Annotated in this window: 49 protein-coding genes, 2 rRNA genes and 1 pseudogene (2 of these 52 running past the window's edge); 32 read left to right on the forward strand and 20 right to left on the reverse strand. The window is 72.2% G+C overall.

What is annotated here, in order from left to right; translation table 11 throughout:
• The 3 genes from ELX43_RS06335 to nucS form a co-directional block, all read left to right on the forward strand.
• Positions 1–1,843 (forward strand): 23S ribosomal RNA (locus ELX43_RS06335) (it extends 1,301 nt beyond the left edge of the window).
• Between the two features lie 93 nt (positions 1,844–1,936).
• Positions 1,937–2,053: ribosomal RNA gene (gene rrf / locus ELX43_RS06340) — 5S ribosomal RNA — on the forward strand.
• Positions 2,054–2,220: 167 nt separating this feature from the next.
• The gene (nucS, locus tag ELX43_RS06345; RefSeq protein WP_127782626.1) at positions 2,221–2,934 is read left to right on the forward strand and encodes an endonuclease NucS; all 714 of its coding nucleotides are present in this window, start codon (positions 2,221–2,223) and stop codon (positions 2,932–2,934) included.
• Here the strand turns inward: nucS and ELX43_RS06350 are convergent, their stop codons facing one another.
• Positions 2,935–3,297 (reverse strand): hypothetical protein, encoded by a 363-nt coding sequence (locus tag ELX43_RS06350; RefSeq protein WP_127784726.1) that lies wholly within the window; start codon positions 3,295–3,297, stop codon positions 2,935–2,937.
• 216 nt (positions 3,298–3,513) lie between these two features.
• Entirely contained in the window at positions 3,514–6,108 is a 2,595-nt protein-coding gene (locus ELX43_RS06355) for a LuxR C-terminal-related transcriptional regulator (protein ID WP_127782627.1), read from the reverse strand.
• 106 nt (positions 6,109–6,214) lie between these two features.
• On the opposite strand from ELX43_RS06355, the gene ELX43_RS06360 reads away from it, so the two are divergent.
• The 4 genes and pseudogenes from ELX43_RS06360 (at position 6,215) to ELX43_RS17965 (ending at position 8,941) form a co-directional block, all read left to right on the forward strand.
• Positions 6,215–6,700, forward strand: coding sequence for a GAF domain-containing protein (locus ELX43_RS06360; RefSeq protein WP_127782628.1), 486 nt, complete (start codon positions 6,215–6,217; stop codon positions 6,698–6,700).
• An 89-nt stretch (positions 6,701–6,789) separates the two neighbouring features.
• Positions 6,790–7,629: pseudogene (locus ELX43_RS17745) on the forward strand (3-hydroxybutyryl-CoA dehydrogenase); the annotation flags it as partial.
• Positions 7,630–7,722: 93 nt separating this feature from the next.
• Positions 7,723–8,568 carry a 3-hydroxybutyryl-CoA dehydrogenase gene (locus ELX43_RS17750; protein ID WP_206518208.1) on the forward strand — a complete coding sequence of 282 codons (846 nt, stop codon included), beginning with the start codon at positions 7,723–7,725 and terminating at the stop codon, positions 8,566–8,568.
• Between the two features lie 22 nt (positions 8,569–8,590).
• Entirely contained in the window at positions 8,591–8,941 is a 351-nt protein-coding gene (locus ELX43_RS17965) for an ATP/GTP-binding protein (protein ID WP_127782630.1), read from the forward strand.
• Between the two features lie 15 nt (positions 8,942–8,956).
• Here the strand turns inward: ELX43_RS17965 and ELX43_RS06375 are convergent, their stop codons facing one another.
• The 3 genes from ELX43_RS06375 to mce all read right to left on the reverse strand — a co-directional run bounded on the left by ELX43_RS06375 (position 8,957) and on the right by mce (position 12,443).
• The gene (locus ELX43_RS06375) at positions 8,957–10,399 is read right to left on the reverse strand and encodes a hypothetical protein (protein WP_127782631.1); all 1,443 of its coding nucleotides are present in this window, start codon (positions 10,397–10,399) and stop codon (positions 8,957–8,959) included.
• Between the two features lie 60 nt (positions 10,400–10,459).
• Positions 10,460–11,791: a crotonyl-CoA carboxylase/reductase gene (ccrA, locus tag ELX43_RS06380; RefSeq protein WP_127782632.1), complete on the reverse strand. Its 1,332-nt coding sequence runs from the start codon at positions 11,789–11,791 to the stop codon at positions 10,460–10,462.
• 178 nt (positions 11,792–11,969) lie between these two features.
• Complete coding sequence (gene mce, locus ELX43_RS06385) at positions 11,970–12,443, reverse strand: methylmalonyl-CoA epimerase (protein WP_127782633.1); 474 nt, start codon at positions 12,441–12,443, stop codon at positions 11,970–11,972.
• Between the two features lie 219 nt (positions 12,444–12,662).
• Here mce and ELX43_RS06390 point away from each other — a divergent pair, with 219 nt between their 5' ends.
• The 5 genes from ELX43_RS06390 (at position 12,663) to ELX43_RS06410 (ending at position 16,506) form a co-directional block, all read left to right on the forward strand.
• Positions 12,663–13,814 (forward strand): acetyl-CoA C-acetyltransferase, encoded by a 1,152-nt coding sequence (locus ELX43_RS06390; RefSeq protein WP_241249875.1) that lies wholly within the window; start codon positions 12,663–12,665, stop codon positions 13,812–13,814.
• 3 nt (positions 13,815–13,817) lie between these two features.
• Positions 13,818–14,804: a methylmalonyl Co-A mutase-associated GTPase MeaB gene (gene meaB / locus ELX43_RS06395; protein WP_127782635.1), complete on the forward strand. Its 987-nt coding sequence runs from the start codon at positions 13,818–13,820 to the stop codon at positions 14,802–14,804.
• Positions 14,805–14,876: 72 nt separating this feature from the next.
• Positions 14,877–15,242: a DUF3817 domain-containing protein gene (locus tag ELX43_RS06400; protein WP_127782636.1), complete on the forward strand. Its 366-nt coding sequence runs from the start codon at positions 14,877–14,879 to the stop codon at positions 15,240–15,242.
• The gene (locus tag ELX43_RS06405; protein ID WP_127782637.1) at positions 15,239–15,541 is read left to right on the forward strand and encodes a thiamine-binding protein; all 303 of its coding nucleotides are present in this window, start codon (positions 15,239–15,241) and stop codon (positions 15,539–15,541) included. Before ELX43_RS06400 ends, ELX43_RS06405 begins: the two co-directional genes overlap by 4 nt.
• An 86-nt stretch (positions 15,542–15,627) precedes the next feature.
• Positions 15,628–16,506, forward strand: coding sequence for a tetratricopeptide repeat protein (locus ELX43_RS06410; protein ID WP_127784727.1), 879 nt, complete (start codon positions 15,628–15,630; stop codon positions 16,504–16,506).
• A gap of 16 nt (positions 16,507–16,522) precedes the next feature.
• On the opposite strand, the gene ELX43_RS06415 is transcribed toward ELX43_RS06410, so the two are convergent.
• From ELX43_RS06415 to ELX43_RS06435, 5 genes are all read right to left on the reverse strand, one after another.
• Positions 16,523–17,995 carry a neutral zinc metallopeptidase gene (locus ELX43_RS06415; RefSeq protein WP_127782638.1) on the reverse strand — a complete coding sequence of 491 codons (1,473 nt, stop codon included), beginning with the start codon at positions 17,993–17,995 and terminating at the stop codon, positions 16,523–16,525.
• A 74-nt stretch (positions 17,996–18,069) separates the two neighbouring features.
• A complete protein-coding gene (glgB, locus tag ELX43_RS06420) occupies positions 18,070–20,268 on the reverse strand; it encodes a 1,4-alpha-glucan branching protein GlgB (RefSeq protein ID WP_127782639.1) in 2,199 nt (732 codons plus the stop codon).
• Complete coding sequence (locus ELX43_RS06425) at positions 20,265–21,734, reverse strand: hypothetical protein (protein WP_164860591.1); 1,470 nt, start codon at positions 21,732–21,734, stop codon at positions 20,265–20,267. The genes glgB and ELX43_RS06425 overlap by 4 nt, the downstream gene beginning before the upstream one ends.
• Positions 21,734–23,584, reverse strand: a complete 1,851-nt coding sequence (treS, locus tag ELX43_RS06430) for a maltose alpha-D-glucosyltransferase (protein WP_127782640.1) — start codon at positions 23,582–23,584, stop codon at positions 21,734–21,736. The genes ELX43_RS06425 and treS overlap by 1 nt, the downstream gene beginning before the upstream one ends.
• 61 nt (positions 23,585–23,645) lie before the next feature.
• Positions 23,646–25,643: an alpha-1,4-glucan--maltose-1-phosphate maltosyltransferase gene (locus tag ELX43_RS06435; RefSeq protein ID WP_127782641.1), complete on the reverse strand. Its 1,998-nt coding sequence runs from the start codon at positions 25,641–25,643 to the stop codon at positions 23,646–23,648.
• A gap of 113 nt (positions 25,644–25,756) precedes the next feature.
• Here ELX43_RS06435 and glgP point away from each other — a divergent pair, with 113 nt between their 5' ends.
• Entirely contained in the window at positions 25,757–28,357 is a 2,601-nt protein-coding gene (glgP, locus tag ELX43_RS06440; protein WP_127782642.1) for an alpha-glucan family phosphorylase, read from the forward strand.
• 18 nt (positions 28,358–28,375) lie between these two features.
• Here glgP and glgX read toward each other — a convergent pair whose 3' ends face one another.
• Positions 28,376–30,385, reverse strand: a complete 2,010-nt coding sequence (glgX, locus tag ELX43_RS06445; protein ID WP_241249812.1) for a glycogen debranching protein GlgX — start codon at positions 30,383–30,385, stop codon at positions 28,376–28,378.
• A gap of 42 nt (positions 30,386–30,427) precedes the next feature.
• Here glgX and ELX43_RS06450 point away from each other — a divergent pair, with 42 nt between their 5' ends.
• The 7 genes from ELX43_RS06450 to ELX43_RS06480 all read left to right on the forward strand — a co-directional run bounded on the left by ELX43_RS06450 (position 30,428) and on the right by ELX43_RS06480 (position 36,686).
• Positions 30,428–31,240: an ABC transporter ATP-binding protein gene (locus tag ELX43_RS06450; protein ID WP_127782644.1), complete on the forward strand. Its 813-nt coding sequence runs from the start codon at positions 30,428–30,430 to the stop codon at positions 31,238–31,240.
• A 45-nt stretch (positions 31,241–31,285) separates the two neighbouring features.
• On the forward strand, positions 31,286–32,065 hold the full coding sequence (locus tag ELX43_RS06455) for an enoyl-CoA hydratase-related protein (RefSeq protein ID WP_127782645.1): 780 nt from the start codon (positions 31,286–31,288) through the stop codon (positions 32,063–32,065).
• Positions 32,066–32,086: 21 nt separating this feature from the next.
• On the forward strand, positions 32,087–33,088 hold the full coding sequence (locus tag ELX43_RS06460; RefSeq protein ID WP_127782646.1) for a class I SAM-dependent methyltransferase: 1,002 nt from the start codon (positions 32,087–32,089) through the stop codon (positions 33,086–33,088).
• A complete protein-coding gene (locus ELX43_RS06465; protein WP_127782647.1) occupies positions 33,088–34,272 on the forward strand; it encodes a class I SAM-dependent methyltransferase in 1,185 nt (394 codons plus the stop codon). Before ELX43_RS06460 ends, ELX43_RS06465 begins: the two co-directional genes overlap by 1 nt.
• 176 nt (positions 34,273–34,448) lie before the next feature.
• Positions 34,449–34,760, forward strand: coding sequence for a TfoX/Sxy family DNA transformation protein (locus ELX43_RS06470; RefSeq protein WP_164860592.1), 312 nt, complete (start codon positions 34,449–34,451; stop codon positions 34,758–34,760).
• Positions 34,761–34,815: 55 nt separating this feature from the next.
• Positions 34,816–35,565, forward strand: a complete 750-nt coding sequence (locus ELX43_RS06475; protein WP_127782649.1) for an acyltransferase — start codon at positions 34,816–34,818, stop codon at positions 35,563–35,565.
• 89 nt (positions 35,566–35,654) lie between these two features.
• On the forward strand, positions 35,655–36,686 hold the full coding sequence (locus ELX43_RS06480; RefSeq protein ID WP_127782650.1) for an NAD-dependent epimerase/dehydratase family protein: 1,032 nt from the start codon (positions 35,655–35,657) through the stop codon (positions 36,684–36,686).
• A gap of 6 nt (positions 36,687–36,692) precedes the next feature.
• Here ELX43_RS06480 and ELX43_RS06485 read toward each other — a convergent pair whose 3' ends face one another.
• The 3 genes from ELX43_RS06485 to ELX43_RS06495 are packed head-to-tail and all read right to left on the reverse strand — an operon-like array spanning position 36,693 to position 40,224.
• On the reverse strand, positions 36,693–37,922 hold the full coding sequence (locus ELX43_RS06485) for a glycosyltransferase family 4 protein (protein ID WP_127782651.1): 1,230 nt from the start codon (positions 37,920–37,922) through the stop codon (positions 36,693–36,695).
• On the reverse strand, positions 37,919–39,445 hold the full coding sequence (locus ELX43_RS06490) for a glycoside hydrolase family 57 protein (RefSeq protein WP_127782652.1): 1,527 nt from the start codon (positions 39,443–39,445) through the stop codon (positions 37,919–37,921). The genes ELX43_RS06485 and ELX43_RS06490 overlap by 4 nt, the downstream gene beginning before the upstream one ends.
• Positions 39,442–40,224: a class I SAM-dependent methyltransferase gene (locus tag ELX43_RS06495; protein ID WP_127784728.1), complete on the reverse strand. Its 783-nt coding sequence runs from the start codon at positions 40,222–40,224 to the stop codon at positions 39,442–39,444. Before ELX43_RS06495 ends, ELX43_RS06490 begins: the two co-directional genes overlap by 4 nt.
• A 214-nt stretch (positions 40,225–40,438) precedes the next feature.
• Here ELX43_RS06495 and ELX43_RS06500 point away from each other — a divergent pair, with 214 nt between their 5' ends.
• The 6 genes from ELX43_RS06500 to ligA all read left to right on the forward strand — a co-directional run bounded on the left by ELX43_RS06500 (position 40,439) and on the right by ligA (position 47,946).
• On the forward strand, positions 40,439–41,221 hold the full coding sequence (locus tag ELX43_RS06500; RefSeq protein WP_127782653.1) for an electron transfer flavoprotein subunit beta/FixA family protein: 783 nt from the start codon (positions 40,439–40,441) through the stop codon (positions 41,219–41,221).
• Positions 41,222–41,267: 46 nt separating this feature from the next.
• On the forward strand, positions 41,268–42,227 hold the full coding sequence (locus ELX43_RS06505; RefSeq protein ID WP_127782654.1) for an electron transfer flavoprotein subunit alpha/FixB family protein: 960 nt from the start codon (positions 41,268–41,270) through the stop codon (positions 42,225–42,227).
• A gap of 87 nt (positions 42,228–42,314) precedes the next feature.
• A complete protein-coding gene (locus ELX43_RS06510; protein WP_127782655.1) occupies positions 42,315–43,541 on the forward strand; it encodes a cysteine desulfurase family protein in 1,227 nt (408 codons plus the stop codon).
• Positions 43,541–44,668: a tRNA 2-thiouridine(34) synthase MnmA gene (gene mnmA / locus ELX43_RS06515; RefSeq protein WP_127782656.1), complete on the forward strand. Its 1,128-nt coding sequence runs from the start codon at positions 43,541–43,543 to the stop codon at positions 44,666–44,668. Before ELX43_RS06510 ends, mnmA begins: the two co-directional genes overlap by 1 nt.
• Before the next feature lie 9 nt (positions 44,669–44,677).
• Entirely contained in the window at positions 44,678–45,736 is a 1,059-nt protein-coding gene (locus ELX43_RS06520) for a methionine synthase (RefSeq protein ID WP_127782657.1), read from the forward strand.
• A gap of 53 nt (positions 45,737–45,789) precedes the next feature.
• Positions 45,790–47,946, forward strand: coding sequence for an NAD-dependent DNA ligase LigA (gene ligA / locus ELX43_RS06525; RefSeq protein ID WP_127782658.1), 2,157 nt, complete (start codon positions 45,790–45,792; stop codon positions 47,944–47,946).
• Here ligA and ELX43_RS06530 read toward each other — a convergent pair.
• Positions 47,943–48,593 (reverse strand): amino acid-binding protein, encoded by a 651-nt coding sequence (locus ELX43_RS06530; protein ID WP_127782659.1) that lies wholly within the window; start codon positions 48,591–48,593, stop codon positions 47,943–47,945. The genes ligA and ELX43_RS06530 overlap by 4 nt on opposite strands.
• A 144-nt stretch (positions 48,594–48,737) precedes the next feature.
• Here ELX43_RS06530 and gatC point away from each other — a divergent pair, with 144 nt between their 5' ends.
• Genes gatC through ELX43_RS06545 form a run of 3 tightly spaced genes read left to right on the forward strand, consistent with a single transcriptional unit; the run spans position 48,738 to position 51,141 of the window.
• Entirely contained in the window at positions 48,738–49,058 is a 321-nt protein-coding gene (gene gatC / locus ELX43_RS06535; RefSeq protein WP_127782660.1) for an Asp-tRNA(Asn)/Glu-tRNA(Gln) amidotransferase subunit GatC, read from the forward strand.
• Positions 49,055–50,545 carry an Asp-tRNA(Asn)/Glu-tRNA(Gln) amidotransferase subunit GatA gene (gatA, locus tag ELX43_RS06540; protein WP_127782661.1) on the forward strand — a complete coding sequence of 497 codons (1,491 nt, stop codon included), beginning with the start codon at positions 49,055–49,057 and terminating at the stop codon, positions 50,543–50,545. Before gatC ends, gatA begins: the two co-directional genes overlap by 4 nt.
• Positions 50,546–50,580: 35 nt before the next feature.
• Positions 50,581–51,141 carry a sugar O-acetyltransferase gene (locus tag ELX43_RS06545; protein ID WP_127784729.1) on the forward strand — a complete coding sequence of 187 codons (561 nt, stop codon included), beginning with the start codon at positions 50,581–50,583 and terminating at the stop codon, positions 51,139–51,141.
• On the opposite strand, the gene ELX43_RS06550 is transcribed toward ELX43_RS06545, so the two are convergent.
• Positions 51,095–51,748, reverse strand: a complete 654-nt coding sequence (locus ELX43_RS06550; protein ID WP_127782662.1) for a DedA family protein — start codon at positions 51,746–51,748, stop codon at positions 51,095–51,097. The genes ELX43_RS06545 and ELX43_RS06550 overlap by 47 nt on opposite strands.
• Positions 51,749–51,767: 19 nt before the next feature.
• Positions 51,768–52,220, reverse strand: coding sequence for a MaoC family dehydratase (locus ELX43_RS06555; protein WP_164860593.1), 453 nt, complete (start codon positions 52,218–52,220; stop codon positions 51,768–51,770).
• 168 nt (positions 52,221–52,388) lie between these two features.
• On the opposite strand from ELX43_RS06555, the gene gatB reads away from it, so the two are divergent.
• Complete coding sequence (gene gatB, locus ELX43_RS06560; protein ID WP_127782663.1) at positions 52,389–53,897, forward strand: Asp-tRNA(Asn)/Glu-tRNA(Gln) amidotransferase subunit GatB; 1,509 nt, start codon at positions 52,389–52,391, stop codon at positions 53,895–53,897.
• Positions 53,898–53,931: 34 nt separating this feature from the next.
• Here the strand turns inward: gatB and ELX43_RS06565 are convergent, their stop codons facing one another.
• Together ELX43_RS06565 and ELX43_RS06570 are read right to left on the reverse strand one after the other, a co-directional pair.
• On the reverse strand, positions 53,932–54,396 hold the full coding sequence (locus ELX43_RS06565; RefSeq protein ID WP_127782664.1) for a tRNA (cytidine(34)-2'-O)-methyltransferase: 465 nt from the start codon (positions 54,394–54,396) through the stop codon (positions 53,932–53,934).
• Between the two features lie 19 nt (positions 54,397–54,415).
• A complete protein-coding gene (locus tag ELX43_RS06570) occupies positions 54,416–55,591 on the reverse strand; it encodes a PQQ-dependent sugar dehydrogenase (protein WP_206518124.1) in 1,176 nt (391 codons plus the stop codon).
• Positions 55,592–55,707: 116 nt separating this feature from the next.
• On the opposite strand from ELX43_RS06570, the gene ELX43_RS06575 reads away from it, so the two are divergent.
• The gene (locus ELX43_RS06575; RefSeq protein WP_127782665.1) at positions 55,708–56,448 is read left to right on the forward strand and encodes a hypothetical protein; all 741 of its coding nucleotides are present in this window, start codon (positions 55,708–55,710) and stop codon (positions 56,446–56,448) included.
• On the opposite strand, the gene ELX43_RS06580 is transcribed toward ELX43_RS06575, so the two are convergent.
• Entirely contained in the window at positions 56,445–56,960 is a 516-nt protein-coding gene (locus tag ELX43_RS06580; protein ID WP_206518125.1) for a PH domain-containing protein, read from the reverse strand. The two genes, ELX43_RS06575 and ELX43_RS06580, sit on opposite strands and share 4 nt — an antisense overlap.
• Positions 56,961–57,210: 250 nt before the next feature.
• Between ELX43_RS06580 and ELX43_RS06585 the strand changes: the two genes are divergently transcribed.
• A protein-coding gene (locus ELX43_RS06585) for an acetolactate synthase large subunit (RefSeq protein ID WP_206518126.1) crosses the window boundary here: on the forward strand, positions 57,211–57,271 show its start. The gene runs 1,901 nt beyond the window's last position; the window shows 61 of its 1,962 coding nt (coding positions 1–61); its start codon is at positions 57,211–57,213; its stop codon lies beyond the right edge, outside the window.

Genomic DNA, 57,271 nt, shown 5'->3' on the forward strand with positions numbered 1-57,271 from the left:
GGTGTTGTGCAGTCGTGTGGATGGGTAGGGGAGCGTCGTGTGGCCAGGGAAGCTCCGGAGTGATCCAGGGGTGGAGGCCACACGAGTGAGAATGCAGGCATGAGTAGCGAAAGGGGAGTGAGAAACTCCCCCGCCGAATGACCAAGGGTTCCTGGGGCAGGTTAATCCGCCCAGGGTGAGTCGGGACCTAAGGCGAGGCCGACAGGCGTAGTCGATGGACAACGGGTTGATATTCCCGTACCCGTGTGAGCGCGCCCATGGTGAATCCAGTGATGCTAACCGCCCGAAGCGGTCTTTAGCGCTCCCTTAGGGGGGTTGCGGGGATCGTGGAGCGCGGGACCCGATCTGGTAGTAGCCAAGCGATGGGGTGACGCAGGAAGGTAGCCGCGCCAGTGAGTGGTAGTACTGGTGTAAGAGTGTAGGGAGTGTCCTAGGTAAATCCGGGGCACACACATCCTGAGACTTGATGCATAGCCGATTGAGGTGAATGTGGTGATCCTATGCTGCCGAGAAAAGCCTCTAGCGAGCTCTCACACGGCCCGTACCCCAAACCGACACAGGTGGTCAGGTAGAGAATACTAAGGCGATCGAGATAACTATGGTTAAGGAACTCGGCAAAATGCCCCCGTAACTTCGGGAGAAGGGGGGCCATGACACGTGAACACTTTCTCGGTGGGAGCGTGGTGTGGCCGCAGAGACCAGTGGGAAGCGACTGTTTACTAAAAACACAGGTCCGTGCGAAGTCGTAAGACGATGTATACGGACTGACGCCTGCCCGGTGCTGGAAGGTTAAGAGGACCGGTCAACCACTTCGGTGGTGAAGCTGAGAATTTAAGCCCCAGTAAACGGCGGTGGTAACTATAACCATCCTAAGGTAGCGAAATTCCTTGTCGGGTAAGTTCCGACCTGCACGAATGGCGTAACGACTTCCCAGCTGTCTCAACCATAGACTCGGCGAAATTGCACTACGAGTAAAGATGCTCGTTACGCGCGGCAGGACGGAAAGACCCCGGGACCTTCACTACAGCTTGGTATTGGTGTTCGGTTCGGTTTGTGTAGGATAGGTGGGAGACTGTGAAGCGGCCACGCCAGTGGTTGTGGAGTCATCGTTGAAATACCACTCTGATCGAATTGGATGTCTAACCTCGGTCCGTGATCCGGATCAGGGACAGTGCCTGGTGGGTAGTTTAACTGGGGCGGTTGCCTCCCAAAATGTAACGGAGGCGCCCAAAGGTTCCCTCAGCCTGGTTGGCAATCAGGTGTTGAGTGCAAGTGCACAAGGGAGCTTGACTGTGAGACTGACAGGTCGAGCAGGGACGAAAGTCGGGACTAGTGATCCGGCACCGGCAAGTGGAAGCGGTGTCGCTCAACGGATAAAAGGTACCCCGGGGATAACAGGCTGATCTTCCCCAAGAGTCCATATCGACGGGATGGTTTGGCACCTCGATGTCGGCTCGTCGCATCCTGGGGCTGGAGTAGGTCCCAAGGGTTGGGCTGTTCGCCCATTAAAGCGGCACGCGAGCTGGGTTTAGAACGTCGTGAGACAGTTCGGTCCCTATCCGCCGCGCGCGCAGGAAACTTGAGGAAAGCTGTCCCTAGTACGAGAGGACCGGGACGGACGAACCTCTGGTGTGCCAGTTGTCCCGCCAGGGGCACGGCTGGTTAGCTACGTTCGGAAGGGATAACCGCTGAAAGCATCTAAGCGGGAAGCTCGTTCCAAGATGAGGTTTCCCACCCCCTTGAGGGGGTAAGGCCCCCAGCAGACCACTGGGTTGATAGGCCAGAACTGGAAGCACCGCAAGGTGTGCAGGTGACTGGTACTAATAGGCCGAGGACTTACCACAAAAATGCTACGCGTCCACTGTGCGGTATCTGAGACAACACACCACCCAACCCCAACTTGGCGGGGTTGGTCGAGGTGGCTGTTTCACAGAGTTACGGCGGTCATAGCGGAGGGGAAACGCCCGGTCCCATCCCGAACCCGGAAGCTAAGCCCTCCAGCGCCGATGGTACTGCACCCGACAGGGTGTGGGAGAGTAGGACGCCGCCGAACATCATTTGCACCACCACGAAAGGGGACCCCATAACCGGGGTCCCCTTTCGTGCGTTCCGGGTCCTTTATGAAGAAGCGGGCACCTGTTGCGCCACTGTGACGAAGCTGGGCGCCCCGGCGGGGTGGGGCGGCGGGGAGTACACCGACGACTGCCCTACCCTTGCGGGGTGCGTCTAGTGATTGCTCGTTGCGAAGTTAACTACGTGGGTCGGCTGACCGCCCACCTTCCGAGCGCCATCCGGCTGTTGCTGGTGAAGTCGGACGGGTCGGTGAGCATCCATGCCGACGACCGTGCCTACAAGCCGCTGAACTGGATGAGCCCGCCCTGCTGGCTCAGCGAGACCGACGGACTCTGGACCGTCACCAACAAGGCCGGCGAGACGCTGGCGATCACCATCGAGGAGATCCTGCACGACTCCAGCCACGAGCTGGGGGTGGACCCGGGCCTGGTGAAGGACGGCGTGGAGGCGCACCTGCAGGTGTTGCTCGCCGAGCACGTGCAGACGCTGGGGGAGGAGTACACCCTGGTGCGCCGTGAGTACCCCACCGCGATCGGCCCCGTCGACCTGCTGTGTCGCACTGCCACCGACTCCTCCGTGCCCGCCCGTACGCGAAGCCGAGGAGCCGCTGGCGACGCCCCCGCCCCCCGCTACGCCGCGGTGGAGATCAAGCGCCGCGCCAACATCGACGCCGTGGAGCAGCTAACTCGCTACCTTGAGCTTCTCAACCGGGACACCTCGCTCGCTCCCGTCAGCGGAGTGCTGGCCGCCCAGATGATCGCCCCGCAGGCCCGGACCCTGGCCGAGGACCGCGGCATTCGCTGCGTGGTGCTGGACTACGACGCGCTCCGCGGCCGGAGCACCGAGGGCACGCTCTTCTAGTCAGTAGCTGGTGGAGCCGTCGTCGGTGTTCCACGTGGCCACGGCCCAGATGATCACCACGTCGATGGCGATGAGGACGATCGACCACACCGGGTAGTACGGCAGCCACAGGAAGTTCGCGATGATCGAGATCGCGGCGATGAAGATGGCCACCACCCGCGCCCAGGTCGCTCCGGTGAACAGGCAGAAGCCGGTGATGGCCAGCAGCGCACCGACGATGAGGTGGATCCACCCCCACGCCGTGGTGTCCAGGGTGTAGACGTACTCGGGCCCGACGATGAGGATGTCGTCGTCGGCCAGCGCCGACAGGCCCTGCAGGAACTGCAGGATGCCCACGGCCACCAGCAGCACCGCAGCGGCGATGGTGGCCCCCGCGGCGAAGCCCTGGCTGACGTCGTCGTTGCGGGGGCGCTGGGCGGCGGCACCGGTTCGGGGTGCGGAAGGGTTCTCAGTCACGGGGAGCTCCTCGGGGTTGGTCGCGGCATGCCTCCCCGCCCACAGTTCGCTCGACGAACCTCCCTGGCATCACCCGCCGCGGGTGAGTTCTTCGGATGACGTTGCACAAGTCGGGCACACGGCTCAGATCAGCTGCAGCTCACGGGCCCGGCGCACCGCCTCGTTGCGCCGCCGCACCGCGAGCTTGCGCAGGACGCTGCGCACGTGGGTGCGCACGGTGTGCACAGAGATGTACATCCGCGCCGCGATCTCCTCGGTGGACAACAGGTCCGACAGGTGCCGCAGCAGCTCCAGCTCTCGGTCGCTCAACGCGTCCACGCACGAGCCCCCGGGCGGAACCGCGGACGGGGACAGCTGGGCAGTGGGGTCTGCCGGGTTCGGCGCCCCGTCCCTGTGCAACCACCCGGCGGCGACGCGCAGCCGCGGATCCGTGCTCAGCACCTGCCGCAGGGCGCCAGGGGCCTCCACGAACGGGCGCCGCGCGAGCTCGGGCTCGGCCAGGGCCAGGGCGCGCTCGGTGTACTCCACGGCGGAACCGGTGGCGCCCGCACTGAGGTCGGCTGCGGCGGCGTCGATCCAGCCCTGCACCTGCACGTCCAGGTCGGCCGCGTCCTCGGGCAGCTGCCGCGCCGGGGGCGCGGTGCCTGTGCGGGCGGCGACCTCCGCGAGGGCTCGGGACCGCACCGCCTCGGCGCGCCTGCTGCCCCGGGCGGTGGCCGCTGTTGCCACCGCGTCGTGGGGGCGACGGCGGGCCAGCTGCACCAGGGCGAGCTCGACGGTGGCCCGCTCGCGCACCCAGGCGGGCCCGGGCGCGGCGGCGCCCTGCTCGTCGGCCAGCGCGCGCTCAGCCTCGGCCAGTCGGCGGTGCAGCCGGTGCACCCGTGCCCAGGTGGCGGAGACCAGCGGCTGCAGCCACGAGCTGTCCTCCAGCCGGTCCTGTACCGCCCGCACCCAGTGCTGAGCCGCGGGCAGGGCGTGCTGCTCGGCGTGCACCCAGGCCAGCGCCAGTGCCGGCGTCGCGGCCCGGTCGGTCGAGCTCAGCCCGGCGCGCTCCGCGAGGTCCTCGGCAGTGCTGGCCAGGCGCAGTCCGCTGCCCAGCTGCCCGCGCAGCGCCTCGAGCAGGGCCAGGTCGCCGACGCACTCCCGCTGCATCCGTTCGGCCTGGTCGGTGTCGCTGAGGGCCAGGGCCGCGCGCAGCTCGTCGACGGCCGCCTCCACCCGGTCACCACCCAGCCCGGCGCGGGCCCGGGCCCACCCGGCGAGCGTCTGTGCCGTGGGGTCACCACCGTCGTCGGGCGCCTCCCCGGTGACCAGGGCGTGCACCGCGGCTGCGGAGGTGGCCAGCGGCGACGAGGCCGTCGGGTCCAGCGCCAGGGCACGGAGCCGGCCGACGTCCGCCGTGGACACCGCACCGCGTGCCCGCACCGTCCGGGCCGTGCGCAGCACCGCGGCCGCGTCTCCGTGAGTGTTCTCGGGCAGGGCGGTCAGCAGGGTGTGGGCGGCACCGTCCTCGCGCAGCAGCAGCGCTCCTGCGCCTACGCCCTCCACCAGCAGCTCCGCCACGTGCGCCCAGTCCCCGGCAGCACCGGCGTGCTGGGCGGCGGCGACGGGGGAGCGTGCGGCGGCGAACCACCCGGCGCACCGGCGGTGCAGCTCGGGCACCACCGACGCCGACTCCGCCTCCAGCAGGTGGCGCAGGCACCGGCGAAACAGCGGGTGCACCTGGTAGGCGCCGGTGGAGGTGGGGCAGCGCTCCACGAAGGCGTTGGCCCGGGCCAGCGCGGCCAGGGTGCGGCGGCTGTCGGTGCCCTCGGTGAGCAGGTCCAACAGCTGCGGCCACACCCGCTCGGAGACGCTGGAGCGCAGCAGCGCCCGCTGGACCTCGGGTGGTTGAACCTCCAGCACCTCCGCCCGCAGGTACTCGCTGATGCTGCCGTCGTCGTGCTCCAGCGCCTGCAGGCAGCGCAGCGGGTCGGCGTCCTGGACCAGGGCGGCTGCGGCCAGGCGCACTCCGGCTGCCCATCCCTGCGTCCGCTCCACCACCGTCTGCACGACCTCGCGGGACGCCGGTGCCCCCGCGGCCGTGAGCAGGGCCTGCACCTCCGCCACGTCGAGAGCCAGCGTGGCGCTGCGAACCTCGGTCATGGCGCCGGCAACCCGGTAGCGGTGCAGCGGCAGCCGCGGGTCCCCGCGGGCGCACAGCACCAGCCGCAGGCGTGCGCCGGCGTGGCGCAGCAGGGTGTCCAGCCCGCGGACGAGCGCACGGTGCTGCAGGTGCTCGGCGCCGTCCAGGACGCACACCAACGGGTGCGGGCAGCGCAGCAGGTCCGCGGCCAGCGCCTCGAGAAAGCCCGCGGTGTCCTCCGCGCGCAGTGGCGGGGCCGCGGTGCTGGGCAGCTGCACACCGGTGCTGGACAGGGCAGCGGCCAGGTAGGCCCAGAACGACGCGGGCTGGTCGTTGGTGTCGTCCACGCTCAGCCAGGCCACCGGCCACGGCAGCGGGTGGGCCCGGGTCCACGAGGCGGCCAGCACGGTCTTGCCCGACCCCGGTGGTGCGCTCACCAGCGTCAGCGGCGTCTGCTGCACGCCTGTGGTGAGCAGGTCCAGCAGCCGTGGCCGCACCAGCGGATCGGCCGGGTAGGGGCTCGGGTGCAGCGTGGTGGCCAGGACCGGGACGGAACCCGGCTGGTCGGCCCCACCCTCGCTCGCGCCTGCCATGTCGCCCAGACACCCGTCCGTTCGTCCGCGCTGGTCAGCGCCCCAGCCCGCAGGTGCGCCGCACCTCCCACGCTACGCGGGGGCTGCGGCGCACTACGCTCCCGAGATGCCCACCCCCCTGGTGTTCCGGGCCCCGATGCACTCCCGCCGGGAGGACGCCGGCCCCGGTCCCAGCGTCGCTCGCGCCCTGGCCCTGGGGGTGTGCGGGACGGGCGGAGTGCTGAGCCTGGCCCCGGCCGACCTCGCCACCGCCGTGGAGCGCGCGGCAGCCGAGCTCGACGAGCGCACCGCACGGCGGCTGGAGCGCTTCGGCGCCGTTCCCGACGGGTCGTTCGTGTGGACGCGCGACGCAGAGGGCAGCTACTGGCTGGGCCGGCTGGACGGTCCGTACCGCTACGACGGCAGCCCCGAGGCGGCGGCGGTGGACCTGGTGCACGTGCGCGACTGCCAGTGGCGGGAGACGCCGGTGCCCGAGCCCGAGGTGCCCGCAGCCACGCTGCAGACCTTCGCTCGCGGCGGGCGCAACTTCCAGCAGACCCACGACGGGAGGGTGGCCGAGCAGACGGCACGGCTCTGGTCCGACCCACGCTGATCGCGGCGCCGATCTGTGGGAACATGCTGTTGGCTACTCGGCGGTAACAAGCGTTGCCGTCGCCCTCGACGAATCGGGAGACCTGAGACGTGGCGCGCGAGTTCTCGACCATCGGAGTTGTCGGCCTGGGCACCATGGGTGCGGGCATCACCGAAGTACTGGCCCGTAGCGGCTTCAGCGTGGTTGCCGTGGAGCACGACGCGGCCGGTCAAGAGCGGGGTCGTCAGCACCTCGACCACTCCACCGAGCGTGCGGTGACCCGCGGCAAGCTCTCCGCCGAGGACCAGCAGGCCATCCTGGGCCGCATCACCTTCAGCACCGACCTGAGCGACCTCGCCGACGCCGACTTCGTCATCGAGGCCATCCCGGAGAAGCTCGCGCTCAAGGCCGAGCTGCTCAAGAAGCTGGACGAGATCGTGCGTCCCGAGGTCATCCTGGCCTCCAACACCTCCTCGCTGTCGATCACCGAGCTGGGCGTGCAGACCCAGCGCCCCGGCCGCGTGGTCGGCATGCACTTCTTCAACCCCGCGCCGGTGCAGGAGCTCGTCGAGGTGGTCCGCACGGTCGTCACCGAGCCCGACGTGATCGACGACGTCACCGCGCTGGCCGAGAAGATCGGCAAGACCCCCGTGGTCATCGGTGACCGTGCGGGCTTCATCGCCAACGCCCTGCTCTTCGGCTACCTCAACCACGCCGCGCGGATGCTGGAGGCCAAGTACGCCAGCCGCGAGGACATCGACGCCGGCATGCGCTACGGCTGTGGCTACCCGATGGGCCCGCTGGCCCTGCTCGACCTCATCGGCCTGGACACCGCCTACGAGATCCTCGACTCGATGTACCACCAGTCGCGCAACCGGCTGCACGCCCCGGCCCCGCTGTTCAAGCAGATGATCACCGCCGGCCTGCTGGGCCGGAAGTCCGGCCGCGGCTTCTACACCTACGCCGCGCCGGACTCCTCCGAGGTCGTCGCGGACGCCTCCACCGCGGCCGCGGCCGTGGACGAGAGCGTGCCCACCCGGACGATCTCCTCGGTCGGCGTGGTGGGCACCGGCACCATGGCCACCGGCATCGTCGAGGTATTCGCCAAGGCCGGCCACGACGTGCTGCTGCGCGGCCGCACCACGGAGAAGGCGCAGGCCGCCGTGGGCGCTGTGCAGAAGTCGCTGGACCGCGCGGTGAAGAAGGGTCGGCTGTCCGAGGCCGACCGCGACACCATCCTGGCCCGGGTCACCCCCACCGCGGCGCTGGAGGATTTCTCCACCGTGGACCTGGTGGTCGAGGCCGTCGCCGAGGACCTCGAGGTCAAGCGCTCGGTGTTCACCACCCTCGACGAGGTGTGCAAGCCGGGCGCGATCCTGGCCACCACCACCTCCTCGCTGCCGGTGGTGGAGTGCGCGGCCGCCACCAAGCGCCCCGGCGACGTGGTGGGCCTGCACTTCTTCAACCCGGCACCTGTGATGAAGCTGGTGGAGATCGTGCACACCGTCTCCACCGACGCCGACGTGATCGCCACCGCCCAGAAGCTGTGCCTGGACCTGAAGAAGGTGCCGGTGCACTGCGGTGACCGTGCCGGCTTCATCGTCAACGCGCTGCTGTTCCCGTACCTCAACGACGCGGTGAGCATGCTCGAGGCGCACTACGCCAGCGCCGACGACATCGACACGGCCATGCGCCTGGGCTGCCGCCTGCCGATGGGGCCGTTCCAGCTGCTGGACGTGGTGGGCCTGGACGTCTCCCTGGCCATCGAGAAGACGCTGTACAACGAGTTCCGCGACGCCGGCCTGGCCCCGGCGCCCCTGCTGGAGCACCTGGTGACGGCGGGTCGCCTGGGTCGCAAGACCGGCAAGGGCTTCCGGGACTACAGCTAGCCCGCTCTGGTCAGCGAGAACAGTGCCCCGACACAACCACCCCCGGCGCCGCAGCGGTCCCACCTCCGCTGCGGCGGCCAGGGGTGTCGGGGCTGAGGGTTTCGGGGCCAGGGGTTTCGGGGCCAGGGGTTTCGGGGCGGGAACCCGTTCCGAGAGCGGGCCGGACGGCGAGTGGGCCGTCCGGCCCGTCCCTGCGTCGGGGGCCGGAAAGATCTACCGGTGCCCGGGCTGCGACCACACCATCGCCGCCGGGGTCGCGCACGTGGTGGCGTGGCGGACTGATGACCCCGGAGGTGTGGAGGACCGCAGGCACTGGCACAACGGGTGCTGGGCGGGCCGCGGACGGCGTGGCCTGACCCGCCGCTGGTCGTGAGGGTGAGCTGACCGGCTAGCGGGGCTGACCCGCCGGCTGCTCGGCACCAGAGCGCGCCGACGGCCGGGGCTTGCTCGTCGCAGAGCCGGGCTCGTCCTGCTCGGACTCCCCCTGCTCGGGGTGCTGCCCACCCACGCTGCCCCGTCCGGCCGTGTCGGGTGCGCCGCTGGGCTGAGGTGCGACTGCTGCCTCGACCTCGGCCTCCTCCGCCGTGCGGGCCGCGGCCGAGGCTGAGGCGCTGGTGTAGTCGCCGGCCAGCTGGACCGCCTCGTCGTGCGGCGCCGCCAGCATCGCGGGCAGGTCCGCGAGGACGTCCCGAACCGCGACCAGCTGCTCGCCCACCCGCTCCCGCAGCGCGGCCAGCTCACGCACCTTCTCCTTGGCGGCCTCGGTGCGCTGCTCGGCCTGCTCGGTGGCGCGCTGCAGCCGCCGCTGGGCCTCGGTGGTGGCGTCGCGGACGCGGCGCTCGGCCTCCGCCTTGCTCGTCGCCTCCTGTGCCTGCACGGCGCGGATCGACTCCGAGCGGCGCGAGGACATCGCCAGCTCGAAGTCCTCCTGGACCCGCTGCTGGCGGGCGTCCTCCTCGTGGGCGATGCGGGCGGCCTCCGCCTCGGCACTGCGCACGATCTCGGTTGCCTCGTCGTTGGCCTTGCGCATGGTGGAGGTGTGCTGGTTCTCCATGGCCGCTCTGCGGTGGTCGGCCTCCCGGATCTGCTGGTCCCAGTGCGCCTTCAGCTCGGCGATCTGGCGGGCGCTCTCCTCCTGCAGGACGGCGACGTCGTGCTCGGTGGTGGACCTGAGCTCGCGGACGTCACGCTCGGTGACGCGCTTGAGCTCGGCCACCTCCCGCTCGGAGTCGGCCCGCCAGCGAGCCACCTCCTGCGCGGCGTGCGCCCGCAGCTCGCCGACCTCCTGCTCGGTCACCGAGCGCAGCTCGGAGGCCTCCCGCTCGGTACGAGTGCGCAGCTCGGTGGCCTCGCGCTCGGCCCGCGTGCGCAGCTCGGTGGCCTCCGCGCGGAGCCAGAGGATCTGCTGCTCGGAGCGCTCCCGAAGGTCGGCCACGTCCTGCTCGGCGCTCGCCCGGATCTCGGCAGCCTCCTGCTCGGCCACTGACCGCATCTCCGCGGAGTCGGCCTCGGCCCGCGCCTTGATCTCGGAAGCCTCGTCGTGGGCCAGGCGCAGCATCCGCAGCATGCGGTCGCTGAGCCCAGCCGTGCTGTCCAGGCCGGACACGATGCTGTCCAGCTGGCTGCTGAGGTTCTCGACCTCGGCGCGGGCCTCCTCCAGCTGGCTGGAGAGGTCCGCGACCTGGGCGGCGACAGCGTCCCGGTCGGCAGCGGTGACCCGGAGCTCGGCATCGAGCCGCTGCAGGTGGTCGTTCACCTGCTCGCGGTCGTAACCACGACGAACCAGGTCGAAGGGGCCGTCTACCGGAAAGAAACCATGCTCCGATGCCATGCCCGATACGCTACCGGCGCCGGTACGCTGTCGTCGCCATCCCACGCGCTAGTGGGCCGCCTAGATGCCGCGGAACCGGTTGATCTCGTCGATGTGACGCTCCCGCATCGCGGTGTCGCGCACACCGAGGCCCTCCTCGGGCGCCAGGCAGAGCACGCCGACCTTGCCCTGGTGCAGGTTGCGGTGCACGTCGTAGGCCGCCTGACCCACCTCGTCCATCGGGTACACCCGCGACAGCGTGGGGTGCACCAGGCCCTTGCTGATCAGCCGGTTGGCCTCGTAGGACTCGCGGTAGTTGGCGAAGTGCGAGCTCACGATGCGCTTGAGGTTCATCCACAGGTAGCGGTTGTCGTACTCGTGCATGTAGCCGCTGGTGGAGGCGCAGGTGACGATGGTGCCACCCTTGCGGGCGACGTAGACGCTGGCGCCGAAGGTCTCGCGGCCCGGGTGCTCGAACACGATGTCCGGGTCCTCACCGCCGGTGAGCTCCCGGATCTTCTTGCCGAAGCGCTGCCACTCCTTGGGGTCCTGGGTGCGCTCGTCCGACCAGAACTTGTAGTCCTCGGCGTTGCGGTCGATGATCAGCTCCGCGCCCATCTTGCGGCAGATCTCAGCCTTCTCCGGGCTGGAGACGACGCAGATCGGGATGGCGCCACCGTTGAGGGCCATCTGCGTGGCGTAGGAGCCCAGGCCACCCGAGGCGCCCCAGATCAGGACGGTGTCGCCCTGCTTCATGTCGGCACCGTTGCGGCTGACCAGCTGGCGGTAGGCGGTGGAGTTGACCAGGCCGGGGGAGGCGGCCTCCTCCCAGGTGAGGTGGGCCGGCTTCGGCATCAGCTGGTTGGACTTGACCAGCGACAGGTGCGCGAGCCCACCGAAGTTGGTCTCGAAGCCCCAGATGCGCTGCTGGTTGTCCAGCATCGTGTCGTTGTGGCCGTCCGGGCTCTCCAGCTCGACGGACAGGCAGTGCGCGACCACCTCGTCACCGGGCTTCCAGGCGCTGACGCCCGGGCCGGTGCGCAGCACGACGCCGGCCAGGTCGGAGCCGATGACGTGGTACGGCAGGTCGTGCCGCTTGGTGAGCTCGTTGAGCTTGCCGTAGCGCTTGAGGAAGCTGAACGTGGAGACGGGCTCGAAGATCGACGTCCACACGGTGTTGTAGTTGATGGAGCTGGCCATCACGGCGATGATCGCCTCGCCGGGGCCGAGCTCGGGGGTGGGGACGTCCTCCACGTGCAGGGACTCCCGGGGGTCCTTCTCCCGGGTGGTGCGGCCCTCGAACATGTTGGCCTCGTCCGCGTGCACGGTCACCGCGCGGTAGGTCTTGGGCAGGGGCAGCGAGCCGATCTCGTCCAGCTTGTCGGCCTGGATCGCGGCGAGAATCTCATCCACAGGACACACCTCCGTAGGACGCCAGACGGCGCCGGGGAACAAGTCGGCGGGAATGTTACCGACTGGTAACCCGCCGGGGCGAACAGGTGGTCATCGACACACCGCGAATGGTGCTGCGCCCGAGCCGACCTCGCGTGGTGTCGGCCCGGGCGCCCCGGTTCCGGTGGTCTCGCCGCCGCTAGTGCTCGCTGGCGGCAGCCGGCTCGACCAGCTCGACGAGCACGCCGCCGGCGTCCTTGGGGTGCACGAAGTTGACCCGGGAGTTGGAGGTGCCACGGCGCGGGGTGTCGTAGAGCAGGCGCAGGCCCTTGTCGCGCAGGGCCTGGGCGACGGCCTCCACGTCGGTGACGCGGTAGGCCAGCTGCTGCAGGCCCGGGCCGTTGCGGTCGATGAACTTGGCGATGGTGGACTCCGGGGACAGCGGAGCGAGCAGCTGCACCTGGGCGTTGCCGACGCCGACCATCGCCTCGCGCACGCCCTGCTCCTCGTTGACCTCCTGGTGGGTGACCTCCAGGCCGAGCACGTCGCGGTACCAGGCGATGGCCACGTCCAGGTCGGGGACGGCCACGCCGACGTGGTCGATGGCGGTGACGAGCGCGGAGTCGCCCAGGGCGGGCAGGGCGGGGGGATTGTCCTTGGCAGAAGTAGTCATGGCCACAACCTAGCCACCGCGCCAGTCGGCGGGTAACCGTGGCCGACGGTGTCGCCGGCGGCGGCCCCGAGGGGCGAGTGTGGCGGCCGCAACACTGGGCGCGGCATACTTGTTACCGACGAGTATTCTCACGCTCACCTGACCGCAATGCTGCTGGAGGCTTCCGTGTCTGCTTCATCCACGTCCGGATCTGTGATCGTTGCCGGGGCTCGCACCCCGATGGGCCGCCTCCTCGGCTCGCTGAAGAACTTCTCCGGTGCCGACCTCGGCGGCATCGCGATCAAGGGCGCGCTGGAGAAGGCGGGCGTGGCCCCCGAGCAGGTCGAGTACGTGGTCATGGGCCAGGTCCTCACCGCCGGAGCCGGCCAGATGCCCGCCCGCCAGGCCGCCACGGCCGCCGGCATCCCGATGTCGGTGCCCGCGCTGAACATCAACAAGGTCTGCCTGTCCGGCATCGACGCCATCGCGCTGGCCGACCAGATGATCCGCGCCGGGGAGTTCGACGTCGTCGTCGCCGGCGGTCAGGAGTCCATGACCCAGGCGCCGCACCTGCTGGCCAAGAGTCGCGAGGGCTTCAAGTACGGCGACGTCACCATGGTCGACCACATGGCCTACGACGGCCTGCACGACGCGTTCACCGACCAGGCCATGGGCCTGCTCACCGAGCAGCGCAACGACGAGGACAAGATCACCCGCGAGGAGCAGGACGCCTACGCGGCCCGCTCCCACGAGCGCGCGGCCAAGGCGTGGAAGGACGGCCTGTTCGACGACGAGGTCGTCGGCGTCTCCATCCCGCAGCGCAAGGGCGACCCGGTGGAGTTCAAGTTCGACGAGGGCATCCGCGCCGACACCACTGTGGAGTCGCTGGGCAAGCTGCGTCCGTCCTTCCGCAAGGACGGCACCATCACCGCCGGCTCGTCCTCCCAGATCTCCGACGGTGCCTGTGCCGTCGTGGTGATGAGCAAGGCCAAGGCGGAGGAGCTGGGCCTGGAGTGGCTGGCCGAGATCGGCCCGCACGGCGTGGTCGCCGGACCGGACTCCACCCTGCAGTCGCAGCCCTCCCGCGCCATCGCCAAGGCGTGCGAGCGCGAGGGCATCAGCCCCACCGACCTCGACCTGGTCGAGATCAACGAGGCCTTCGCCGCGGTCGGCATCGTCTCCATGCGCGAGCTCGGCCTGGACGAGGACAAGGTCAACGTCAACGGCGGCGCGCTGGCCTACGGGCACCCGATCGGGATGTCCGGAGCTCGGATCACCCTGACGCTGGCCCACGAGCTGGCCCGCCGCGGTGGCGGCACCGGTGTGGCGGCGCTGTGCGGTGGTGGCGGCCAGGGCGACGCGCTCATCCTCCGCGTCCCGGCCAAGGGCTGACCCGTGGCGTCGAGCTCTCGGCGACGAGAGCTCGACGTCGCCGCGCTGGTCGAGCGGGCTCGAGCTGGGCAGCCGCGTGCGGTTGCCCAGCTGATCTCGCTGGTGGAGGACGCGAGCCCGCAGCTGCGCGAGGTGGCTGCGGCGCTCGCCCCCCACGCCGGCACCGCACAGGTGATCGGCCTGACCGGCTCGCCCGGCGTCGGGAAGTCCACGTCCACCGCCGCGCTGGTCTCGGCCTACCGCGAGGCCGGACACCGGGTGGGCGTGCTCGCGATCGACCCGTCCTCCCCGTTCTCCGGCGGTGCTCTGCTGGGCGACCGCATCCGGATGCAGGTGCACGCCACCGACCCCGACGTGTTCATCCGGTCCATGGCCACCCGCGGACACCTCGGTGGCCTCAGCTGGGCAGCGCCGCAGGCCCTGCGCGTGCTGGACGCCGTGGGCTTCGACGTGGTGCTGGTGGAGACGGTGGGCGTGGGCCAGTCCGAGGTGGACGTCGTCTCCCTGGCCGACACCACGCTGGTGCTGGTGGCGCCGGGGATGGGTGACGGCATCCAGGCGGCCAAGGCCGGCATCCTGGAGATCGCCGACGTGTTCGTGGTGAACAAGGCCGACCGGGACGGGGCCGACCGCACCGCGCGCGAGCTCAAGCACATGATCTCCCTGGGTCGCCAGGAGCTCACCGGGCCGTCCTGGCGCCCGCCGGTGGTGCGCACCGTCGCCGACCGGGGCGAGGGGGTCAAGGACGTGGTGGAGGCCATCGCCGAGCACCGCGCGTGGATGGTCGGCAACGGCGAGCTCGAGCGTCGTCGCCAGCACCGGGCGCAGACCGAGGTGGAGGCCATCGCCCTGCAGACGCTGCGCGAGCGGCTGGCCGACGTGGCGGGCAGCTCGGCGCTGTCGGCGCTGGCCGGTCGGGTCCTGGCCGGTGAGCTCGACCCGTACGCGGCGGCCGACGAGGTGGTCCGCACCCTCGACACCACCCCCTGACCAGGCGCTTGCCGGAAACGTCCGGTTGGGGCCGGGGGCGTGGTGAGCGCCGTCACCAGGCACACTGAGCGCATGGCTTCTGCATTCGACCTCCGCACGCCCGCAGCCCGTTTTCGCCTGGTCGCCGTCCTGGAGGCACTCTCCTGGGCCGGTCTGCTGGTGGCGATGTTCTTCAAGTGGGTGCTGGACATGGAGGCCGGCGTCCCCGTGATGGGGCCCATCCACGGCGCCGCGTTCGTCGCCTACGTCATCGTCGCCCTGCTGACGATGCTCGCCCTGCGCTGGGACGTGAAGGTCACCGCGCTGGCCCTGGTGGCCAGCGTCCCGCCCTTCGGCTCCATCATCTTCGAGCGCTGGGCGGACAAGCGCGGCCTGCTCGGTGACCGCGCCGCGGGCACGACGCCGGGGGCGCCGACCTCGGAGCGCGTCGCGCGGTGATCGTCGCCTTCAGCGTCAGCCCCAGCGGCGGCTCGCCCGACGGCAGCGTCAGCGAGGCGGTCGCCGCCGCGGTGCGGGTGGTCCGGGACTCCGGGCTGCCCTACGAGCTGTCGTCGATGTTCACCTGCATCGAGGGGGAGTGGGACGAGGTGATGGCCGTGGTCAAGCGCGCCGTGGACGTCGTCGCCGAGACCTCCCCGCGCACCAGCGTGGTGATCAAGGCCGACATCCGTCCCGGCTACACCGGCCAGCTCACCGCCAAGGTGGCGCGAGTGCAGGACCGGCTCGCGCAGGACTAGCCGACCCCTGGCGGCCTCGTACCGCCAAACGTGTCAAAATTGGCGACGTGACTCGTCCAGGACCCCGTCCCGCACCAGCCCCGGCCATGTCCGGCGCGGTGGACCTCTCGGCTCTCAAGGCGCGCGCGGAGGCCCCGCCGTCTGCACCCGGCGCCGCGGCGTCGGCTGGCCTCACCGTCACCGAGGCCAGCTTCCAGGCCGACGTGGTGGACCGCTCCATGCAGAGCCTGGTCATCTTGGTGCTGCACGCCAGCTGGGACCCGCCGTCGCAGCAGCTGCTGCCCACCATGGACCGACTGGCCGCAGCCAGCGGCGGTGCGTGGACGCTGGCCAAGGTGGACATCGAGCAGAGCCCCCGCATCGCCGAGCTGTTCGAGGTGAAGGCGCTGCCCACGGTCGTGGCGGTGGCCCTCGGCCAGCCCGTGCAGGCCTTCGCCGGGCCGCAGCCGGAGGAGCAGGTGCAGGCCTGGATCGACAGCCTGCTGGCCGCGCTCAAGGACCGGCTGCCCGGTGCTGGTGTGCCCACCGAGGGCGCAGCGGTGGCCGAGGAGCCCCAGGACCCGCGCTTCCTGGAGGCCGAGCAGGCGCTGGAGACCGGTGACCTCGCCGGCGCCGAGGCGGCCTACCAGCGGGTGCTCGACTCCGAGCCCGGCAACGCCGAGGCCGCTGCCGCGCTGGCGCAGATCCGGTTCATGGCCCGGCTGGAGATCGTGCCCGCCGACGCGGTGGCCGTGGCCGACGCCAACCCCGCTGACGTGCAGGCCCAGCTGGCCGCTGCCGACGCGGAGCTGGCCAACCAGCAGGTGGAGGCGGCGTTCACCCGGCTGGTGGAGACGGTGCGCCGCAGCACTGGCGCTGACAAGGACGTGCCGCGCTCCCGGCTGCTCAGCCTCTTCGAGCTGTTCGAGCCCAGCGAGCCGTTGGTGGTCGCCGCCCGGCGCAAGCTGGCCAGCGCCCTGTACTAGACCGGGCGGCGCAGGCTCAGCCTCCGTAGACGGTGGCGCAGGTCGCGGCACCGTCGAGCACCCCGGTGCGGAAGGCCTCCACGCGGGTGAACCCGCTGGGGGCCTCCTTGCCGTTGACGTCGCTGGCCGCCAGCCCGTCGGTGAGCAGTCCGCTGACCGCCTCGTCCAGGTCGCCGGGGGACAACCGCAGGGTGCCGGTGGGCTCGGAGGTGGCGGCCGCGTAGCCGCCCGCGTAGCAGGCGCTGCGCAGACCCACCAGCTCACCGTCCAGGCTCGCGCCCAGCCCCTTCTGGACCGCCAGGGTGTAGCGGGAGGCCAGCAGCACGTAGGCGCTGAAGTCGCCGCTGACGCTGTCCGGCAGGGCGTCGTTGTCCGTGTCGTCAGCCTTCTCCGCCCGCGCGGCCAGCCCGGGCACGTCCACGGTGAGGGTGTTGGTGGCCGGGCAGTAGGACACCGGCGGGGTCGACTTGGCGTCGGTGCACGGGCCGGTGTCGGTGTAGCTGACGGTCGGCTCGGCCACGTTGTTGCTGCGGAAGCTCTCCTTCAGGGACTCGATGACTGAGCCGACGTTGCGCTCGGTCACCGCGAGCTCGCCGGTGTCGGAGGAGGAGTCGAACTTGTTGGGCAGGTTGGCGATCCGCTTGCGCACCTCCTCGGTGTCGATCTTCGCGCAGCGGGCGGCGCCGTCGGTGAAGCCGAACTGGAAGGCGCTCACCCGGTCGAACGCGCTGCCGTGCGCGCGCTTGTCCGACGGCGCCATGCCCTCCTTGTCGCGCACGGCGATGGTGGTGGCCAGCACGGCGTTGAGGCCGTTGGCGGTGTTCAGCGTGAAGTGCTTGGCCTTGCCCTCCGCCACGGTGCGCATGAAGGCTCCACCGAAGCAGTCGGCCTGCTGCTCGGTGACCAGGGTGGGCGCCTTGGCGTTGAGCTTGGCGCGGCGCTGGACGGCGTGGCCGTACTCGTGGGCGAGCACCGTGACCACGCCCATGGCGCCGAAGCGGCTCTCGATGGCCGGCAGCAGCTTGCCGCGGTCCCAGCCGATGAGGTGCTCGGTGGAGCAGTAGAAGGCGTTGACCAGCTTGTAGGTGTCGGCGCCGCAGATCTCCTCGTCGCTGTCCACGGAGGAGTCGTAGGAGACCAGCTTCTCCACCTTCTCCAGCGGGCTGCCGAACACCGCCGGGTAGGTCTCCTGCCAGAACGCCTCCGCGTCGGCCACCGCGTTGACGGCGAGGGTGTCCACCGGGTCGTCGCTGATGCCCCGGACGGCGAGGTCTGCCCGACCCACCCCGTTGCGCGGCCCGCTGGGTCCCTCGCTCACCCGCAACCCGCTGACCAGCTGCGGGTCGGAGTAGATGGACGTGGCGGAGCCGTTCACCACCGTGGAGCACCCCGTGGCCAGCGTGAGCACCAGCAGCACGGTGCCCCACAGCGCAGCGCCGCGAGACCGGCTGCTGCGCTGCGATGCAGCGGGTGTGCGCGAGCTGTTCATTCCTGGTCCCCCCGACGTCACCGACTGTGGCGGGATCCTATCTGTCAGTGGCGCCGGGGTGGACGAACTCGGAGCTACTGCTCGTGCACCAGCCACAGCACGCCGGCCGGGGGCAGCCGGACGTCGGCGGAGGCGGGCCGGCCGTGCCACGGCTCGTCGGTGGCGTGCACCGCACCCAGGTTGCCCACCCCGGAGCCGCCGTAGACCTCGGCGTCGGTGTTGAGCACCTCGCGCCACGTGCCCGCCTGGGGCAGCCCCAGCCGGTAGCCCTCACGGGGCTGACCGGAGAAGTTCGCCACGCACGCCACCACCGAGCCGTCGTCGCCGTGGCGCAGGAAGCTGAGCACGTTGTTCTCGGCGTCGTTGGCGTCGATCCAGCCGAAGCCCTCCGGTGAGGTGTCCTGCGACCACAGCGCGGGCAGGCTGCGGTAGGTGGCGTTGAGGTCGCCGACCATCCGCTGGATGCCGCGGTGGGTGGCACCGCGCTCGGGGTCCTCCAGCACCCCCCACTGCAGCCCGTTCTTCTCCGACCACTCGCTGGGCTGGCCGAACTCGCTGCCCATGAACAGCAGCTGCTTGCCGGGGTGCGCCCACATGTAGGCCAGCAGACCGCGCACGCCGGCGGCCTTGTTCCAGTCGTCGCCGGGCATCCGCTCCCACAGCGACCCCTTGCCGTGCACCACCTCGTCGTGGCTGATGGGCAGCACGAAGTTCTCGCTCCAGGCGTAGACCAGCGAGAAGGTCATGCCGTGGTGGTGGTAGGTGCGGTAGACCGGGTCGTGGGCCAGGTAGTCGAGCGTGTCGTGCATCCAGCCCATGTTCCACTTCATCCCGAAGCCCAGGCCGCCGAGGTGGGTGGGCCGGGTGACGCCGGGCCAGGAGGTGGACTCCTCGGCGATGGTGACCACGCCGGGGTGGTTCTTGTAGACCGTGGCGTTCATCTCCTGCAGGAACGCCACCGCCTCGAGGTTCTCCCGGCCGCCGTGGATGTTGGGCTCCCACTGGCCCTCCTCGCGGGAGTAGTCCAGGTAGAGCATCGAGGCCACGGCGTCCACCCGCAGGCCGTCGACGTGGAACTCCTCCAGCCAGTACAGGGCGTTGGCCACCAGGAAGTTGCGGACCTCGCTGCGACCGAAGTCGAAGACGTAGGTGCCCCAGTCGCGCTGCTCGCCGCGGCGCGGGTCGGCGTGCTCGTACAGCGCGGTGCCGTCGAAGCGGGCCAGCGCCCAGGCGTCCTTGGGGAAGTGGGCGGGAACCCAGTCCACCAGGACGCCGATGCCCGCGGCGTGCATGGCGTCCACGAAGGCCTTGAACTCGTCGGGGGTGCCGAAGCGCGACGTGGGGGCGTAGTAGGAGGTGACCTGGTAGCCCCAGGACCCGCCGAAGGGGTGCTCGGCCACCGGCAGCAGCTCGATGTGGGTGAAGCCGGTCTCCCGCACGTACGCGGCCAGCTGGTCAGCCAGCTCCAGGTAGCCCAGCCCCGGCCGCCACGAGCCCAGGTGCACCTCGTAGGCGCTCATCGGCTCGGCGTGCGGACGACCTTCGGCGCGCCGGGCGAGCCAGGCGTCGTCGTTCCACTCGTAGCTGCTGGTGTGCACCACCGACGCGGTGGCGGGCGGGACCTCGGTGGCGAACGCCATCGGGTCGGCCTTGTCCATCACGCTGCCGTCGGCGCCGTGCACCCGGAACTTGTAGCGGGTGCCGTCGCTGAGGCCGGGGACGAAGACCTCCCAGACGCCGGTGGACCCCAGCGCGCGCATGGGGGTGGCCCGGCCGTTCCAGCCGTCGAAGTCGCCGACCACCGAGATGCCGCGGGCGTTGGGCGCCCACACCGCGAAGGACACCCCCTCGACGGTGCCGTCCGGGGTGTCGTAGCTGCGCACGTGCGCACCGAGGGCGTCCCACAGCCGCTCGTGGCGGCCCTCGGCGATCAGGTGCTGGTCCACCTCGCCCAGGGTGGGCAGGAACCGGTAGCCGTCGGCGACCACGGTGGTCTCCTCGCCGTAGGTGACCACCAGGCGGTAGTCCGCCAGGTCGGTCACCGGCACCGCGGCGCCGAACAGGCCGCCCTCGATGTGCGCGAGGTCGTGGTCGGTGCCGCCGATGCGGGCCTTCACCGAGGTGGCGTCGGGGCGCAGGGCGCGGATGATCGTGGCCCGACCGGCCGGGTGGGCGCCCAGCAGGGCGTGCGGGTCGTGGTGGGTGCCCTCCAGCAGTCGGGCCAGCTCGACAGCGTCCGGACGCGCGTCGGGGCGGGTGGCCGGGGTGCTCATGTGAGGTCCTTCTCTGTGGTTCGAGCAGGTACGGCGCGCGTGGGGGCGGCACCCGTGGGGGTGGCACCCGTGGGGGTGGCACCCGGGGGAGCGGCACTGAGGCGACGAATCGCCCGCAGCGGGATGGCCAGCCAGGTGGGCCGGTGCTGCGCCTCGTAGACGGCTTCGTAGATGGCCTTGTCCAGCTCGTAGGCCCGCAGCAGCTCGGGGTGCTCGCGCGGGTCGGCGCCGGTCACCTCGGCGTAGCCCTCGCAGAAGGAGGAGATGTTGAGCTGTGCCCACTCCCGGGCGCGGAACTCCAGCTGCGAGGGCGGGCCGGCGTGCTCGCTGCCGGTCAGCTGGTGGAACGCGGCGTAGTCGAAGGAGCGGAGCATCCCCGCGATGTCGCGCAGCACGCTGTCGGGGCGGCGGCGGTCGGCCAGCGACTTGGCCGGCTCACCCTCGAAGTCGATGAGCAGCCAGCGTGCGGGTACCCGCAGCACCTGGCCCAGGTGCAGGTCGCCGTGCACCCGCTGCATCGTCAGCGACGCCGTGAAGGGCTCGGCGGCCTGGAACACCTCGCGCATCGCCTCGACGTGCTCGGCCAGCTCGGGCACCACCTGGACGGCGGCGTCCAGGCGGGCCAGCATGCCGGGCACGGGGCTGGTGGGGCCCTCGGTGCTGGCGCACTCCACGGTGCCCAGCGCGGCGGCCAGCCCGGCGTGCGCCTCGGCCACGGCCGTCCCGATGCGGTGGGCCTCGCCGGAGAAGTCGGTGCCCACCTCCTCGGCGTGCAGGTCGGCCTCGAGGAACAGGTCACGCACGCTGGTCAGGGCCATCTGCCAGCCGTCGGCCACGTTGAGGGCGTAGTCGTGAGCCATGGCCAGGGTGGTCGGCTCACCGTCCACCTCGCCCTCCAGCCACGCGCGGACCGGCGCGATGCAGGTGCAGCCGGCCGCAGCCAGCGCCCGGTGCAGCTCCAGGTCGGGGTTGAGCCCGGGGGCGACGCGGCGGAACACCTTGACCAGCAGCAGCTCACCGAGCACGACCGAGGTGTTGGACTGCTCGGCCGACAGCGCGCGACCGGTGAGCCCGGCCGGGATGGTGACCCCGTCCTCCACCGCGAAGCGCAGGTGGTCGACCGGGCGCCCCGCGGCGAGGTGCTCGGCGAGCACCGCGATGGCGTCGGGGTCGCGCAGCCCGTCGTAGGCGACCCAGCCCTGCTCGTCCTGCCCGACCGCCCCGTGCAGGGCGGCCGCGGCAGAGTCGGACAGCGGGGTGGCGCGGTAGATCAGCGGAACCTGGAACAGCTGGGTCGGGGCGTCGGCGAGGTCCACCGACACCAGCAGGTGCTCCACCCGCTGGTCGTCGGCCTGGGCCAGCACCACCCGGCTGCGCACCTGCACCGCCTCGACGGCGTGGCCGATGGCACCGAACCACCGCTGCCGCGGCAGCCAGGTGGCGAGGGACTGCTCGAGCCCCGGCATCAGGCCTGCACCGCGCTGGCGGCCTCGGAGGGGTGCGCCGCGGCCTCCTGCTCGTGCGGCTCCTGCAGGGCCGGGTCGGGCTGCAGGGCGAACCAGAAGAACCCGTGGCCAGGCAACGTGATCATGTACTCCTCCGTGCCGATCGAGGGAAAGGGCACCGAGCCGGTGAGCTCGACCGGGATGCGCCCGGCGAACGGGCTCAGGTCCAGCTTCACGGCCTGGGGGAAGCGCGAGAGGTTGTTCACGCAGAGGATCACGTCGGCGGTCTTGCCCGGTCCCTCCGCCGAGGTGGCCGAGGGGGCCAGCTCGCGCAGGTACGACAGCACGCTCGGGTTCTGGCTGCCCAGCTCGGTGAAGGTGCCCAGCCCGAAGGCGGGGTGCTGCTTGCGCACCTCGATCATCCGCCGAGTCCAGTGCAGCAGCGTGTTGGTGGAGCCCATCTGCTGCTCGACGTTGACCGCCTCGTAGCCGTAGGTGGGGTCGAGGATGACCGGCAGGTACATCCGGGCCGGGTCCGCCCGGGAGAAGCCGGCGTTGCGGTCCGGCGTCCACTGCATGGGAGTGCGCACCGCGTCGCGGTCACCCAGCCAGATGTTGTCGCCCATGCCGATCTCGTCGCCGTAGTAGAGGACGGGCGAGCCGGTGAGGCTCAGCAGCAGGGCCGCGAACAGCTCGAGCTGGTTGCGGTCGTTCTCCAGCAGCGGGGCCAGCCGGCGGCGGATGCCGATGTTGGCCTTCATCCGCGGGTCCTTGGCGTACTCCGCGTACATGTAGTCGCGCTCCTCGTCGGTGACCATCTCCAGGGTCAGCTCGTCGTGGTTGCGCAGGAAGATGCCCCACTGGGCGGAGGACGGGATGGCTGGGGTCTGGGCCAGGATCTCGGAGATGGGGAAGCGGCTCTGCCGACGCACCGCCATGAAGATGCGCGGCATCAGCGGGAAGTGGAACGCCATGTGGCACTCGTCGCCGTTGTCCGGCTCGCCGAAGTACGCCACCACGTCCGACGGCCACTGGTTGGCCTCGGCCAGGAGCACCCGGCCGGGGTACTCCTCGTCCACCACCTTGCGGCAGCGCTTGAGGAACTCGTGGGTCTCCGGCAGGTTCTCGCAGTTGGTGCCCTCGCGGGCGAACAGGTACGGCACCGCGTCCAGGCGGAAGCCGTCGATGCCCAGGTCCAGCCAGAAGCGGAGCACGTCGATCATCGCTTCCTGCACGGCCGGGTTGTCGTAGTTCAGGTCCGGCTGGTGGGAGAAGAAGCGGTGCCAGTAGTACTGCTTGCGCACCGGGTCCCAGGTCCAGTTGGACTGCTCGGTGTCGACGAAGATGATCCGGGCCTCGGGGTAGCCGGTGTCGTCGTCGGCCCACATGTAGAAGTCGCCGTAGGGCCCGTCGGGGTCGCGGCGGGACTCCTGGAACCACATGTGGGTGTCCGAGGTGTGGTTCATGACCAGGTCGGTGATCATCCGGATGCCGCGGCGGTGCGCCTGGTCCAGCACGTAGACGAAGTCCTCGACGGTGCCGAACTCCGGCAGCACCGCGCGGAAGTCCCGGATGTCGTAGCCGCCGTCGCGCAGGGGCGAGTCGTAGAACGGGGGCAGCCAGAGGCAGTCCACCCCCAGCCAGGACAGGTAGTCCAGCTTCTCCGCGAGGCCGCGCAGGTCGCCGGTGCCGTCGCCGTTGGAGTCGTTGAAGGCGCGCACGAGGACCTCGTAGAACACCGCCTTCTTGAACCACTCGGGGTCCACGCGCAGCTGGCGGGCGTGCGCGAAGTCCTCCGCGCTGGGCTCCGGGAGGTGGCCTTCGGCGTCGTGTGCCTCGGGGGGCACGGAGTGACCGAGGTTGCTGCTCAACGTGTTGCTCACCTTTGCGTCGTGTCGGGGGTACGGGGGCTGTGCAGGGGGAACACCGGTGCTACGCCCGCTGGGCGAGCGCCGTGCGGGCCTCGGCGGACAGGTGCGGCAGGGTGAGCACGTGGGCGACGGTGCGCCACGGCTCCAGCCGCACGTAGTTGGCCTGGCCCCACTGGTAGTAGTCGCCGGTCACCTCGTCGTGCACGGTGAAGCGGTCGGACCACTCCCGGCCCAGGGCGGGCAGGTCCAGCGACACGGTGCCCTCCTCGGTGCCGAAGGGGTTGAGGCTGACGACCACCAGCACACAGTCTCCACTGACCGGGTCGAACTTGGAGTAGGCGATCAGGGCGTCGTTGTCCACCGCGTGGAAGTGCAGCGTGCGCTGCTGCTGCAGGGCGGGGTGGTTGCGCCGGATCGTGTTCAGCGTGGTGACGAACGGCTGCAGCGACTGCCCGTGCGCCAGGGCGCCGGCGAAGTCGCGGGGACGCAGCTCGTACTTCTCCGAGTTCAGGTACTCCTCGCTGCCCTCACGCACGGCCTGGCCCTCGTAGAGCTCGTAGCCGGAGTACATGCCCCAGGTGGGGGCCAGGGTCGCCGCCAGCACCGCGCGGAGGGCGAACATGCCCGGGCCGCCGTGCTGCAGCGACGCGTGCAGGATGTCCGGGGTGTTGACGAACAGGTTGGCCCGGGCCACGTCGGCCTTGTCGGTGATCTCCCGGCCGAACTCCTCCAGCTCCCACTTCGCGGTGCGCCAGGTGAAGTAGGTGTAGCTCTGGGTGAAGCCGAGCTGGGCCAGGCCGTAGAGCCGGGCCGGGCGGGTGAACGCCTCGGCCAGGAAGAGCACGTCGGGGTCGGTCTTCTTGACCTCGCCGATGAGCCACTCCCAGAAGTTCGGCGGCTTGGTGTGCGGGTTGTCCACCCGGAAGATGCGCACCCCGTGGTCCATCCAGTGCCGCACCACGCGCAGCACCTCGACGTAGAGCCCCTGGGGGTCGTTGTCGAAGTTCAGCGGGTAGATGTCCTGGTACTTCTTGGGCGGGTTCTCCGCGAAGGCGATGGTGCCGTCGGGCAGCACCGTGAACCACTCCGGGTGCTCGGTCGCCCAGGGGTGGTCCGGCGCGCACTGCAGCGCCAGGTCCAGGGCCACCTCCATGCCCAGCTCGGTGGTGCGCGCGACGAAGTCGTCGAAGTCCGCGAGCGTGCCCAGCTGGGGGTGGATGGCGTCGTGGCCGCCCTCGGCGGAGCCGATGGCCCACGGCGAGCCCACGTCCTCCGGCCCGGGGGTGAGCGTGTTGTTGGGGCCCTTGCGGTTGACCTCGCCGATTGGGTGGATGGGCGGCAGGTACACCACGTCGAAGCCCATGTCGGCGATGCGCGGCAGCTCCTCGGCGGCGGTGGCGAAGGTGCCGTGCACGGGCTTGCCGTCGGCGTCCACGCCACCGGTCGAGCGCGGGAACAGCTCGTACCAGGAGCCGACCAGGGCGCGCGGGCGGTCCACCCACACCTGGTTGACCTTGCCGCGGGTGACCAGCTGGCGCAGCGGGTACACCCGGAGCAGCTCGGTGACCTCCGCGGAGAAGGCGGGTGCGATCCGCTCGGCCACCGTGGCGTCGGCCCGCAGCGCGGTCGCGGCGGCCACCACCCGGGCGCGGCCGGCCTTGGGCACCTTGCGGGCGGCCTCGGTGAGCAGCTGCGCACCGATCTCCAGGTCGTTCGCCAGCTCCTCGGCGGTCTGGCCCACGCCGACCTTGGCGTTGACGGCGTGCCGCCAGGTGCTCAGCGGGTCGCTCCAGGCGTCCACCCGGAAGGTCCACAGCCCGGGGGAGTCCGCCCGCAGCAGCGCGTGGAACCGGTCGGGCTCGGCGCCCTCGGTCATCGCCACCTGCATGGCAGCGCCCGCACCGGGGCCGCGCCAGACGACCGTCGCGGCCACTGCATCGTGTCCCTCGCGCCACACGGTGGCCGCGACGGGGATGACCTCGCCGACCACCGCCTTGGCGGGGTAGCGACCGCAGGCCACCACAGGGGCCACGTCGTCGATCCCGAGCCGACCACTCACGTATGAGCTCCATTCGTAAAAGGGTGTTTGGGTAGAGGTTCGGGTCCTACCCTGCCGGGCGCCGGGCCGCAGCGCTAGCCGAGCACAGTGTGATTTCTCGGTAGGCTCGCGATGTGAAAGCCCTTCGCCGGTTTACGGTCCGAGCCCATCTGCCCGCACGCTTGGCGGCCCTCGGGCCGTTGTCGCTGAACCTGCGGTGGTCGTGGAACCCCCTCATGCAGGACTTGTTCGCCGAGATCGACCAGGAGCTGTGGCAGTCGTGCCGCCACGATCCGGTCCGCCTGCTGGGGGAGGTGCCGCGCTCCCGGCTGGACGTGCTGGCGGCCGATGAGTCATTCACCACACGGCTGGACGCGCAGGCCGCTGAGCTCCATTCCTACCTGACCGAGCCCCGCTGGTACCAGGAGATGGCCCGCACCGAGGAGCTGCCGCGCGCGGTGGCCTACTTCTCCATGGAGTTCGGCGTCAGCGAGGTGCTGCCCAACTACTCCGGCGGCCTCGGCGTGCTGGCCGGTGACCACCTCAAGGAGTCCTCCGACCTGGGGGTGCCGCTGGTGGCGGTGGGCCTGCTCTACCGCTCCGGCTACTTCCGCCAGTCGCTGTCGGCGGAGGGCTGGCAGCTGGAGCACTACCCGTCCCTGGACCCGCAGGGCCTGCCGCTGCAGCTGCTCACCACCCAGGACGGCTCCCCGGTGCTGGTGCACGTGGCCATGCCGGGCGACCGGGTGCTCGCCGCCCGGGTGTGGATCGCGCAGGTGGGCCGGGTGCCGCTGCTGCTGCTGGACTCCGACATCGGGGAGAACGACGCCGAGCTGCGCGGGGTGACCGACCGCCTCTACGGCGGCGACCAGGACCACCGCATCAAGCAGGAGATCCTGGCCGGCATCGGTGGCGTGCGCGCCGTGCGGGCCTACTGCGACATCACCGGTCACCCGCAGCCGGAGGTGTTCCACACCAACGAGGGCCACGCCGGCTACCTGGGCCTGGAGCGCATCCGCGAGCTGGTCACCGAGCACGGTCTGGACTACGAGGCCGCGCTGGCCGCGGTCCGGTCCGGCACCGTCTTCACCACGCACACCCCGGTGCCCGCCGGCATCGACCGCTTCCCGGTCTCGCTGGTGCGGCACTACTTCGCCGGTGACGGCGCCGACTCCGGGCTGCTGCCCGGCCTGACCCTCGACCGCATCCTCGCCCTGGGCGCGGAGGCCGACCCGCACATGTTCAACATGGCGCACATGGGCCTGCGGCTGGGGCAGCGCGCCAACGGCGTCTCCCGGCTGCACGGCGAGGTCAGCCGGGGCATGTTCGCCGAGCTGTGGCCGGGCTTCGACGCCGCCGAGGTACCCATCGGCTACGTCACCAACGGCGTGCACGCCCCCACCTGGGCGGCGCGCGAGTGGTTCGAGATGGCCGAGGAGATGGTGGGCCGCGAGCGGGTCTCGCAGGCGCTGCGCCCGGACGGGCAGGCACGGGTGTTCGAGATGTTCAACGACGTCCCCGCGGAGCGACTGTGGGAGCTGCGCACCCAGCTGCGCACCAAGCTGGTGCACGAGGTGCGCCGCCGGGTGAAGGTGTCCTGGCTGGAGCGCGGGGCCACCGAGGCCGAGCTGGGCTGGGTCAAGGACGTCTTCGACCCCGAGGTGCTCACCGTGGGCTTCGCCCGCCGGGTGCCCACCTACAAGCGGCTCACCCTGATGCTGCGCGACCCGGAGCGGCTGCGGGCGATGCTGACCGATCCCGACCGCCCGGTGCAGCTGGTCATCGCCGGCAAGAGCCACCCCGCCGACGACGGCGGCAAGGCGCTCATCCAGCAGGTGGTGCGCTTCGCCGACACCCACGACCTGCGGCACCGCATCGTCTTCCTGCCGGACTACGACATGTCCATGGCGCGCTTCCTCTACTGGGGCTGCGACGTCTGGCTGAACAACCCGCTGCGGCCGCTGGAGGCCTGCGGCACGTCGGGAATGAAGTCGGCGCTCAACGGCGGGCTCAACCTGTCCATCCGGGACGGGTGGTGGGACGAGATGTTCGACGGCGAGAACGGCTGGGCCATCCCCACCGCCGACGGCGTGCTGGACGAGACCCGGCGCGACGACCTCGAGGCCGCTGCCATGTACGAGCTGCTGGAGCGCTCGGTGCTGCCGCGCTTCTACGACCGCGGTGACGACGGGCTGCCCGCCCGCTGGGTGGAGTTGGTGCGCCACACCCTGCGCGAGCTCGCCCCGAAGGTGCTGGCCTCCCGGATGGTCCGCGAGTACGTGCTGGGCTACTACCGGCCGGCCGCGGTGGCTGCCCACGCCATGGCTGCCGACGACTTCCGCGCCGCCAAGCAGCTGGCGGGCTACCGGCACGCCGTGCAGTCGGCGTGGCCGCTGGTGCGGGTGTCCGGAGTGGACGCCACCGGGCTGCCCGACACGCCGGTGATCGGGGCCGAGCTGACCCTGACGGCCAACGTGGAGCTGGCCGGGCTGCGCGAGCAGGACGTGACCGTGCAGGCGGTGCTCGGCCGGATCGGCGCCGACGAGGAGCTCACCGACGTGCAGGTCTACGAGATGCAGTCGGCGGGCGCGGCCAACGACGGCTCCGGGGCCACCACCTACCAGCTGCAGGTGCCCCTGCCGCACGCCGGCGCCGCCGGGTACACCGTGCGGGTGCTGCCCCGCAACGAGCTGCTGTCCGGTCCGGCCGAGCTGGGCCTGGTGTCGCTGGCCTGAGTGCCGGTGCTGCCTCCCTCAGGCGCGGGGAGGCAGCACCCGCAGCGCCCACAGGGTGTGCTCGGGCACCGTCACGGTGGTGCCGCCGGCCAGGAACCGCGGCCCGCTGGGCAGGCCGGTGGGGGAGCCGGAGTCCAGCACCACCTCCAGCTCTCCCACCGGCGCCAGCCTCACCTGGGCCGGTGCACCGCTGTGCAGCACCAGCAGCCAGCTGTGGTCGGCGAGCAGGTCGCCGTGGCGGTCGTGGGAGCGCACGTCGCCGCCGTCCACCCACATCTGCACGGTGCGCTGGGTGTGGTCCTGCCACTGGGCGTCGGTGATCTCGGTGCCCTCGGCGCCGAACCACACCAGGTCGGGCTGCCCGGACGGGGTGTCGCGGCCCTCGAAGAACTCCGGCTGGCGCAGCGCGGGGGCGGACCGGCGCAGCCGCCCCAGCCGGCGGTAGAACTCCAGCAGGTCGGGGTCGGCCGCAACCCAGTCCAGCGTCCACGGCGCCGCCGTGCTGGTGGGTGCGCAGTAGGCGTTGTTGTTGCCGCCCTGGGTGTTGCCCAGCTCGTCGCCGGCCAGCAGCATCGGGGTGCCGGTGGAGAGCATCAGCGTCGCGGCCAGGGCCCGCACGTGGTGCGCCCGGGAGGTGAGCACCGCGGGGTCGTCGGTGGCGCCCTCCACCCCGTGGTTGCAGGAGTGGTTGTCGTCGGTGCCGTCCCGGTTGTCCTCGCCGTTGGCCTCGTTGTGCTTGCGCTCGTAGGACACCAGGTCGTGCAGGGTGAAGCCGTCGTGGGCAGTGACGAAGTTGATGCTCGACCACGGTCGGCGGCCGCCCCGGGCGTAGAGGTCGGACGAGCCCGACAGCCGGTAGGCCAGCTCCCCCCGGGTGGCCTTGCCGCACCAGAAGTCGCGGACGGTGTCGCGGTAGCGGTCGTTCCACTCCGACCACTGCACGCCGAACCCGCCCACCTGGTACCCGGGGCCGGTGGCGTCCCACGGCTCGGCGATCAGCTTGCGGGTGCTCAGCACCGGGTCGGTGGCGATGGCGGTGAGCAGCGGGGCCCGGGGGTCGAACTCGGCACCGCGGGGGCGGCCCAGCGCGCTGGCCAGGTCGAAGCGAAAGCCGTCCACCCCCATCTCCTGCGCCCAGTAGCGCAGCGAGTCGGTGACCAGGCGGACCACCGTGGGCGAGGCGGGGTCGAGGGTGTTGCCGCAGCCGGTGAGGTCGAGCAGCCTGCCGTCGGGGGAGTGCAGGTAGTAGGCCTGCGGGTCCAGCCCCCGCATGCTCAGCACCGGGCCGTCCGCACCGCCCTCGCAGGTGTGGTTGTAGACCACGTCCAGCAGCACCTCGATGCCGGCCTCGTGCAGCGCGGCGACCATGGCGCGGAACTCGGCGACCTCCGCGCCCGGGGTGGCCGCGTAGCCGGGGTGCGGGGCGAAGAAGCCGAGCGTGGAGTACCCCCAGTGGTTGCGCATCCCCCGCGCCGCCACCCCGTCCTCGGTGCGGATGGCGTGCACCGGCAGCAGCTCCACCGCGGTCACGCCCAGGGACACCAGGTGCGCCACCGCCGCGGGGTGGCCCACGCCGGCGAAGGTGCCGCGCAGCTGCTCCGGCACGTCCGGGTGGGTGGAGGTGAAGCTGCCCACGTGCAGCTCGTAGATCACCGTCTCCTCCCACGGCACCTGCGGGGCGGGACCGGTGGCGGGGCCGCCGGCCGCGGTCACCACCCCCAGCCCGTCGGCGACCCGGCGGGCGTAGGGGTCCAGCAGCAGCGCCGGCGGCGTGGCCGGGGGCAGGCCAGGGCCGTGCACCCGGTAGCCGTAGCGCTGGCCCTCGCGCACGCCCTCCACCAGGCCGTGCCACACGTCGAAGGTGCGCTCGACCAGCTCCACCCAGCGCTGCCCGCCGTCGTCGTCGAGCAGGCACAGCTCCACCCGCTCGGCCGCCGAGGAGGTGACGGCGAAGCGGGCGCCGGTGGCGGTCAGGTGAGCGCCCAGCGGGAACGGTGCCCCGGGGCGCGGAGGGGTTTCAGGCGACACGGAGGGCATCCTGCCCTCTGCCCCTGGAGGCCGTGCGGGAAGATGGTCGGCGTGGTGCAACGCGAACCGGATCCCGACCTGCTCGTCGACCTCGACGAGGTGACCCTGCGCCGAGGGTCCACGACGCTGCTCGGACCGCTGTCCTGGCAGGTCGAGCTGGACGAGCGCTGGGTGGTGCTGGGGCCCAACGGGGCGGGCAAGACCTCCCTGCTGCGGCTGGCCTCCGCCGAGGAGCACCCCACCGCCGGCTCCGCGCACGTGCTGGGCGAGGTGCTGGGGCGCACCGACGTCTTCGAGCTGCGCCCGCGCATCGGCCTGTGCTCGGCAGCGCTGGCCAACCGGGTGCCCGGCGAGGAGCAGGTGCGCGACCTGGTGGTCTCCGCCGGCTACGCCGTGCTGGGGCGCTGGCGCGAGGCCTACGACGCGATGGACACCGATCGGGCCGACGAGCTGCTGGCCGAGCTCGGCGCCGACCACCTGGCCACCCGCGCCTTCGGCACCCTGTCCGAGGGGGAGCGCAAGCGGGTGCTCATCGCCCGGGCGCTGATGACCGACCCGGAGCTGCTGCTGCTCGACGAGCCGGCCGCAGGCCTGGACCTGGGTGGTCGGGAGGACCTCGTGCACCGGCTGTCCGAGCTGGCGATGGACCCCGACGCGCCGGCCATGGTGCTGGTGACCCACCACGTGGAGGAGATCCCCCCGGGGTTCACCCACGCCCTGCTGCTGCGCGAGGGCCGCGAGGTCGCGTCCGGCCTGGTGGAGGACGTCATCACCGGCGAGGCGCTCAGCGAGACCTTCGGCGCCTCCATCAAGCTGGACGAGATCGACGGCCGGTACTTCGCCCGCCGGGCCTGACACAGGGTTGCCGCGGTGGCGCACCGGGACGGTAGCGTGCCGCCCATGGCTGAATTCGTGTCACTCGAGGTCCAGGACGGCATCGGCACCATCAGGCTGAACCGCCCGCCGATGAACGCGGTGAACGAGACGCTGCACCGGGAGCTGCGCGCGGCGGCCGAGGAGGCCGACCAGCGCGAGGACGTGCGCGCGGTGATCGTCTACGGCGGCGAGAAGGTGTTTGCCGCCGGCGCGGACATCAAGGAGATGGCGAGCAAGAGCTACGCCGAGATGGCCGCCGACGGTGGCTCGCTCACCCAGTCGTTCCGGGCCGTGGCGCAGATCAGCAAGCCCACCGTGGCCGCCATCACCGGCTACGCCCTGGGCGGCGGCATGGAGCTGGCACTGTGCTGCGACCGGCGGATCGCCGGCGACAACGCGAAGGTGGGCCAGCCCGAGCTGCTGCTGGGCATCATCCCCGGCGCCGGCGGCACCCAGCGCCTGGCGCGCCTGGTGGGCCCCAGCAAGGCCAAGGACATCATCTTCACCGGACGCTTCGTCGGCGCGGAGGAGGCGCTCGCCATCGGGATGATCGACGAGGTGGTGGCCCCGGACGACGTCTACACCGCCGCCAAGGCCTGGGCCGGCCAGTTCACCCAGGCCGCCGCCCGTGCGCTGGCCGCTGCGAAGGCGGCCATCGACAGCGGGCTGGACATGGACCTGGACAGCGGCCTCAAGCTGGAGGCGCACCTGTTCGCCGCCGGCTTCGCCACCGAGGACCAGAAGATCGGCATGACGTCGTTCGTCGAGAACGGTCCTGGCAAGGCGAAGTTTACCGGCAAGTAGGGACCACTTAGGGTGTCCCGCATGACTGCGAGCACCCGCGACAACGTCGACCCGGCGCCCAACCCGCACGCCACCGCCGAGCAGGTGCAGGCTGCCTACTCCGACACCAAGCTCGCCCAGGTCCTGTACCACGACTGGGAGGCAGGCACCTACGACGAGAAGTGGTCGATCTCCTACGACCAGCGCTGCAACGACTACGCGCGGGGCCGCTTCGACGCGGTGGTCACCAAGGACGTCGCCGCTCGCGAGGTGCCCTACGAGCGGGCGCTGGAGCTGGGCAGCGGCACCGGCTTCTTCCTGCTCAACCTGATGATGACCGGGCTGGCCACGAAGGGCTCGGTCACCGACCTGTCCCCGGGCATGGTCAAGGTGGCGCTGCGCAACGCCGAGCACCTGGGCCTGGACGTCGACGGCCGGGTCGCCGACGCCGAGACGATCCCGTACGAGGACAACACCTTCGACCTCGTCGTCGGGCACGCGGTGCTGCACCACATCCCGGACGTGGAGCAGTCGCTGCGGGAGTGCCTGCGGGTGCTCAAGCCCGGCGGACGGCTGGTGTTCGCCGGGGAGCCCACCACCATCGGCAACCGCTACGCGCGGCTGCTGGGTCGGCTCACCTGGGAGACCGCAACCCGAGTGACCAAGCTGCCGGGGCTGACGTCCTGGCGCAAGCCGCAGGGCGAGCTGGACGAGTCCTCCCGCGCGGCGGCGCTGGAGGCCGTGGTGGACCTGCACACCTTCGACCCCAGCGAGCTGGAGCGGATGGCGCTGCGCGCCGGTGCCGTGGACGTGCACGTGGAGACCGAGGAGCTCGCCGCTGCGCTGCTGGGCTGGCCGATGCGCACCCTCGAGGCCGCGGTGCCCGCCGGCAAGCTGGGCGTGCGGTGGAACTTCTTCGCGTTCAAGAGCTGGCAGCGGATGGCGGCGCTGGACGAGAAGGTGCTCAACCGGGTGGTGCCTCGCCAGTTCTTCTACAACGCGATGGTCACCGGCGTGAAGCCGGCCGCTGCCGACAGCCACTAGTGGGCTACGCGTTCGACCTCTCCGACGTCCGCTTCCTGCGGTCCGCGGAGGGCTCGGACGTCCTGGCCCGGTGTGCGGACCTGCCGCTGACCACCGCGTCCCGGCTGGCCGACGTGGCCGCGGTGCGCGCGGTGGCCGGCGACCACGCTCCGGCAGTGCTGGAGACGCTGCTGCTGCGCCGCCGGGCGGTAGCGAAGCTGACCGAGGCGCAGCACTGGCTGTTCACCGACGACGCGCTGCAGCAGGCCACCCCCACCCTGGTGGCGCGGCACCGCGCCCAGCGCCTGGCCGGCCGGGACGTGCACGACGTCACCTGCTCGGTGGGTGCCGAGCTGGCCGAGCTGACCGGCGTGGCCGGCCGGGTGCTCGGCTCCGACCTGGACCCCGTGCGGCTGGCGATGGCGGCGCACAACGTCGCCGGGGTGGCGCTGGCCCGCGCCGACGCGCTGGCCCCGGTCAGCCGCGACACCGTGGTGCTCGCCGACCCGGGGCGTCGGGACACCCGGGGCCGCCGGCACGACCCCGCGGCGCTGCAGCCGCCGCTGCCGGCGCTGCTGGAGGTCTACCGTGGCCGGGACCTGGCGGTGAAGTGCGCACCCGGGCTGGACGTGGACCTGCTGGACTGGGCGGGCGAGGTGGAGCTGGTCTCCCTGGACGGCGGCGTGCGCGAGGCCTGCCTGTACTCAGCCGGCCTGAGCAGCCCCGGCCACCAGGGCCCCGTGCACCGCAGGGCCACCGTGCTCAGCAGCCGCGACGCCGCGTGGACGATCACCGACGCCGAGCCGGACGACACCGACGTGCGCCCGGTGGGGGAGTGGATCGTCGAGCCCGACGGTGCGGTCGTCCGGGCCGGGCTGGTGCGCCACTACGGCGCCCGACACGGCCTGGGCCAGCTGGACTCGCACATCGCCTACCTCACCGGCGACGTCCCGCCCCCCGGGGTGCGCGCTTTCCGGGTGCTGGAGGAGCTGGCCTACTCGGAGAAGGCGCTGCGCCAGGCGCTGCGGCGCCGCGGTGCGTCCTCGGTGGAGATCCTGGTGCGCGGCCTCGACGTCGATCCCGCCGTGCTCCGCCCGCGGCTCAAGCTCGCGGGACGCTCGGGCGGGCCCGCGCTGAGCGTGGTGCTGGCCCGCATCGGCGACGCGCACCGGGCCTACGTCTGCACCGCGCACCGCACCAGCTGAGCCGGGGGAAGTGGTCAGCGGGGTGATCTTTCCCATTTCGGCGCCCCGCCGAACCGTGTTAAATGGGCCGGGACGACGCACTGGTCCACTTCGCAGCACAGCTCGGGCGAGAGTGGACGCAGTACCTGCTGCACCACCCGCACTGCCTTCACCCGCTCAGCAAGGGGGAGCACGGCATGATCGGCAAGGTTTTGCGCGACCCGCGCCGCACCGGTTCCGGCACCCCGCTGGAGGAGGCCGAGAACATCAGTCCCGCCCTGGCCAACGACCTGCGCTGGGTGGGGGTGCCCGACCTGGAGTCGCTGCGCGAGGCCGGTGCGGTCGAGGTCTGTGCCCGGCTGGAGGCCGAGGGCCTGATCGACTGCACCTACGCCCTGGTGGCCCTCGAGGGTGCCATCCAGGGTGTCCCGCACGAGCAGCTGGGCGAGGACGTGGCCGAGCGCCTGAGCAGGCTCTGGGCGCAGCGCTGCCCCCCGCGCGGCGCCTGACCTGCCCGGCGGGGCATTGCCGAGATGGTCGGCCCCGCCAGTAGGCTCGCTGCCCATGACGAGCATGTGGGGTGCGCCGCTGCGTGCCCGCTGGCGGGCCGGTCGCGGCAGCGGCGAGTCGGAGCAGGCCCGCTTCCTCACCCTCGCCTCGCTGCGGTGGGTGCTGCGCAACAAGGCCTACACGTCCTGGTACCTGGTGCGCTACTGGCGGCTGCTGCGCTTCAAGATGGCCAACCCGCACGTGGTGCTCCGGGGGATGGTGTTCCTCGGCCGCAACGTGGAGCTGCACGCCACTCCCGGGCTGGCCCGCATGGAGATCGGCCGCTGGGTCCACATCGGTGACGGCAACGCCATCCGCTGCCACGAGGGGTCGCTGCGCATCGGCGACAAGGCCGTCTTCGGGGCCAACAACGTGGTCAACACCTACCTGGACATCGAGATCGGTGCCTCCACCCTGGTGGCCGACTGGGTCTACATCTGCGACTTCGACCACATCTACGCCGACGTCAACACGCCGATCAAGGACCAGGGGATCGTCAAGACTCCGGTCCGGATCGGACCCGACTGCTGGATCGCCACCAAGGTGACCGTGCTGCGCGGCACGCGGGTGGGCCGCGGCTGCGTCCTCGGCGCCCACGCGGTGGTCAAGGGCGACGTGCCCGACGGCAGCATCGCGGTGGGTGCCCCGGCGCGGGTGGTGCGCAACCGCTACGACGACTGGGAGGCCACCGCCGCGGAGCGGGCCCAGCTGGAGGCCGCGCTGGCCGACATCGAGCGCAAGAAGGCGCTCGGCCTCGGCGGCTGAGCCACGGGCTCGGTGTGCCGCGCTCGCCGTGCGGCAGGGGGTGCGGTGTGGTCGACTCGGCTGATGAACAACATGCGGATGCTCCTGCCATGCGGGTAGTGGTCACCGGAGCGTCGGGCAACGTGGGCACCGCCCTCCTGCGGGCGCTGTCAGCTGACTCGGCCGAGCACGAGGTGGTGGGCATCTGCCGCCGCCCACCACCGGACGTGGACCCCTACCGTGGCGTGGAGTGGGTGGGCACGGACCTGTCGTACCCGTTCTCCGGGGAGGTGCTGGAGCGGGCCTTCGCCGGCGCGGACGCGGTGGTGCACCTGGCCTGGCTGATCCAGCCGTCCTACAACCAGCCGCTGCTGCACCGCACCAACCAGGGCGGCACCCGCCGGGTGATCGACGCCGCGGTCGCCCAGGGCGTGCCGCACCTGGTCTACCAGTCCTCCATCGGGGTCTACGCCCCGGCCGAGCAGGGCCAGGTGGTCACCGAGAGCTGGCCGCACACCGGTGTGCCCACCTCCTCCTACAGCGTGGACAAGGCCGCCACCGAGGCGATGCTCGACGAGCTCGACGCGCCAGGGACGACGGTCACCCGGGTGCGACCCGGGCTGATCCTGCAGCCCGACGCTGCCTCGGAGATCGCCCGCTACTTCATGGGTCCGCTGGTGCCCACCCGGCTGCTGCGCCCGGCGCTGCTGCGCCTGGTGCCGTTCCCGCCCGGGGTGAACCTGCAGTTCGTGCACGCCGACGACGTCGCCGACGCCCTGGTGCGCATGCTGCACCAGCGGGCCGAGGGCGCGTTCAACCTGGCCGCCGAGCCCGCGCTGGACCGCAGCACCTGGGCCGCGGCCTTCGGCGGCGTGGGTCCGCCCCTGCCGATCGGCGCCGCCCGGGCGGCCGGCAAGCTCAGCTGGCAGACGCGGCTGCAGCCGGTGGAGCCCGGCTGGGTGAACCTCGCGGCCGGTGCGCCCATCATGGACACCACCCGCGCCCGCACTGAGCTGGGGTGGACCCCGCAGCACGCCGCCGACGACGTGGTGCGCGAGTTCGTCACGGCCCTGGCCCAGCGTCGCGGCACCCTCAGCCCCGCGCTGGTGCCGCGCAGCAAGGACCGCGGCAGCACCCTGTAGCCGGCGTCAGCGGCCGGGCAGCGGGTTCGGCGGGATCACCGGGCGGGCCAGCGGTGCCCGTGGGCGTCGGTGGGCCGCGCGGTAGACGTCCACAGTGGCCGCGGCGATGCTGGTCCAGCAGAAGTCGGTGTCCAGGCGCGCGCGGGCCCGCTGGGCGCGCTCCCGCGCCGCGCCGGGGTCGTCCAGCACGGAGCGCACCGCGGTGGTCAGCCCGGCCACGTCACCCGGTGTGAACGACAGCCCGGTCACGCCGTGCTGCACCGCCTCGCCCAGCCCGCCGGCCGAGGAGGCCACCAGGGGCGCCCCGGCGGCGGCCGCCTCCAGCGCCACGATGCCGAACGGCTCGTAGCGGCTGGGCAGCACCACCGCGTCCGCCCGCGCCAGCCGCTGCAGCAGCTGCGTCGTGCTCAGGTGCCCGGCGAAGGTCACCGCGCGCAGCACCCGGTGCCGGCGGGCCTCCGCGCGCAGCCACTCCAGCTGCGAGCCCTCGCCGGCCACCACCAGCCGGGTGCCGGGGTGCGTGCGCCGCACGCGGGCCAGTGCGGCGATGGCGTCCTGCACGCCCTTCTCCCACTCCAGGCGGCCCAGGAACAGCAGCTGCGGCGGTCCGGTCCGGGCGACCTGGGGCGGGCTCGGCCAGTGGTCCAGGTCGATGCCGTTGTGCAGCACCGTCACCGGCGCCTCGGGGCGGAACAGCTCGGTGACCTCGGCCCGCATGGCGGCCGAGCAGGTGACGAGCGAGTCGGCGCTGTTGGCCAGCCACCACTCCGCGGAGTGCACCTGGCGGTTCATCCGGTCGGGCAGCCAGCCGCTGTGCCGGCCGGCCTCGGTGGCGTGCAGGGTGGCCACCAGCGGCACCTGCAGGTGCTCGGCCAGGGCCACCGCGGCGTGCGCGACCAGCCAGTCGTGGCCGTGCACCACCTCGGGCTGCCAGCCGGAGCGCTGCAGGGCCAGCCCGGCGCGCACCAGGGCGTGGTTGAGCCCCAGCGTCCACGCCATCAGGTCCTCGGTGAACACCAGGTCCAGCGGGTCCTCGGCCACCGCGACGACGCGCACCCCCTCCACCACCGCGTCCGTGGTCGGGTGGGTGCCGGCGTCGGTGCCGGTGGGCCGTCGGGCCAGCACCGCCACGTCGTGCCCGGCCGCGGCGAGGTGGCAGGCGAGGGAGTGCACGTGCCGGCCGAGCCCACCCACCACCACCGGCGGGTACTCCCAGGACACCAGGAGGATCCTCATGCCGAGGCCGTGCTCCCGGGGGTGGCGAGCCGGCGGGCGTCCAGCGCGGCGAAGGGTCCGTCGGCACGGCGCCACTGCTCGGCCAGCGCCAGCGCAGGACCTCCCGCGCGCACCGCACCGGCGATCTCGTGCACCGCGTGGGCGTGGGTCTGGGCTCGGGTGCGGGCGTAGTCGGGGGCGGAGTCCTTGGTGACCATGAAGGCCCAGTCGCTGGACAGCGCCAGCAGCGCCTCCCGGAGGATCTGGTCGGCGACCGGGTTGCGGCCCTGCTCCTTGACCAGGTCGTCCACCGTGGACAGCGCGGTGCGGGTGACGTCGGCGTTGAGCCGGACGAAGTCGCTGACCTCGTCGCTGGCCCACACCCGCCAGTCCTTGCCCGAGCCCCACGACGACGCGGGCAGGTCCACCGGTGCGCCCACGCAGCCGGCCTCCACCGCACCCTCCAGGGTGGTCACCCGGACGCCGGCCTCGGGCAGCAGCCGCAGCACGGCCTCCACCCAGGCGGGCCCCTCGTGCCACCAGTGCCCGAACAGCTCGGTGTCGTAGGCGGCCACCACCAGGCCAGGGCGTCCGTCGCGCTCGGCCAGCGAGGCGAGCCGGGAGCGCACCACCTCCACGAACTCCGCGGCGTGCTGCTGCACCGCCGCCGCGGCCCGGGCGGGGTCGTAGGGCGCCTTGGCCTCCGGGGCGACGCCACGCCCGGTGACCCGGGCCGGCTTGAGCCCGCTGGGGTGGTCGTAGGTGTGGAAGTCGCGGTAGGCGGCGTGGCCGGGGTAGCCCGAGCGCGGCGACCACACCTTGTAGCTGACCTCGAGGTCGCGGCCGAAGCAGACCACGTCGCTGTCGCCCACGGTCCGGGCGGTGCTGGTCGCGCCGTGCAGGGCGGGTCCGTCCACCAGGAAGTGGCGCACACCGGCGGCGGCGTAGCCGGTCTCCATGCCGGGGGCGTAGGCGCACTCCGGGGCCCAGATGCCGGCCGGGGTGCGCCCGGTGCGGGCGGTGGCGTCGGCCAGGCCCGAGCGCAGCGCGAAGTCACGCAGCCGGGGGTCCATCAGCGGCTGGAAGGGGTGGGTCAGCGGCCCGCCGAGCAGCTCCACCACGCCGGAGTCCACCACCGAGCGCACCTGCGGGGAGCCGCCGTGGCGCCAGTGCGTCTCGAAGTCACCCAGCGCGGCCTCGGCGGCGCGGTGCTCGTGGGTGGCCAGGCGCTGCAGCGCGTCCTCGCCCCGGCGCCCGGCCGCGGAGTGCGCTCGCAGCTGCCAGTCGCCCAGCCAGTCGTGCATGCCGCGCAGGCTGTGCGCGTCGTCGAGCTGCGCGGCCAGCACCGGGGTGACGCCCAGGGTGAGCTGGCGGGTGCGGCCCTCGTCGGCGAGGCGGCGCAGCATGGCGAACAGCGGCTGGTACGAGCCGGCCCAGGACTGGTAGAGCCACTCCTCGCCCACCGGCCAGCGGCCGTGGTGGGCCAGCCACGGCAGGTGGGAGTGCAGCACCAGGCAGAAGGTGCCGACGGGCTCGGTGCTCACCGGCGGACCGCGACCGCGACCAGGTCCAGGCTCGCGTCCACGTCGGGCTCCACGATCTCGAAGTCGTCGGTGCTGATGGAGGCCACGTCGGCCACCAGCTGCTCCGGCCAGGCCTCGCCGGCCAGCGAGCGGTCCAGCTGGGCGTCGATGAAGGACCCGCCGTGGGCGGCGTCCAGTGCCCGCAGCCGCGGGCCGTGGTGCAGCCCGCGCATGGACTGCACGGTGAAGCCGGCCTCGACCAGCAGCTCGGCCAGCTCGTCGGCGTTGAGCTCGCGGGTGTGGAAGGGGTTCAGCGGGGTGTCCCGGCCGGGGGAGAAGGTGATGCGGTTGGGGGTGCTGATGAGCAGCACGCCACCGGGGGCCAGCACCCGGGCGCACTCGCGCAGGAACTCCGCCTGGTCCCACAGGTGCTCGATGACCTGCAGGTTCACCACCACCTCCACCGACGCGGTGCGCAGCGGCAGCGCCGCCAGGTTGCCGCGCAGCACGTCCAGGCCGGGGTAGCGCCGGCCGACGTGGGCGGCGGTGTGCGCGTCGTAGTCCAGCGCCACCACGCGGGCAGCGCTGCGGGACAACAGGTCGGCGCCGTAGCCCTCCCCGCAGCCGGCCTCCAGCACGGTGCGGCCGGCGCAGTGCCGGGCCAGGTCGAGGTAGGCCACCTCGTGGCGGCGGAACCAGTAGTTCTCCTCGGCGATGCCGGGGACGGTGCGCTCACCGGTGATGGGCAGAGCCTCGACGACAGCCGGGGCGGGGCCCTGGCCAGCGCCGTTCTGGTCCACGCTGTCCTGGGTGGCGGGAGCGGAGTCGGTCACCGGCGCAGAGTAGTACCTGTGCCGCAGCGGCGGTCCGGCACGCGGGAGTGTGGCGGGGATCGCTTAGCATTGAGTTGCACAGTTATTACCCGCCAGTAACATATGGGCAGAGCTACGCCGTGCCATCCTGCTCTACCGAAGGTCAGGATCACCACCACTCGCAGGAGGTCGAAGAAGACCCATGAACATCGTTGTGCTGATCAAGCAGGTTCCCGACACGTGGTCGGACCGCAAGCTGTCCGAGAGTGACTTCACCCTCGACCGTGCTTCGGCCGACGCGGTGCTCGACGAGATCAACGAGCGCGCTGTCGAGGAGGCACTGCTGCTCAAGGAGGCCGGCGAGGGCGAGGTCACCGTGGTGACCATGGGTCCCGACCGCGCGACCGACGCCATCCGCAAGGCGCTGTCCATGGGCGCCGACAAGGCGGTGCACCTCTCCGACGAGGCGCTGCACGGCTCCTGCGCCATCCAGACCGCCAAGGCGCTGGCCAAGGTCATCGGCACGCTGGGCGAGGTTGACCTGGTCATCGCGGGCAACGAGTCGACCGACGGTCGCTCCGGCGCCCTCCCGGCGATGCTGGCCGAGCTCCTCGGCCGCCCACAGCTCACCCAGGTGCGCAAGCTGGCCATCAACGGCGGCACCATCACCGCCGAGCGGGAGACCGACGAGGGTGTCTTCCAGCTCGAGGCCTCGCTGCCCGCCGTGGTCAGCGTGACCGAGAAGATCAACGAGCCGCGCTACCCCTCCTTCAAGGGGATCATGGCCGCCAAGAAGAAGCCGGTCACCACGCTGACGCTGGCCGACGCCGGCATCGACCCCAGCGAGGTCGGCCTGGCCAACGCGATGAGCTCGGTCTCCGAGTCGGTGCCCAAGCCGCCCCGTGGCGGTGGCGAGCGCGTCTCCGACGAGGGCGACGGCGGCAGCAAGATCGCGCAGTACCTCGTGGCGCAGAAGATCATCTGACGGCGTGCTCGAGACCAACCGGACGAGAAGGTAGGAGAACCAGAAAATGGCAGAGGTCCTGGTACTCGTCGAGCACGCTGACGGCGAGTTGAAGAAGGTTTCATCCGAGCTCATCACCGCGGCGCGCGCGCTGGGTGAGCCCTCGGCGGTGGTGCTCGGCGCCGCCGGCACCGCGGCAGGCATGGCGGACGCGCTGGCCGCGGCCGGTGCGGAGAAGATCTACGTCGGCGAGTCCGACGACGTCGACGGCTACCTGGTCACCCCCCAGGTGGACGTGCTGGCCAAGCTCGTCGAGCAGACCAGCCCGGCCGCCGTCGTGGCCGCCGCGAGCGTCATCGGCAAGGAGGTCGCCGGACGGCTGGCCCTGCGCCTGGGCTCCGGCCTGCTCACCGACGTCGTCGCGGTGGATGCCGACGGCTCCGTCAAGCACTCCATCTTCGGTGGCGCGTTCACGGTGACGGCCAAGGCCAACACCAGCGTGCCGGTCATCACCGTCCGGCCCGGCGCCATCGACGCCGCGCCGCAGGCCGGTGCCGGCACGCAGGAGACCGTCGAGGTGCCGGCTCCCGACGCCGCGACGGCCACCAAGATCACCAGCCGCGAGCCGGTCGTCAGTGGCGACCGTCCCGAGCTCACCGAGGCCAGCGTCGTGGTCTCCGGTGGACGTGGCGTGGGCAGTGCGGACAACTTCACCGTGGTGGAGGCGCTGGCCGACTCCCTCAAGGCTGCTGTCGGCGCCTCGCGCGCCGCGGTGGACTCCGGCTACTACCCGGGCCAGTTCCAGGTGGGCCAGACCGGCAAGACGGTCTCCCCGCAGCTCTACCTGGCCCTGGGCATCTCCGGTGCCATCCAGCACCGGGCCGGGATGCAGACGTCGAAGACCATCGTCGCGGTGAACAAGGACGAGGAGGCGCCGATCTTCGAGATCGCCGACTTCGGCGTCGTGGGCGACCTGTTCAAGGTCGCGCCGCAGCTCACCGACGAGGTGAACAACCGCAAGGGCTGACCCGGTCAGCACCATGCCCACGAGGCCCCTGTCCGCGCTGCGGGTGGGGGCTTCGTGGCGTTCTCAGCCGCGTACCCTGGTCCGGTCATGACTAGCACCCCAGCCTCGGCAACCGTCTACCTGGACCACGCCGCCACCACTCCCATGCTTCCGGAGGCGGTGGCCGTGGTGACCGAGGCGATGGGCAGCGCGGGCAACGCCGCGTCCCTGCACGGCTCCGGCCGTGCCGCTCGCCGCCGCGTGGAGGAGTCTCGCGAGCTGCTGGCCCAGGTGCTGGGCGCCCGGCCCACCGAGGTGATCTTCACCGGCGGCGGTACCGAGAGCGACAACCTGGCGATCAAGGGGATCTACTGGTCGCGCACCGCCGCCGACCCGCGGCGGCGCCGCCTGCTGGTGGGGGCAGCCGAGCACCACGCGGTGATCGACGCCGCCCAGTGGCTGGTGGAGCACGAGGGCGCGGTGCTCACCTGGTTGCCGGTGGACGCGCACGGGCGGGTGCAGCCGGAGACGCTGCGGGCCGCGCTGGCCGCGCACGCCGACGACACCGCCCTGGTCAGCGTGATGTGGGCGAACAACGAGGTCGGCACCATCACCGACGTCGCAGCCCTGGCCGAGATCGCGCACGCCCACGGGGTGCCGCTGCACACCGACGCCGTGCAGGCGGTCGGCCAGCTGCCGGTGGACTTCCGCGCCAGCGGCGCCGACGCGCTCACCATCACCGGCCACAAGCTCGGCGGACCCTTCGGGACCGGGGCGCTGCTGCTCGGCCGCGACGTGGGCTGCGTGCCCCTGCTGCACGGTGGCGGCCACGAGCGCGACGTGCGCTCGGGCAGCCCGGACGTGGTCGGCGTGCTCGGTCTGGCCACCGCCGCCGAGGTCGCCACCCGCACCCTGCCCGAGCGGGCCGCGCGGATGGCCACGCTGCGCGACCAGCTGGTGCGCGGCGTGCTCGACGTGGTGGACGACGCGGTGCTCAACGGAGACCCGTCCCCGCAGGGCAGGCTGCCCGGCAACGCCCACCTGACCTTCCCCGGCTGTGCGGGCGACTCCCTGCTGATGCTGCTCGACGCCCGCGGCATCGAGTGCTCCACCGGCTCGGCCTGCACCTCCGGGGTGGCGCAGCCCAGCCACGTGCTCATCGCCATGGGGGTGGACCCGCACGCCGCGCGCAGCTCGCTGCGGCTGTCGCTGGGGCACACCTCCACCGAGGCGGACGTGCACACCTTCCTGGACGCCATCGTCCCGGTGGTGGAGCGGGCCCGGATGGCGGGGCTGACCAGCGCGGGGGCGGCCCGGACGGCGGTGCGGGGCTGATGCGGGTGCTGGCCGCGATGAGCGGCGGCGTGGACTCCGCGGTCGCCGCTGCCCGCATGGTGGCGGCGGGCCACGACGTGGTGGGCGTGCACCTGGCCCTGTCGGCCTCGCCGGGCACGCTGCGCACCGGATCGCGGGGCTGCTGCTCCAAGGAGGACGCCGGCGACGCCCGCCGCGCCGCCGACGTGCTGGGCATCCCGTTCTACGTGTGGGACTTCGCCGCCCAGTTCGCCGAGGACGTGGTGGACGACTTCGTGGCGGCCTACGCGGCGGGGGAGACGCCCAACCCCTGCCTGCGGTGCAACGAGAAGATCAAGTTCTCCGCCCTGGCCGAGCGGGCCGTGGCCCTGGGCTTCGACGCCGTGGCCACCGGGCACTACGCGCGGCTGTCCGACGGCGTGCTGCGCCGGGCCGTGGACGCCGACAAGGACCAGTCCTACGTGCTGGCGGTGCTCACCGCCGACCAGCTGGGCCGCGCGGTGTTCCCGGTGGGGGACACCCCCAAGCCGGAGATCCGCGCCGAGGCTGCCCGGCGCGGGCTGGCCGTGGCGGAGAAGCCGGACAGCCACGACATCTGCTTCATCCCCTCGGGGGACACCCGCGCCTTCCTCGGCACCCGGATCGGGGTGCGTCCGGGTGCGGTGGTGGACGCCGACTCCGGCAGCGTGCTCGGGTCGCACGAGGGCGTGCACGGGTTCACCATCGGCCAGCGCAAGGGCCTGGGCCTGGACGCTCCCGCCCCGGACGGGCGCCCCCGCTACGTCACCGCCATTGACGCCGAGGCGGGCACCGTGACCGTGGGCTCCGCGGCGCACCTGGACGTGCACCACCTCCGTGGGACCCGCCCCGTGTGGACCCACGGGCACGCCCCGGACAGCCCGCTGGAGTGCGTGGTGCAGGTGCGGGCGCACGGGGGCCTGGCCCCGGCCACCGTCACGGTCACCGCCGAGGGGGTGGAGGTCACCCTGCACCAGCCGCTGCGCGGGGTTGCCGCTGGTCAGGCCGCGGTCTTCTACCGGCCCGACCCCGAGGGTGACGTCGTCCTGGGCAGCGCCACCATCAGCGGCTCGCGCCACCCGGTCGACCACGCCGCACCGTCGGCCCCCACGGGCCCGCGCGACTGGTAGACAGTGCTGGTGACCGACGCAGCGAAGCCCTTCCTCCGCGGTCTGCCGGGCGGGACTGCCACCGGCGTGGGCTCCTGGCCCGGCGCCGACGCCGACGAGGCCGCGCGCATCGTGCTCGGTGAGCTGGCCGCGCTCCCGCACCTGGTGGAGCTGCCTGCCCGAGGCGTCGGGGCGGACATGGTGGGGCGCACCGCCGCCCTGCTGGTCGACCTGGCCGTGGAGGTCGCCCCCTCCGGATACCGGGTGGCCTCCCGTCCCGGCCGCGACCACCGCCGTGCCGTCGACCTGCTCCGCCGCGACCTGGACGTGCTGGAGGAGGCGCTGGAGCGCGCCGGCGCCACGCCGCCGGCGCTGAAGGTGCAGGTGGCGGGCCCCTGGACGATGGCGGCCCAGGTAGAGCTGCGCAGCGGCCACCGCCTGCTCACCGACCGTGGCGCCGTCGCCGAGGTCACCGCGTCGCTGGCCGAGGGGGTCGCCCAGCACGTGGCCGAGGTGCAGCGACGCACCGGCATCCCGGTGGTGCTGCAGGTGGACGAGCCCGGCCTGCCCGGGGTGCTGGCGGGCGCCCTGCCCACCGTCTCGGGGCTGACCACCATCCCGGCGGTGCCCGCACCGGAGGTGGAGGCCGGGCTGCGCACCGTGCTGGAGCAGGCGCCGGGCCGGACCATGGTGCACTGCTGCGCCGCCGCCGTCCCGCTCACCCTGATCCGCCGGGCCGGGGCCACCGCCGTGGGGGTGGACCTGGGACTGGTGGGAGTCACCGACCTGGACGAGATCGGCGAGACCCTGGAGGACGGGGCGATGCTGGTGCTGGGGGTGGTGCCCGTGCCGGTGTCCGTGCCGGCCTCCGGCGGGGCGTCGGCCACCACGCTGCACCAGCTGGCCGAGCCGGCCCTGCGGCTGATGGACCGCCTCGGCTTTCCCCGGTCGGTGCTGTCCACCGAGGTGCTGGTGACCCCCGGCTGCGGCCTGGCCGGCAGCACGCCCGCGGACGCCCGGCGGCTGCTGGCCCAGTGCGTGGAGCTGGGCCGTGCCTTCACCGACCCCCCGGAGTCCTGGGGCATGTGAGCGAGGCCCGGTCGGGGGCCGGGACTGTCAGGGTCACTGGCTAATCTTTGGGAGTGACGAGCGAGCTGCCAGAGACCTCCGGCGACCCCCAGGCGCGCGAGCGCTGGACCGCGCTCGCCGAGGAGGTGCGCGGGCACCAGTTCCGGTACTACGTGCGGGACGCGCCGATCGTCAGCGACCGCGATTTCGACCGGCTGTTTAACGAGCTGGTGGCCCTCGAGGAGGCCCACCCCGAGCTGCGCACGCCCGACTCGCCCACCCAGCTGGTGGGCGGCGGCTTCGCCACCGAGTTCAGTGCCGTGGACCACCTGGAGCGGATGCTCAGCCTGGACAACGCCTTCGACTCCGAGGAGCTGCACGCCTGGGCCGACCGGGTGGTGGCCGACGTGGGGCAGGAGGTGGACTACGTCTGCGAGCTCAAGATCGACGGGGTCGCACTGAACCTGGTGTACGAGAACGGCAAGCTGGTGCGCGGAGCCACCCGCGGCGACGGCCGCACCGGCGAGGACGTCACCCTCAACGCGCGCACCATCGACGACATCCCCGAGGTCCTCACGCCGACCGCGGAGTTCCCGGTGCCGGAGCTGCTGGAGGTGCGCGGCGAGGTGTTCTTCCGGCTCAGCGACTTCGAGGCGCTCAACGCGTCGCTGGTGGCCGAGGGCAAGGCGCCCTTCGCCAACCCCCGCAACTCCGCGGCGGGATCGTTGCGGCAGAAGAACCCCGCGGTCACCGCGCGGCGACGGCTCGGGATGATCTGCCACGGCCTGGGCCGGCGGGTGGGCTTCGAGCCGGTGGCGCTGTCGCAGGCCTACGAGGCGCTGGCCGCCTGGGGCCTGCCGGTCTCCGCGAACACCGTGCGGGTGCACGGCATCGACGAGGCCGCAGCCCGGGTCGCGTACTGGGGCGAGCACCGCCACGACGTGGAGCACGAGATCGACGGCCTGGTGGTCAAGGTGGACGACGTGGCGCTGCAGCGGCGCCTGGGTGCCACCTCGCGCGCCCCCCGCTGGGCCATCGCCTACAAGTACCCGCCCGAGGAGGCGACCACCAAGCTGGTGGACATCCGGGTGAACGTGGGCCGCACCGGCCGGGTCACCCCGTTCGCGTTCATGGAGCCGGTGCTGGTGGCCGGGTCCACGGTGGCGCTGGCCACCCTGCACAACGCCAGCGAGGTGGTGCGCAAGGGCGTGCTCATCGGCGACACCGTCACCATCCGCAAGGCCGGCGACGTCATCCCCGAGGTGCTCGGTCCGGTGGTGGACGTGCGCACCGGCAACGAGCGTCCCTTCGTCATGCCCACCCACTGCCCGGAGTGTGGCACCGAGCTGGCCCCGGCCAAGGAGGGCGACGCCGACCTGCGCTGCCCCAACGCGCGCTCGTGCCCCGCCCAGCTGCGGGAGCGGGTGTTCCACGTGGCCGGCCGCGGCGCCTTCGACATCGAGGTGCTGGGCTACGAGGCGGCCACCGAGCTGCTCCGTGCCGGGGTCATCCAGGACGAGGGCGACGTGTTCACCCTCACCGAGGACGACCTGCTGCGCACCGAGCTGTTCCGCACCAAGGCGGGGAACCTGTCGGCCAACGGCCGCCGGCTGCTGGACAACCTGGACGCCGCCAAGGACCGTCCGCTGTGGCGCGTCCTGGTGGGACTGTCCATCCGCCACGTGGGGCCCACCGCGGCTCGAGCGCTGGCCGGTGAGTTCGCCAGCCTCGAGCGCATCGAGCAGGCCAGCGAGGCCGAGCTCGCCGCGGTGGAGGGCGTGGGCCCCACCATCGCCGCGGCCGTGGTCCGCTGGTTCGAGGTGGACTGGCACCGCGAGGTGGTGCGCAAGTGGCGTGAGGCCGGGGTGCGCATGGTGGACGAGCGCGACGCCGGCGTGCCGCGGTTCCTGGAGGGACTGTCCATCGTGGTCACCGGGTCGCTCGCCCGGCTGTCCCGGGACGAGGCCAGGGAGGCCATCCTGGAGCGCGGCGGCAAGGCCGCGGGCAGCGTGTCCAAGAAGACCGCCTTCGTGGTGGTCGGGGACGCCCCCGGGTCCAAGTACGACAAGGCCGTCACCCTCGGCGTGCCGGTGCTGGACGAGGCCGGCTTCGAGGTGCTGCTGGAGCAGGGGCCCGAGGAGGCCACCAAGCTCGCGGTGCCGGCTGGAGAGGCGCCCGCCGGGGAGGTGCCGGCTGGAGAGGCGCCCGCTGGGGACGAGCCTGCCGACTAGCCCAGCACGGTGGCGACGATGCCCGCCATGTGACCCAGCCGCGCCACCTCGGACGGGCGGAACTCCGGGCCACCGGGCCGGCCGATGAGCACCGCACGGTTCTCCTCGCCCAGGGGGGCCGCGGCGACGGTGGTGTTCACCTGCCGCCAGCTCTCCGGCACCCAGTCGGCGTTCTCGTCCAGGGCGGCCGGCGCCCGCAGCGGCAGCCAGGGCGCGGCCGCGGAGTGGGACTCCGGCGCGGCGGGGGAGCCCACCACCCGGTAGGGGCCGTCCTTGCCCATGCCCACGATCATCGCCCAGCCCACGCTGAGCACCCGGGGCAGCCCGTCCACCAACGTCTGCAGGCGGTCGCCGATGGTGCCGGCCACCACGTCGATCAGCTCGAGCTCGCGGTGGGTGTCCAGCACCCCCACGAACGGTCGCACCGAGATGACCTGCACGCCCTCGATGCCCTCGGCGGCGGTGATGAGGCCGTCGGGGAAGGACCCGCGGGGAATCTCCACCACCAGGTCGTCCACGGCGTAGCTGGCGTCGCGCTCCACCACGTCCACCGAGAGGATGTCGACGTCGGCACGTCCCAGCGCGGAGGCCAGCAGACCCAGGGCCCCAGGCTGGTCCGGGACCTGCACGCGCATGAGGAAGGACAATGTCGTCTCCTTGCCGGGGACACTCGGCGAACCGCTCGGGCAGGCAACATCTTCCTACACTCACGCGGGGGCAGGGCACGCTGGTGGCACCGGCTAGTCTTGGCGGGCACCCGATGCCGCCTCGATAGGGGAGATCCCCACCGCATGAATGCCGAGAACACGACGGCGCCCGTCATCACCCGCGAGGAGGTCGCCCACCTCGCGCGATTGGCCCGGCTCGCCGTCACCGAGGACGAGCTGGACCACTTCGCTGGTCAGCTGGACTCGATCCTGCACCACGTCGCCACCGTCTCCGAGGTCGCCGCGGAGGACGTCCCGCCGACCTCGCAGGCGCTGCCGGTCACCAACGCGTTCCGCCCCGACGTGGTCACCCCCGGGCTGACCCAGGACGAGGCGCTGGCCAAGGCGCCGGCCGCCGAGCTGGGCCGCTTCCGCGTGCCCCAGATCCTGGCGGACGAGCAGTGAGCGCCGAGCTGACCCGCCTCTCCGCGAGCGAGCTGGCGCAGAAGATCCACTCCCGCGAGGTCTCCTCCACCGAGGTCACCCGCGCCCACCTGGACCGCATCGGCGAGGTGGACGAGCGGGTCCGCGCCTTCCTGCACATCGACGGCATGGCGGCGCTGGCCGCAGCCGGAGCCGTGGACGCCTCCCTGGCCGCCGGTGAGCAGCCGGCCTCCCCGTTGGCCGGGGTGCCGCTGGCGCTGAAGGACAACTTCACCACCACCGACATGCCCACCACCTGCGGGTCGGAGATGCTCGAGGGCTGGTGGCCGCCCTACGACGCCACCGTCACCTCCCGCCTGCGCGCGGCGGGCATCCCCGTGCTGGGCAAGACCAACATGGACGAGTTCGCGATGGGCTCCTCCACCGAGAACTCCGCCTACGGCCCCACGCACAACCCGTGGGACCTCACCCGGGTGCCGGGTGGCTCCGGCGGTGGCTCCGCCGCCGCCCTGGCCGCCTACGAGGCCCCGCTGGCCGTGGGCACCGACACCGGCGGCTCCATCCGGCTGCCCGCCTCGGTCACCGGCACGGTCGGCGTCAAGCCCACCTACGGCGGCGTGTCCCGCTACGGCCTGGTGGCGTGCGCGTCCTCGCTGGACCAGGGCGGTCCGTGCGGGCGCACGGTGCTGGACACCGCGCTGCTGCACGAGGTCATCGCCGGGCACGACCCGCGCGACTCCACCTCCATCGACGCCCCGGTCCCGGCCGTGGTCGAGGCAGCGCTGCAGGGCGCCAGCGGCGACCTCACCGGCGTGCGCGTCGGCGTGGTGCGCGAGCTGCAGGGCGACAGCTACGCCCCCGGGGTGCTGTCCTCCTTCCACGCCGCGGTGGCCCAGCTGGAGGCGCTCGGCGCCGAGGTGGTGGAGGTCTCCTGCCCGAGCTTCGCCTACGCGCTGGCCTCGTACTACCTGATCCTGCCCAGCGAGGTGTCGTCCAACCTGGCCCGGTTCGACGCCATGCGCTACGGCCTGCGGGTGGGCGACGACGGCAGCCACAGCGCCGAGGAGGTCATGGCACTGACCCGCGAGGCCGGGTTCGGCGCGGAGGTCAAGCGCCGCATCATGATCGGTACCTACGCGCTGTCGGCGGGCTACTACGACGCCTACTACGGCCAGGCCCAGAAGGTGCGCACGCTCATCATCCGCGACTTCCAGGCTGCCTACCAGAAGGCGGACGTGCTGGTCTCGCCCACCTCTCCGCAGACGGCCTTCCGGCTGGGCGAGCGGGTGGACGACCCGCTGGCCATGTACCTGATGGACCTGTGCACCATCCCCACCAACCTGGCCGGTGACGCCGCCATGTCGCTGCCGTCGGGGCTCTCCGACGATGACGGCATGCCGGTGGGGCTGCAGATCATGGCGCCTGCGCTGGCCGACGACCGGCTCTACCGGGTGGGGGCGGCCTACGAGGCCGCCCGTGGACCGCTGCAGGCTCCGCCGGAGCTGTGAGCGCGGCGGCCGGGGCCGGCGAGCAGAAGCGGCGGATGCTCGCCGGTGAGCTCTACGATCCGGCCGATCCGCAGCTGGAGGCAGAGCGCCAGCACTGCCAGCTGGTGGTGGCGGAGTTCAACGCCGCCACCGACGACGCCGGGCGCACCGCGGTGCTGCACCGGCTGTTCGGCAGCGTCGGTGCCGGCACCTGGATCATGCCGCGGTTGCAGTGCGACTTCGGCTACAACATCACCATCGGTCGCAACTCGTTCCTGAACTACGACGCGATCCTGCTGGACTGCATGCCGATCACCATCGGCGACGACGTCTCCATCGGCCCGCGGGTGCAGCTGCTGACGCCGCTGCACCCGATGGACGACCACGAGGCGCGGCGGGCGCGCTGGGAGCTGGCGGCGCCGATCAGCATCGGGGACAACGCGTGGCTCGGTGGCGGGGTCATCGTCTGCGCCGGCGCCAGCGTGGGAGCGAACACGGTGATCGGTGCGGGCAGCGTGGTCACCCGCGACGTCCCCGACGGGGTGTTCGCCGCGGGAAACCCGTGCCGGGTCATCCGCCGGCTGGACCGGGCTGGGCGGGTCCCGCCGGGGGAGTGACCCCGTTGTGCCTGCGGTGCTTGCAGACCCGCCAGACCAGCACGGCCACCACGGCGACCAGTCCCACCGCGACCGCGATGTCGCGGCCGGCCTCACTGGCGAGCTGCTGGTACGACGCCCCCGCCAGGTAGCCCAGCGCCACGCAGCTCACCCCCCACACCAGCCCGCCGACGGCGTTCCACAGCAGGAACTGCCGGTAGGGCATTCCGGCGGTGCCCGCCAGGGCTGGGATGATCGCGCGCAGGTAGGCCACGAACCGGCCCACGCACACCGCGATCGCGCCCCGGGTGGCCAGGAGGTGCTGCGCGGACTGCACCTGCGCCTGGCGCTTGGCCAGCACCTTGGCCTGCAGCATGCGCGTGCCGTAGCGCCTGCCGATCTCGTAGCCGATGCTGTCGCCGGCGATGGCGGCGGCCACGGTGACCGCCGCCATCAGGTAGACGTCGACGCGGCCGAGGCTGGCGGCCACCCCGCCGACCACCGCGGCGGTCTCGCCGGGGACGACGAAGCCGACGAACATCGCATCCTCGACCAGCACGATGAGCGCGATCGCCAGGTACACCCAGATCGGTGCCTCGGTCAGCAGCCGCTCGGCCAGGTCGCTCATCGCACCAGCAGACCAGGGATCAGAAGAAGACGCGGGTGACCGTCTCGGCGACGCACACCGGCTTGTCGCCGCCCTCGACCTCCAGGGTGACGGTGACGACCAGCTGCAGGCCGCCCCCGATCTCGGTGACCTCGCTGAGCACGGAGGTGCTGCGCACCTTGGAACCCACCTTGACCGGCGCGGGGAAGCGCACCTTGTTCAGGCCGTAGTTGACGCCCATCTTGACGCCCTCCAGGGAGTACGCCTGCCAGGACAGCATGGGGATGAGCGAGAGGGTGAGGTAGCCGTGCGCGATGGTGCTGCCGAAGGGACCCTGGGCCGCGGCGTCGGGGTCGACGTGGATCCACTGGTGGTCACCGGTGGCCTCGGCGAACGTGTCGATGCGGCTCTGCTCGATGGTCACCCAGTCGCTGGTGCCCAGGGTCTCGCCCTTGGCGGCGATCAGCTCGTCGGCGTTGTGGAAGGTGCGCACGTTCAGACTCTCCTCGCGGTTGGGCCCCGCGACCGTGCGGGGCTGACTCCGATCGTCGCACGGCACCTAGGATGGGGGACAACGCCGGCGTGCGGCGCCCGGCCGGGTCCACCGGCCGTGCAGCGCGCCGCGCCCGTCCACCGCACCAACGCGAGGAGCTCGTCACCGATGACCGCCAGCACCGCCGTCGACCTGATGGACTACGACGAGGTCGTCGAGAGGTTCGACCCGGTGCTCGGCATGGAGGTGCACGTCGAGCTGGGGACCGCCACCAAGATGTTCTGCGGCTGCCCCACCGGCTTCGGCGCCGAGCCCAACACCCAGGTCTGCCCGGTGTGCCTGGGCCTGCCCGGCTCGCTGCCGGTGGTCAACGCCGCGGCGGTGGAGTCGGCGGTGCGCATCGGCCTGGCGCTGAACTGCAGCATCACCCCGTGGGGCCGGTTCGCGCGGAAGAACTACTTCTACCCCGACCAGCCGAAGAACTACCAGATCTCCCAGTACGACGAGCCCATCGCCACCGACGGCTACCTCGACGTGGTGCTCGACGACGGCGAGACCTTCCGGGTGCAGATCGAGCGCGCCCACATGGAGGAGGACACCGGCAAGTCGCTGCACGTCGGCGGGGCCACCGGCCGCATCCACGGTGCCAGCCACTCGCTGCTGGACTACAACCGCGCCGGCGTGCCGCTGGTGGAGATCGTCACCCGCACGATCGAGGGCGCCGGGGCCCGCGCGCCGGAGGTGGCCCGCGCCTACGTCACCGCGCTGCGCGACCTGCTGCAGGCGCTGGGCGTCTCCGACGTGCGGATGGACCAGGGCTCGCTGCGCTGCGACGCCAACGTCTCGCTGATGCCCAAGGGCGCCACCGAGCTGGGCACCCGCACCGAGACCAAGAACGTGAACTCCCTGCGCAGCGTGGAGCGTGCGGTGCACTACGAGATGCGGCGCCAGGCTGCGGTGCTGGCCGCCGGCGGCACCATCGTGCAAGAGACGCGGCACTTCCAGGAGGCCGACGCCACCACCTCCCCGGGCCGCCGCAAGGAGACCTCCGAGGACTACCGCTACTTCCCCGAGCCCGACCTCACCCCAGTCGCCCCGGACGCGGAGTGGGTGGAGCAGCTGCGGGCCACCCTGCCCGAGCTGCCCTGGCAGCGCCGGGCCCGCATCCAGGCTGAGTGGGGCATCACCGACGAGGAGATGCGCGACCTGCGCAACGCCGGTGCGCTGGACCTGGTGGCCGCCACGGTGGAGGCGGGCGCCCCCGCGGCGCAGGCCCGGTCGTGGTGGGTGTCCTACCTCACCCAGCAGGCCAACACCCGCGAGGTGGCGCTGGCCGAGCTGCCCATCACGCCCGCGCAGCTGGCCCGGGTGATCACGCTGGTGGCCGAGGGCTCGCTGAACAACAAGCTGGCCCGCCAGGTCGTGGACGGCGTGCTGGCCGGCGAGGGGGAGCCCGACGAGGTGGTTGCCGCTCGTGGGCTGGCCATCGTCAGCGACGACTCCGCGCTGCAGGCGGCGGTGGACGAGGCCCTGGCCGCCAACCCCGGGGTGGCCGACAAGATCCGGGGCGGCAAGGTCCAGGCGGCCGGCGCGATCGTGGGTGCGGTGATGAAGGCGACCCGCGGTCAGGCCGACGCGGCGCGCGTGCGCGAGCTGGTCATCAAGGCCTGCTCCTGAGCGAGCCCCGGCGCGGGCTCAGCCAGTGCCGGGCTCAGACAGCGCCGGGGAACCCGTGCTGGCGCCACGCCTCGTACACCGCGAGGGTGGCGGCGTTGGCCAGGTTCAGCGACCGGCGCCCGGGCAGCATGGGGATGCGCACCCGCTCGGTGACGTGATCGTCGGCCAGCACCTCCGGGGACAGCCCGGTGGGCTCCGCGCCGAACATCAGCACGTCGCCGGGGCGGTAGTCGATGTCGGTGTAGCGGGTGGTGGCGTGCCCGGTGAAGGCGAACACACGGCACTCGCCCAGCGCGGCCCAGGCGGCGGTGAGGTCGTCGTGCACCGTCACCGAGGCCATGTCGTGGTAGTCCAGCCCGGCCCGGCGCAGCTTGGCGTCGGAGAGGTCGAACCCCAGCGGGCGCACCAGGTGCAGCTCGGTGCCGGTGATCGCCGAGGTGCGGATGGCGTTGCCCGTGTTGGGCGGGATACGTGGCTCGACGAACATCACCCGGAACACCGGGTGAGCATACGACCGGCTACACCGAGCTCGCGCCACCCTGTCCCGCCGGCGGCTGGATGCGCACCACCCGGTCGTCGGTGGGTCCCGCCGCGCCGGTGGTCTTGTTGACGGTGCCGGCCCACACCACGCCGTCGGCGCCCACGTCGGCGCCGTAGAGCTGGCCGTAGCGGCCCGGCACCAGCACCTCCGGCGGCGCGGTGACGGAGCCGTTGCCGCCGATGCTCAGCACGTGCAGCCCGGCGCCGGTGGTGACGGCCACCGACACGCGCCCCTGCACGGCAGCGCAGCCGGCCACGCCGGGCCGGTCCGGCCAGGTCCACACCTGCTCGCCGACCGCGCCGGTGGCGGACACCGGTCGCAGCCGGTCCACGGTGGCGCCACGGTCGGTGAGCCAGCTGCTGCCGGTGACGCCGTCGGTGCACACCCCGCCGGGCTCGTTGAGGCCGCTGGCCACCACCGGCGAGGTGGGGGTGGCGTTGCCCGGTGCCGGCGCCCCGGCCGGGGTGACCCGCAGCAGCTTGCCCGCCAGCGAGGCCGGGTCGGCGGCGGCAGCGGGCTGCCCGGCGTCGCCGGTGGCCACCAGCAGGTTGCCCTTGGCGTCGAAGGCGAGGGAGCCGGCGTTGTGCAGCGGCCCCTTGGGGATGCCCACCAGCACCGGCTTGGGGGAGTCGCCCACGGCGATGCGCACCACCCGGTTGTCGGTGGCCGTGGTGGTGTACAGGTAGATCAGGCGGTCCTGGGCATAGCTGGGAGACAGGGCCACGTCCAGCAGCCCGCCGTCGGCCGCGCCGTCCACCGGCACCCGGGCCAGCTCCACCGGCGCCTTCTCCGGGGCGACCCGCAGCAGCCGGCCGGTGCGGCGCTCCGCCACCAGGGCGCCGTCCTCGCCGGGCAGCTTGGCCAACCCTGCCGTGGGATCCAGACAGGTGGCCACCACCGCCGGGTCGGGGTCGGTGCACGGCGCCGGCGTCGCGCTGGGCGCAGGGCTCGACGGCGAGCCGGGCTCCGGCGGGGCGGTCGGCGGGGTGGGCAGCTGGGGGGTGACCTCCGGGCCGGCGCCCAGGGTGGGGTTCGGCCGGAAGTCGCCGGCGGGCTGGTCGTCGAACTGGGCGCAGCCGGTGGCGAGCACGGCCACCGCGGCCAGCGGAGCCAGCCGTCGGACCCACCAATCGCCGCCTCTGCCCCTGGTCACCACAGCAGGCTACTGGGCAGGTGGTGAGCCAGCGGTGAGCAGCGTTCACCGAATCGCAACACGCCACCGGTGCCGTGCTGCGCCGGATGCGGCGGGAGCGGTCCTACCGTCCTCGCATGGCACCGCGAGACCGCCCCACGAGCGCGGACGAGCAGGGGCCGCCCACGGTGGTCCTGCCCGGCGGCAGCCTGGGCGTGATCGCCCCCACGGAGCGCGCCAGCCCGCGCTACATCCCGCCGGCGTCCGAGCGGTCGGAGCTGCCGCCGATCTACCCCGGCCTCGACGACGACGAGATTGACGAGAGCGCAGAGCCGACCAGCGCGGTGGCCGTCCCCGTGGAGCGCCGCACCCGTCCATCGCCAGGCCTCGGGCCGTCGCCAGGCACCGCCCTGGGTCTGCTCCTGCTGCGGCTGGCGGTGGGGGCGCTGGTGCTGGCTCGCGGTGCGCACCAGCTGTGGGGCGTCCTGGGCGACAGCCACGTCATCGAGGCGCTGCCCACCGCGGTGAGCGTGGCCGAGCTGGTGGTGGGAGTCCTGCTGGTGCTGGGTCTGCTCACCGAGTGGGCGAGCGGTGCGGTGCTGGCGCTGGTGGTGGCGGCGCTGCCGGAGGTGCTGGAGCAGCCCCGCGTGGGTGTCCCCGTGATCGGTGAGCCCGGGCTCGGGGTGAGCGTGCACGCGCTGGGGCCCGCGCTGCTGCTCGGGCTGGGGGTGCTGGCCGTGGCGCTGGCCCTGGCCGGGGCGGGCCGGATCAGCCTGGACCACGGGCGGGTGTGGACCCGGGCCCCGCTGCGCACGGCCGCCGTGGCGCTGGTGCTGGGCGCCGCCGTGGGCGCGGTGCTGCAGCTCCAGCTCGCCTAGCGCTCGGCTCGGGGCTCGTCCTGGTCCGGGTCGTCGCGGGCCTCGTCGGCACCCTGGTCCGCCAGCTCCGCCTCGTCCCTGGCCGCGAACGGGTCAGGCACCCGGCCGCCGCTGGCCAGCGAGAGCACCGGCAGGTCGCGGAAGGTGACGCACGGCAGGGTCACCTCGGTGTCGTCGTCGAGGACCACCCGGCCGAAGGAGCCCAGCCGGGTGCTCCGGTGGCGGGGGAACCGGACGCCGCGCACGCGGTCCCAGCCGATGGACTGCCCACCGGTCATGGTGCGCACCTGCAACCCGTCCGGGCTGGCCGTGGTGCGCATCCGCAGCACCCACCACGTGGCCACCACGGGGACGACCACCAGCCAGCCGAAGACGAGCGGTGCGGCGACCATGGCGGGGATGAGGCAGACGAGCAGGAAGCCGACGCCGAGCAGGGCGACACGGTTGTTCTGCAGCACGGCGGTGGGGGCGGGCTCGACCCGGGAAGGGGTGCTCGCCTCGGCTGGGGACATGCCTCCATGGTCGCACCCGTGGGTCAAGTTGACGCTGCCGGTGGCGCCCGGCTAACGTCACACGGGTGAACCATGACGCTCTCGTACTCGGCAGGCGCATCTACGCCTGAGCCGGACGTCTTCCGAACAGCTCAACCACAGCGTCGATGCGCCACCCTCGCACAGCGGAGTCTCCGCGGCGGGGGTTTTTTGTTGTTCGCCGAGCTTCATGCCACGTTCCCGTTGCCCCGTCCGACCAGAGGAAGCTGCAGTGAGCGCACCCACCGCCCGCCCGCACCCCACCCCGCGCGCGCCGCGCAGCCCGGCTGCGC

It is taken from the genome of Rhodococcus sp. X156 (assembly GCF_004006015.1).
Classification (GTDB): Bacteria; Actinomycetota; Actinomycetes; order Mycobacteriales; family Mycobacteriaceae; genus X156.

Excerpts from the sequence above, each read along its gene's own strand:
- ELX43_RS06355 (WP_127782627.1), bottom strand. The coding sequence starts at position 6,108 with ATGGCAGGCGCGAGCGAGGGTGGGGCCGACCAGCCGGGTTCCGTCCCG.
- ELX43_RS06360 (WP_127782628.1), top strand. The coding sequence starts at position 6,215 with ATGCCCACCCCCCTGGTGTTCCGGGCCCCGATGCACTCCCGCCGGGAG.
- ELX43_RS06375 (WP_127782631.1), bottom strand. The coding sequence starts at position 10,399 with ATGGCATCGGAGCATGGTTTCTTTCCGGTAGACGGCCCCTTCGACCTG.
- mce (WP_127782633.1), bottom strand. The coding sequence starts at position 12,443 with ATGACTACTTCTGCCAAGGACAATCCCCCCGCCCTGCCCGCCCTGGGC.
- ELX43_RS06390 (WP_241249875.1), top strand. The coding sequence starts at position 12,663 with ATGGGCCGCCTCCTCGGCTCGCTGAAGAACTTCTCCGGTGCCGACCTC.
- ELX43_RS06400 (WP_127782636.1), top strand. The coding sequence starts at position 14,877 with ATGGCTTCTGCATTCGACCTCCGCACGCCCGCAGCCCGTTTTCGCCTG.
- ELX43_RS06410 (WP_127784727.1), top strand. The coding sequence starts at position 15,628 with ATGTCCGGCGCGGTGGACCTCTCGGCTCTCAAGGCGCGCGCGGAGGCC.
- ELX43_RS06415 (WP_127782638.1), bottom strand. The coding sequence starts at position 17,995 with ATGAACAGCTCGCGCACACCCGCTGCATCGCAGCGCAGCAGCCGGTCT.
- glgB (WP_127782639.1), bottom strand. The coding sequence starts at position 20,268 with ATGAGCACCCCGGCCACCCGCCCCGACGCGCGTCCGGACGCTGTCGAG.
- ELX43_RS06425 (WP_164860591.1), bottom strand. The coding sequence starts at position 21,734 with ATGCCGGGGCTCGAGCAGTCCCTCGCCACCTGGCTGCCGCGGCAGCGG.
- ELX43_RS06450 (WP_127782644.1), top strand. The coding sequence starts at position 30,428 with ATGGTCGGCGTGGTGCAACGCGAACCGGATCCCGACCTGCTCGTCGAC.
- ELX43_RS06455 (WP_127782645.1), top strand. The coding sequence starts at position 31,286 with ATGGCTGAATTCGTGTCACTCGAGGTCCAGGACGGCATCGGCACCATC.
- ELX43_RS06460 (WP_127782646.1), top strand. The coding sequence starts at position 32,087 with ATGACTGCGAGCACCCGCGACAACGTCGACCCGGCGCCCAACCCGCAC.
- ELX43_RS06470 (WP_164860592.1), top strand. The coding sequence starts at position 34,449 with ATGATCGGCAAGGTTTTGCGCGACCCGCGCCGCACCGGTTCCGGCACC.
- ELX43_RS06475 (WP_127782649.1), top strand. The coding sequence starts at position 34,816 with ATGACGAGCATGTGGGGTGCGCCGCTGCGTGCCCGCTGGCGGGCCGGT.
- ELX43_RS06480 (WP_127782650.1), top strand. The coding sequence starts at position 35,655 with ATGCGGGTAGTGGTCACCGGAGCGTCGGGCAACGTGGGCACCGCCCTC.
- ELX43_RS06485 (WP_127782651.1), bottom strand. The coding sequence starts at position 37,922 with ATGAGGATCCTCCTGGTGTCCTGGGAGTACCCGCCGGTGGTGGTGGGT.
- ELX43_RS06500 (WP_127782653.1), top strand. The coding sequence starts at position 40,439 with ATGAACATCGTTGTGCTGATCAAGCAGGTTCCCGACACGTGGTCGGAC.
- ELX43_RS06505 (WP_127782654.1), top strand. The coding sequence starts at position 41,268 with ATGGCAGAGGTCCTGGTACTCGTCGAGCACGCTGACGGCGAGTTGAAG.
- ELX43_RS06510 (WP_127782655.1), top strand. The coding sequence starts at position 42,315 with ATGACTAGCACCCCAGCCTCGGCAACCGTCTACCTGGACCACGCCGCC.
- mnmA (WP_127782656.1), top strand. The coding sequence starts at position 43,541 with ATGCGGGTGCTGGCCGCGATGAGCGGCGGCGTGGACTCCGCGGTCGCC.
- gatC (WP_127782660.1), top strand. The coding sequence starts at position 48,738 with ATGAATGCCGAGAACACGACGGCGCCCGTCATCACCCGCGAGGAGGTC.
- ELX43_RS06545 (WP_127784729.1), top strand. The coding sequence starts at position 50,581 with ATGCTCGCCGGTGAGCTCTACGATCCGGCCGATCCGCAGCTGGAGGCA.
- ELX43_RS06550 (WP_127782662.1), bottom strand. The coding sequence starts at position 51,748 with ATGAGCGACCTGGCCGAGCGGCTGCTGACCGAGGCACCGATCTGGGTG.
- gatB (WP_127782663.1), top strand. The coding sequence starts at position 52,389 with ATGACCGCCAGCACCGCCGTCGACCTGATGGACTACGACGAGGTCGTC.
- ELX43_RS06575 (WP_127782665.1), top strand. The coding sequence starts at position 55,708 with ATGGCACCGCGAGACCGCCCCACGAGCGCGGACGAGCAGGGGCCGCCC.
- ELX43_RS06580 (WP_206518125.1), bottom strand. The coding sequence starts at position 56,960 with ATGTCCCCAGCCGAGGCGAGCACCCCTTCCCGGGTCGAGCCCGCCCCC.